Raw genomic sequence first — 44,506 nt, 5'->3', positions numbered from 1 at the left:
GGGGGGGGGGCGCGGGGGCGGCCCCGCCCCCCCCCCGCCGGGGGGGGGGGGGGGGGTTGTGGGGGGGGGGGGGGGGGGGGGGGGGCGGGCGCCCCCCCCCCCCCCCCACGACGATGGTGAGCCCGCGGGCCGGTCCGGTTCCGAGCGGACCGGCCCGCGGGCAGCTCATGAGGCTGTCGGCTTGCTCAGTGCCGGACGGGGCCTACTCGCCCAGCGCGGCGCGCGCGTCGACGAAGGCGGCGACGGCGCGCTCGACGTCCTCGGTGGAGTGCGCGGCGGACAGCTGTACCCGGATCCGGGCCTGGCCGTGCGGGACGACCGGGAACGAGAAGCCGATCACGTACACGCCGCGCTCCAGCAGCAGTTCGGCGAGCCGGCCGGCCTTGGCCGCGTCGCCGATCATCACCGGGGCGATCGGGTGGTCGCCCGGCAGGATCTCGAAGCCGGCCTCGGTCATCCTGCTGCGGAACAGCGCCGTGTTGGCCGCCAGCCGCTCGCGCAGCTCGTTGGACTGCTCGACCAGGTCGAGCACCTTCAGCGAGGCCGCCGCGATCACCGGGGCGAGCGAGTTGGAGAACAGGTACGGGCGGGAGCGCTGGCGCAGCAGGGCGACGATCTCCCGGCGGGCGGCGACGTAGCCGCCGGAGGCGCCGCCGAGCGCCTTGCCGAGGGTGCCGGTGATGATGTCCACGCGGTCCATCACGCCGTGCAGTTCGGGGGTGCCGCGGCCGCCGGGGCCGACGAAGCCGACGGCGTGCGAGTCGTCGACCATGACCATGGCGTCGTAGCGGTCGGCCAGGTCGCAGATCTCGCGCAGCGGGGCGACGTAGCCGTCCATCGAGAACACGCCGTCGGTGACGATCAGGCGGCGGCGGGCGTCCTGGGTCTCCTTGAGCTGCTGCTCCAGGTCGGCGAGGTCGCGGTTGGCGTAGCGGTGGCGGCGGGCCTTGCTGAGCCGGATGCCGTCGATGATGCTCGCGTGGTTGAGCGCGTCGGAGATGACGGCGTCGCGGTCGTCGAGCAGGGTCTCGAAGACGCCGCCGTTGGCGTCGAAGCAGGAGGAGTACAGGATGGTGTCCTCCTGGCCCAGGAAGGCCGAGAGCCGGTCCTCCAGCGCCTTGTGGACGTCCTGGGTGCCGCAGATGAAGCGCACCGAGGCCATGCCGTAGCCCCAGCGGTCCAGCGCGTCCTTGGCGGCGGCGAGCACCTCGGGGTGGTCGGCCAGGCCCAGGTAGTTGTTGGCGCAGAAGTTCAGCACCTCACCGGGGCGGCCGCCGCCGGTGACGGTGACCGCGGCGCTCTGCGGGGTGCCGATGACCCGCTCGGGCTTGAAGAGCCCGGCCTCGCGGATCTCGTCGAGGGTGGTGGCGATGTCGGCGCGCACGTTGTCGAACACTGCGGACTCCTAACGAGGACGAACGGGGGGCTCAGGCGGTCCAGTCGAGGATGATCTTGCCGCAGCGGCCGCTGGCGGCCTCGTCGAAGGCGGCCGCGAAGTCGTCGGCGGCGTACCGGCCGGTGATCACCGGGGCGAGGTCCAGCCCGCCCTCCAGCAGCACGGACATCGCGTACCAGGTCTCGAACATCTCGCGGCCGTAGATGCCCTTGATGGTGATCATCGAGGTGACGACCGAGGCCCAGTCGATCGGGAACTGCTCGGCGGGCAGGCCGAGCACGGCGATCTTCCCGCCGTGGGTCATGTTGGCGATCATCGACTGCATCGCCTCGGGGCGGCCGGACATCTCCAGGCCGACGTCGAAGCCCTCGCGCAGGCCGAGCTTCTGCTGGCCCTCCTCGATGGTGTGCTCGGCGACGTTCAGCGCCAGCGTGACGCCGACCTCCCGGGCCAGGTCGAGGCGGTACGGGGAGACGTCGGTGATCATCACGTTGCGGGCGCCGGCGTGCTTGGCGACGGCGGCGGCCATGATGCCGATCGGGCCCGCGCCGGTGATCAGCACGTCCTCGCCGACCAGCGGGAAGGAGAGCGCGGTGTGGACGGCGTTGCCGAACGGGTCGAAGATCGCGGCCACGTCCAGGTCGACCGGCACCCGGTGCACCCAGACGTTGGAGGCGGGCAGGGCCACGTACTCGGCGAAGGCGCCGTCCCGGCCGACGCCGAGGCCGACCGTGTTGCGGCACAGGTGGCGGCGGCCGGCCTGGCAGTTGCGGCACTTGCCGCAGACCAGGTGGCCCTCGCCGCTGACCAGGTCGCCGACCGCGATGTCCGCGACGCCGGCGCCGATCTCGGCGACCTCGCCGACGAACTCGTGGCCGAGCACCAACGGGGTCGTGATGGTCTGCTGGGCCCAGCCGTCCCAGTTGCGGATGTGCAGGTCGGTGCCGCAGATGCCGGTCCGCAGCACCTTGATCAGCACCTCGCCGGGGCCGATCTCCGGCTTCGGGACGTCCACCAGCCAGAGCCCGGGCTCGGCCTTCTGCTTGACGAGTGCCTTCACGGGCGTCGGCTCCTGACGTGCGAGTGGGGCGGCCTTCGCGGGTGGGCAGGCCGAGTGGCCCCGGTGTGGCCGTTCCTGGCGGACGCGATCCGGGCAGGCAGAAATCTGCCTGGTGAGGGTGGGTTCGGTCCATCGAGGAATTCTTAAGGGCGGCCACAGCTGGGCTAAACGATCGTGCCCGAGCTGGGGCCGGGGGCGGGTGCGGCGTGCCGGTGCTCACCCGTCCGGCCGAGCGCGAGCCCGCTTCCGCGACACCAACCCACCAGTGGGCAGCGGTCCTTGACAGCACGGGAGGCGATGTGCGCCAGCCGGCTGGGGCAGTCGGCTGACCGCCGGTCCGTTCGGGTCAGCCCCGCGGCGGCCGACGAGCGGGGCCGCACCGGCGGTGCTTACGGTGGCGGCGCTCCCCCGTCGGCCTCGTGGAGCAGCGCTCCGGGGCCGTCCGCCGCAGAGAGGCGCCTCGACCTATGACCACGCTCCGACGGCCGCATCCGGCCGCGTCCCGTTCCACCCGCCGAGCGGCCTGCGCCGCCCTGGCACTGACCGGCCTGCTCGCGACCGCGGCCTGCTCCGGCGGGTCGCCGCCGAAGCAGGCCGGCGGCGCGGCCCTCACCGCCGAGCCGGCCGCGCTCAGCCCGTCCGCGCCGGGCTCCAGCGCCGGTTCGGGCGCCGCGAGCGGCTCGGCGAGCGGCTCGGCGAGCGGCTCGGCCGGCGCGGTGGTGCCGCTGACCCCCGACGTCGCCAACCAGCTGGACGCCGCGATCAAGCAGGTGCTGAACCAGACCTCCACCCCCGGCGTGATCGTCGGGATCACCACCCCCGACGGCAGCTACCAGCGGGCCTTCGGCCAGGCCGACAAGTCCGCCGGCACCCCGATGTCGCCCGACCTGAACATGCGGATCGGCAGCGTGACCAAGACCTTCACGGCGACCGGCGTGCTGCGGCTGGTCGACCAGGGCAAGGTGGGCCTGGACGACCCGGTCTCCAAGTACGTGGACGGCGTGCCCGGCGGCGACAAGATCACCATCCGCCAGCTCGCCGGGATGCGCAGCGGCCTGTTCCCGTACACCTCCGACCCGGACTTCGTGAACGCGCTGATCAGCGACCCGAACCGGGTCTTCACGCCCGACGAGCTGCTCGCCTACGGGTACAAGCACCCGGCGAACTTCCCGCCGGGCAGCAAGTTCCAGTACAGCAACAGCAACTACATCCTGCTCGGCAAGGTCATCGAGAAGGCCGGCGGGGAGCCCGTGGGCCAGTTCCTCAAGGACCAGGTGTTCAGCCAGGCCGGACTGAACGGGACGGTCTTCCCGACCGACGAGACCTTCCCCGACCCGCACGCCCGCGGCTACACCGACCAGACGCCCAACGGCCAGACCACGGACGCCACCGACTGGAACCCGTCCTGGGCCTGGTCGGCCGGGGCGGTCATCTCCAACCTCACCGACCTGCAGAACTGGTCGAAGTCCCTGGCCACCGGCTCCCTGCTGAAGCAGGACACCCAGTCCCAGCGGTTGAAGACCCAGCCGACCGGGGACCCCGGCGTCGGCTACGGCCTCGGGCTGTTCAACAACAACGGGTGGATCGGGCACAACGGCTCGCTGCCCGGTTACGAGACCGTGGCGGTGTATCTGCCGCAGTCCCAGGCCACCCTGGTGGTGCTGCTCAACACCGATGTGCCGTACCGGGGTTCGGAGCCGTCCTCGCTGTTCGCGAAGGCGATCACGCAGATCGTCTCGCCGAAGAACGTCTACTCGATCCCGCCGGTGAACACCGCCTCGCCGTCGGCCACGTCCTCGGGGTCCGCGTCGCCGTCACCCTCGCTCTCGCCCTCGGGGTCGGGGTCGGGGTCGGCCTCGTCCCCGGCCTCGCCCGGCGCCCCCGGGTCCCCCTCCGGCGCGCCGACCACGGTCAACGCCTGAGCTCCGGACCGCCCGAGCGCCCGAGCCGTCGGAACGCAACCCGTCGGAGGCCCGGCCCGGTGATCCGGGCCGGGCCTCCGACGCGCCGTCAACTGCCCAGTACACGCGCCAGATCGTAGGAGACGGGTTCCTCCAGCTGCGCGTAGGTGCAGCTCTCAGGCGTGCGGTCCGGCCGCCAGCGGCGGAACTGCGCGGTGTGCCGGAAGCGGGTGCCCTCCATGTGGTCGTAGGCGACCTCAACCACCCGCTCGGGGCGCAGCGCGACCCAGGAGAGGTCCTTGCCGCCGGTCCACCGGCTGACCGCACCCGGCAGCCGGCCCTCGGCGTGCGCCGCCTCGTCCGCCCAGCCGCCCCACGGGTGTCGGGAGAGGTCGGTCATCCGCAACGGGGCCAGTTCCTCGGCGAGTTCGCGGCGGCGGGCCATCGAGAACGCGGCGCAGACGCCGACGTGCTGGAGCCGGCCCTCGGCGTCGTTGATGCCCAGCAGCAGCGAGCCGACCACCGGGCCGCTCTTGTGCTCGCGGTAGCCGGCCACCACGCAGTCGGCGGTGCGCTCGTGCTTGATCTTGAACATGGTCCGCTCGCCCGGCCGGTACGGCTGGTCCAGCGGCTTGGCCACCACGCCGTCCAGTCCGGCGCCCTCGTACTCGGCGAACCAGGTCTGCGCCACGTCCCGGTCGGTGGAGGCGGGGGCGGTGAACACCGGGTCGCGGGCGGCGCCGAGCGCCGTCTCCAGGGCCGCGCGGCGCACCGACAGCGGCTCGTCCAGCAGCGGGGCGTCACCGAGCGCGAGCAGGTCGAAGGCGATGAAGGAGGCGGGCGTCCGCTCCGCCAGCAGCCGCACCCGGCTCGCCGCCGGGTGGATGCGTTCCAGCAGTTCCTCGAACCGCAGCCGGCCGTCCCGGGCGATCACCACCTCGCCGTCCAGCACGCAGCGCGGCGGCAGCTCCCGCCGCAGCGCGGCGACCAGCTCGGGGAAGTACCTGGTCAGCGGTTTGCCGGTGCGGCTGCCGAGCTCCACCTCGTCGCCGTCGCGGAACACGATCGTCCGGAAGCCGTCCCACTTGGCCTCGTACTGCATCCCCGGCGGGATCTTCGCCACCGACTTGGCGAGCATCGGCGCCACCGGCGGCATCACGGGCAGGTCCATGGCTCCGATCCTCGCGCGCACGGCCGGAAGGCGCGCGACGAGAGGGCGCAGGGCGAAGAGGGCGCACCGCGGAAAGGGCGCACCGTGGAAAGGGCGCACGCCGAAAAGACGCGCGCGGGGCACGGCGCCCTTAGCGTGAGGGGCATGGGCTCAGCCGTGGAACTGGATGTCGCCGGGCGCAGCGTCCGGCTGTCGAACCCGGACAAGGTGTACTACCCCGAGCGCGGCTTCACCAAGCTGGACGTCGCGCAGTACTACCTGGCCGTCGCCGACGGGGTGCTGCGCGGACTGCGCGACCGGCCCACCACCCTGCAGCGCTTCCCGGACGGCGTGGACGGCGAGTTCTTCTACCAGAAACGCGCCCCCAAGGGCCTGCCGGACTGGCTGCCCACCGCCCGGATCAACTTCCCCAGCGGCCGATCCGCCGACGAGATCTGCCCCACCGAGCCGGCCGCCGTGCTGTGGGCCGCCAACCTGGGCTGCCTCACCTTCCACCCCTGGCCGGTCCGCCGCTCCGACACCGAGCACGTCGACGAGCTGCGCATCGACCTCGACCCGCAGCCCGGCACCGACTTCCACGACGCCGTCCGCGCCGCCCACGAACTGCGCGCCCTGTTGGAGGAGTACGGGCTGCGCGGCTGGCCCAAGTCCTCCGGCGGGCGGGGCCTGCACGTGTACGTCCCGCTGGTGCCCGAGTGGACCTTCGCCGACGGCCGGCACGCGGTGATCGCCCTCGGCCGGGTGCTGGAACAGCGCATGCCCGGGCAGGTCACCACCGCCTGGTGGAAGGAGGAGCGCGGCGAGCGGATCTTCGTCGACTACAACCAGATGGCCCGCGACCGCACCATCGCCTCCGCCTACTCCCTGCGCGCCCGTCCCCGCGCCACCGCCTCGACCCCGCTGCGCTGGGAGGAGCTCGACGACGCCTCCCCCGAGGACTTCGACCTGCGCACCGTCCCCGCCCGCTTCGCCGAACTCGGCGACCTGAACGCCGAGATGGACGGCCGGGCGTATCGCCTGGACGGCCTGCTGGAGCTGTACGACAAGCAGTTGCGCGACGAGGGCCTCGGCGAGCTCCCGTACCCGCCCGACCACCCCAAGGCGGCCGGCGAGCCGACCAGGGTGCAGCCCAGCCGGGCCCGGAAACCCTAGGGCGCTCACACCCCCGTCATGGCCAGCACGAACCAGAAGACGCCGCCCAGCACCACCAGCGTGAACAGCACGGCGCCCCCGACCGCGCCGGAGAGCAGCAGCCCCCGGCCGACCCGCCCCGCACGCAGGCCGAAGCCGGTCAGCAGCACGCCCGCCACACCCGGTGCCAGGGCCAGCGCCAGCAGCGTCACCGTCCGCGCCACCTCGGCGTCCGACACCAGGTGACACTCGTCCCCCTCGCACACCGCCCAGACGTCCTCGCCGACCATCGCGCCCGCCCGCATCCGGGCGTGCTCGCGCGCCGGGCCGCCACCGTCCGGGCGGAACACGCCCCGGCAGTCCGAAGGACGCGGGCCGTCCTCGTTCGCCGGGATCAGACACCGCTCCGCGCGGAACATCCCGGGCGCCCCCACCAGCCCCGCCGCCTGCCCGAACTGCCGCACCGGCCCGCCCACCAGCCACCCGGACAGCAACACCAACAGCACCCCGGCCGCCACCGGCCCCCACCGCCGCACCGCCACCCCCATCGACCCACCCCCCGTCGGGGTGACGCCACCGACGGCCGGACGGTTGCACGGGCGGCCGGCCGGGCGGCCCTCCCGGCGCGGGTGTCAGCCGGCCCGGGCGCCCTCCGGCGCCAGCTCGGCGATGATCCGGACCGCCTCCGCGAGCTGCGCGTCCGTCAGGTCCCCGCGCGCGGTGAGGCGCAGCCGGGACACCCCGTCCGGGACGGACGGCGGGCGGAAGCAGCCAACGGCGAGCCCGGCCCGCCGGCAGTCGGCAGCCCAGGCGACGGCAGCCTCCGCGCCCGGGGCGCGGACCGAGACGACGGCCGCGTCCGGCTCGCAGGCCCGGAGTCCGGCGGCGGTCAGCCGGGCCGCGAGGCCGCGGGCCACCTCGCGGGTGCGGTCGGCGCGGTGCGGCTCGGCGCGCAGCAGGCGCAGCGCGGCGAGGGCGGCGGCGACGGCGGCCGGGGCGAGGCCGGTGTCGAAGATGAAGGTGCGGGCGGTCTCGGTGAGGTGGCGGATCACCCGGCGCGGCCCGAGCACGGCGCCGCCCTGCGAGCCGAGCGACTTGGAGAGCGTGACGGTGGCGACGGTGTCCGGCTGCCCGGCGAGCCCGGCGGCCGCGAGCGCCCCGGCGCCGCCGGGGCCGAGGACGCCCAGCCCGTGCGCGTCGTCGACCAGCAGCGCGGCGCCGTGCGCCCGGGCGGCGGCGGACAGCCCGGTCAGCGGGGCGGCGTCGCCGTCCACCGAGAACACCGAGTCGCTGACCACCAGCGCCCGCCGCTGCGTCCGGCGCTCCAGCGCCTCCCGGACGGCCTGCGGGTCGCTGTGCGGGGCCCGGTGGACGTCCGCGCGGGCGAGCCGGCAGCCGTCGATCAGCGAGGCGTGGTTGTAGGCGTCCGACACGATCAGCGTGTCCGGGTCGGTGAGCGCGGTCAGCGCGGCCAGGTTGGCGGTGTAGCCGGAGGAGAACACCAGCGCCGCTTCCACCCCGCAGAACGCGGCGAGCTCCTCCTCCAGTTCGGTGTGCAGCGCGGTCGTCCCGGTCACCAGCCGCGACCCGGTCGACCCCCCGCCCCAGCGCAGCGCCGCCTCGGCGGCCGCCTGCGTCACCGCCGGGTGCCTGGTCAGCCCCAGGTAGTCGTTCCCGGCCAGGTCGAGCACCGGGTCCTGCGCCGCGCGGCTGCGCAGCCGGCGCGTCAGCCCGGCCTCGGCCCGCAGTTCGGCGGCCTCGTCGAGCCAGTCGAAGACGGCCGCCGGGGCGAGGTCGGTGGTGTGCGTTGCGGACGCGAGCGGTTGGACCATGCCCGGCACTCTGGCACGGCGCCGCCGCCGCGATCAATGTGCGGCCGCGCACAGCTTCGCGGCCGCCGGTGCAGCGATCCGGACAGTCCCGGGGCGGGTGCCGGCGGAGGGCGGGCTTTGCCCGGGGTGGCGGCGAGCAGGCAAGATAGCCGGGTGACCCTCCTTGATCTGATGCCGAAGCCCGCCACGCCCGATGCGCTGTACGAGACCTTCGCCGCGTGGGCGGAGGAGCGCGGGATCACGCTGTACCCGGCGCAGGAGGAGGCGCTGATCGAGCTGGTGTCGGGGAACAACGTCATCCTGGCGACGCCGACCGGGTCGGGAAAGAGCCTGGTGGCGGCCGGGGCGCACTTCGCGGCGCTGGCGGAGGGGAAGCGGACGTTCTACACGGCGCCGATCAAGGCGCTGGTGTCGGAGAAGTTCTTCGACCTGGTCAAGATGTTCGGCACCGAGCAGGTCGGCATGATGACCGGCGACGCGAGCGTGAACCCGACCGCGCCGATCATCTGCTGCACGGCCGAGGTGCTGGCGCAGATCGCGCTGCGCGACGGGCTCCGGGCGGACGTCGGCCAGGTGGTCATGGACGAGTTCCACTTCTACGCGGAGCCGGACCGCGGCTGGGCCTGGCAGATCCCGCTGCTGGAGCTGCCGCAGGCGCAGTTCCTGCTGATGTCGGCGACGCTCGGCGACGTGCGCCGCTTCGAGGAGGACCTGACCCGCCGGACGGGCCGCCCGACGACGGTGGTGCGCAACACGACCCGCCCGGTGCCGCTGTTCTACGAGTACCGCCGCACCACGATGCACGACACCCTGGAGGAGCTGCTGCAGACCGGCCAGGCGCCGGTCTACGTGGTGCACTTCACGCAGAAGGAGGCGGTGGACCGGGCGCAGTCGCTGATGAGCATCAACATGTGCTCGAAGGCGGAGAAGGACGCCATCGCCGACCTGATCGGCGGTTTCCGCTTCACCACCAAGTTCGGCCGCAACCTGTCCCGTTTCGTGCGCCACGGCATCGGCGTGCACCACGCGGGCATGCTGCCGAAGTACCGTCGGCTGGTCGAACGCCTGGCCCAGACAGGCCTGTTGAAGGTGATCTGCGGAACGGACACGCTGGGCGTCGGGGTGAACGTGCCGATCCGTACGGTGCTGTTCACGGCGCTGTCCAAGTACGACGGCAACCGGGTGCGGATCCTGCGCGCCCGGGAGTTCCACCAGATCGCCGGGCGGGCCGGGCGGGCCGGGTTCGACACCGTCGGACAGGTGGTGGCGCAGGCCCCCGAGCACGTGATCGAGAACGACAAGGCGATCGCCAAGGCCGGGGACGACCCGAAGAAGAAGCGCAAGGTGGTGCGCAAGAAGGCACCGGAGGGCTTCGTCGGCTGGACCGAGGAGACCTTCGACAAGCTGATCGGCGCCGACCCGGAGCCGCTGGTCTCCCGGTTCAAGGTGAGCCACGCGATGCTGCTGTCGGTGATCGGCCGCCCCGGCAACGCCTTCGAGGCGATGCGCAAGCTCCTCACCGACAACCACGAGGACCGCGCGGCGCAGCGCCGGCACATCCGCACCGCGATCGCGATCTACCGCTCCCTGCTGCAGGGCGGCGTGGTCGAGCGGCTGCCGGAGCCGGACGCCGAGGGCCGGATCGTGCGCCTCACCCTCGACCTCCAGGAGAACTTCGCGCTCAACCAGCCGCTCTCCACCTTCGCCCTGGCCTCCTTCGAGCTCCTCGACCCGACCTCGCCCTCGTACGCGCTGGACGTGATCTCGGTGGTCGAGGCGACCCTCGACGACCCGCGCCAGATCCTCGCCGCGCAGCAGAACAAGGCGCGCGGCGAGGCCGTCGGCGAGATGAAGCGCGACGGGATCGAGTACGAGGAGCGGATGGAGCGGCTCCAGGAGATCACCTACCCGAAGCCGCTGGAGGAGCTGCTCACCCACGCGTACGAGGTGTACCGCCGGGCGCACCCGTGGATCGGCGACCACGAGCTGAGGCCGAAGTCGGTGGTCCGCGACCTGTACGAGCGGGCGATGACCTTCTCGGACTACGTCGGCTTCTACGAGCTGGCGCGCACCGAGGGCATCGTGCTGCGCTACCTGGCGAGCGCGTACAAGGCCCTGGAGCAGACCGTCCCCGAGGACGTGAAGACCGACGACCTGAAGGACGTCATCGCCTGGCTCGGCGAGCTGGTCCGCCAGGTCGACTCCAGCCTGCTGGACGAGTGGGAGCAGCTGGCCAACCCGACGGACCCGCAGGCCCCCGAGGTGACGCTGGACGACAAGCCGGCGCCGGTGACGGCGAACGCGCGGGCGTTCCGGGTGCTGGTGCGCAACGAGCTGTTCCGCCGGGTCGAGCTGTGCGCCCTGGAGCACTACGAGGAGCTCGCCGAGCTGGACGGCTCGTACGGCTGGGACGCGGACCGCTGGGCGGACGCCATGGACGGGTACTGGGAGGAGTACGACGACCTCGGCACCGGCCCGAACGCGCGCGGCCCGAAGATGCTGATCATCGAGGAGGAGGACTCCGCCTGGAAGGTCCGGCAGATCTTCGACGACCCGGAGGGCGACCACGACTGGGGCATCAGCGCCGAGGTCGACCTGTACGGCTCGGACGAGGAGGGCCGGGCGGTGCTGCGGGTCACCGCGGTGGACCGGCTGGGCGGCTGACGGACCGTCGACCCCCGCTTTCGGAGTCGCCGGCCCCCCGGAGCGGGGGGCCGGCGCGGCGTCACATCCAGACGAACGGCGCGCCCGCCGCGTAGGAGAGCGCGCGGGTCGCCTCCTCCAGGGTCTGCTCGGTGGTGAGCGCCGGGCCCGACGGCGTCGTGGCCGGGGTGGACGCGGTGCCGGGGCCGGGCGTGCGGCCATCGCTGAGCCGGGAGCTCACCACCGTCACGTAGTGCCCGACCGCCTCGACCCGCGGCTCCGCCGACTTGGGCCCGCCGGCGGACGGCGCGGGGGCGGCGTTGGTGTCCGGGAGGATGAAGACGAGCGCGCCGGGCTTGCCGCGCAGGGTGTCGGCGGCCCGGGTGGCGGCGGCCTGGTCGCCGAAGCGCAGGACGGTGACACTGCTGAGCACCGGGCGGTCCTGACCGGTGAAGTTGACGGTCAGGTAGGCCTGGCAGCCGGTGTCCTTGAGCAGTTCCTGGGTGCGGTCCTGCAGCACCTCGGTGCAGTTGCCGCCCTGCCGGATGCCGTTGCGCCGGGCCTTGTAGGCGCCGACCTCGACCGGGCGCTGAGGCGGGAAGAAGGTGTCCGCGTTGAGCCCCTCGGGGTCGGTGCGCGGCGGCGGGGCCCCCACCACCGGCGGCGTCCTGGCCGCGTCCTTGGTGGACGGGCCGAGCCCGGGTATGTAGTCGCCGGGCATCGGGCGGGTGATGATCCATCCGCCGGCGGCCACCACTCCCACCACGACGACCCAGCCCACCGCCCGGCGGGCCGTCAACCGCCTGCCCCTGCCGCCGCCCCGACCACCGATCAGGTCCGTGCCCGCGCCGGCGGGGGCCCCGCCGGTCCGCCGCACTGCCTGGCCGTTCTGGCCCTCTCCCGGAGTCGGGGTGCGCTCCCCCTGCGTGGTCATGGCGCAGATTCTAAGCAACCGTCGGGTGGCGTGGATCACTGGGTGGGCGGTTGCCGGTCACCGCCGCGCGCGGGTGTCCGCGACCGTCCGGCGCGCGCACCGGCGACCGCCCCGCGCCGGCCTCCCCGGCCCTTCGCCGCGACCACCGCCTACCGGCCGGTAACCTCCGATTCGCACCGGCGTCAAGCTCGTGACCAGCGGCGACACCGTGAGCTTCGACACTGTGGCAAGTGGCACATCCTTCCGCCGATCTTCTGGCGGGTTCCCTCTGGCGCCGTTCGAGCGCCACCAGGCAGGATCGGCCCCATGGATCTGCTCGATACCCTCACCGCCAAGGGCCTGCGCGGCGAAGTCCCGACCCGCGAGGAGGCGCTGGCCGTCCTCGCCACCACCGACGACGAGCTGCTGGACGTCGTCGCCGCGGCCGGCAAGGTCCGCCGGAGGTGGTTCGGCCGACGCGTGAAGCTCAACTACCTGGTGAACCTCAAGAGCGGGCTCTGCCCGGAGGACTGCAACTACTGCTCGCAGCGGCTGGGCTCCAAGGCCGAGATCCTCAAGTACACCTGGCTCAAGCCCGACCAGGCCGCCGAGGCGGCCCGCGCCGGAGTCGCCGGCGGCGCCAAGCGCGTGTGCCTGGTCGCCAGCGGCCGCGGCCCCACGGACCGCGACATCGACCGGGTCACCGACACCATGGCCGCCATCAAGGACGCCGACCCCGAGGTCGAGATCTGCGTCTGCCTCGGCCTGCTCTCCGACAACCAGGCGGAGCGGCTGAAGGCGGCCGGCGCCGACGCCTACAACCACAACCTCAACACCTCCGAGAAGACCTACGGCGACATCACCACCACCCACACCTACGCGGACCGGGTGGACACCGTGCGGAAGGCGCACGGCGCGGGCCTGTCCGCCTGCTCCGGCCTGATCGCCGGCATGGGCGAGAGCGACGAGGACCTGGTCGACGTGGTGTTCGCGCTGCGCGAGCTGGGCTCGGACTCCGTCCCGGTCAACTTCCTGATCCCGTTCGAGGGCACCCCGCTCGCCAAGGAGTGGAACCTCAGCCCGCAGCGCTGCCTGCGCATCCTGGCGATGGTCCGCTTCGTCAACCCGGACACCGAGGTGCGGATCGCCGGCGGCCGCGAGGTGCACCTGCGCTCGATGCAGCCGCTCGGCCTGCACCTCGCCAACTCGATCTTCCTCGGCGACTACCTGACCAGCGAGGGCCAGGCCGGGCAGACCGACCTCGACATGATCAAGGACGCCGGGTTCGAGGTCGAGGGCGCCGACGAGGCCACCCTGCCCCGCCACCGCGCGGACGTCGCGGCGGCCTCCTCCTGCGGCACCGCGGCCTCGGCCTGCGGCAGCGGCGGCGGCTGCGGCCCGTGCGGCGGGCACGCGCACGCCCCGGCCCCGGAGGACACCGCTGCGTCGGGCGCCGACGCCGACGAAGCCTCGGACGGGGAGCTGCGCAGCGACCTCGTCAAGGTCCGGCTGCGCGGCGCCGGCACCGAACTCGCGCCCAATGCCTGATAGTTCTGGAGACTGACGCATCATGCCCCAGCTGTCCGCGGACACGCTGCTCACCCTCGACCGCGCCCACGTCTGGCACCCGTACGGGCCGATGCCCGGCACCGCCACCCCGTACGTGGTCGAATCCGCCTCCGGGGTCCGGCTGCGCCTCGCCGAGCCCGTCGCGGGCGGGCGGCGCGAACTCGTCGACGGGATGTCGTCCTGGTGGGCGGCCATCCACGGCTACCGGCACCCGGTGCTGGACGAGGCCGTGCGCGAGCAGCTGGGGCGGATGAGCCACGTCATGTTCGGCGGGCTCACCCACGAGCCCGCCGTCCGGCTGGCGGCGACGCTGGTCGAGATCACGCCCGAGCCGCTGCAGCACGTCTTCCTCGCCGACTCGGGCTCGGTGGCCGTCGAGGTCGCGATGAAGATGTGTCTCCAGTACTGGCAGTCCACCGGCCGCCCGGCCAAGCGCCGGCTGCTGACCTGGCGCGGCGGGTACCACGGCGACACCTTCCACCCGATGTCCGTCTGCGATCCGGACGGCGGCATGCACCACCTGTGGGGCGGGGTGCTGCCCGGGCAGCTGTTCGCCCCGCAGCCGCCGGCCGGGTTCGACGCCCCCCTCGACGCCGGGTACGCGGCCGAGTTCGAGGAGCTGATGGCCCGGCACGCCGACGAGCTGGCCGCCGTCATCGTCGAACCGGTGGTGCAGGGCGCCGGCGGGATGCGGTTCCACTCCCCCGCCTACCTGCGGATGCTGCGCGAACTCTGCGACCGGTACGGGGTGCTGCTCGTCTTCGACGAGATCGCCACCGGATTCGGCCGCAGCGGCGCGCTGTTCGCCGCCGACCACGCGGGCGTCTCGCCGGACGTGATGTGCCTGGGCAAGGCGCTCACCGGCGGCTACCTGACCCTCGCCGCCGCGCTGTGCACCGGCGAGATCGCCGACGGCATCAGCCGCGGCGAGATGCCGGTGCTCGCGCACGGGCCGACCTTCATGGGCAACCCGCTGGCCTGCGCGGCCGCCAACGCCTCGCTGGAACTGCTGCTGGGCCAGGACTGGGCGGTCGGGGTCAAGCGCATCGAGGCCGGACTGGCCGACGGGCTCGCGGCCGCCGCCGACCTCCCGGGCGTCCGGGACGTCCGGGTCCAGGGCGCCATCGGCGTCGTCCAGTTGGACCACCCGGTGAACGTCCCCGCGGCCACCGAGGCGGCCGCCCGGGCCGGCGTCTGGCTGCGGCCCTTCCGGGACCTGATCTACACCATGCCCCCCTACGTGACGGAGGACGAGGACGTGGCACGCATCGCCGCCGCCGTGACCGCTGCGGCGGTGGCCGGATGAGCGCGCGGATCCTGTTCGTGACGGGCACCAACACCGAGGTCGGCAAGACCGTCGCCACGGCGGCGGTCGCCTCGGCCGCGCTGCGGGCCGGCCTGCGGGTCGCGGTGCTCAAGCCCGGACAGACCGGGATCGCCCCCGGCGAGCCCGGTGACGCCGACGAAGTCCGGCACCTGGCGGGCGATCTGACGATCCGTGAACTCGTCCGCTACCCGGAGCCGCTGGCGCCCGACACCGCCGCCCGGCGGGCCGGGATGCCCTTCCTCTCCCCCGCCGAGGTGGCCGCCGCCGTCGCCGAACTGGCCGCCACGCACGACCTGGTGCTGGTCGAGGGCGCGGGCGGGCTGCTCGTCCGCTACGACGACGAGGGCCGCACCCTGGCCGACCAGGCCCGGGCCGTCCTGGACGCCGGGCTGCCGGCCGAGGTCCTGCTCGTCGCCTCCGCCGGGCTGGGCACGCTGAACATCGTCGCGCTCTCGGCGGAGGCCCTGGCTTCGCGTCAACTCCCCCTCACGGGCGTGGTCGTCGGCTCCTGGCCCTCCTCCCCCGGGCTCGCCGAACGGTGCAACCTCGCCGACCTGCCGCGCTCGGCCGGCGCCCCGCTGCTCGGCGCCCTGCCGGAACGCGCCGCAGCCGCCACGGACTTCGCCGCCCTCGCGCTCGCCTCGCTGGCCCCGGAGCTGGGCGGCAGCTGGGACGCGAAGCACTTCGCGCACACCCATCGGCCCGAATAGGCCCGGCTTCGCTCGAAGGTGTGATTCCGGCGCCCGAACCCTGGGTTCGGACGCTACGGGCTCAATACGGTTCCTCCCATGACAGACGGGATGACGGTAGACGAGTCTCTTCGGGCCCTGGCCGCCCTGGAGGCTGCGTGGAAGGACGACGACGAGGCGCTGTCCGCCCTCGCCATGGGCGGCGCGGACGAGCGGTCGCTCCCGGCGCTGGTCGCCGCGTACGGCGAGCACGCGATGGACACCCTGATGGCCCTGGCCTTCGGCCTGCGGTCCACCATGAGCGACGAGGAGATCGCCGAACTCTCCGACGCGGTGAGCTCCAACATCGGCGCCCGGATGAGCGCCCTGCTCACCCAGGCCCTGAAGACCTGGGGCGCCCTCGCGCCCCGGGACGACCTGGCGGTGACCAAGGCCATCGCCCGCGCGGTGATCGACTCCATGCGGGCCGTGACCGAGGACCCGAGCCAGACCGAAGTCCTCCCCCTGCTGGCCACCTTCCGCACCTACGCCCTCAACGGCGCCTGACACCGGAACCTCGGCGCGGGCTTCGAGACCTCTCGAAGCCCGCGCCGTCATGTCTGCACCCTCATCCAGCCTGCGGCGAGCGCGAATCCACCCGTCGAGGAGGCGAAGAGGACAAGGACGAACACCAATGCACTCGCCGCGGTGGGAACACGCTCAGGAATCGCGAGGAAAACCACACCCGCGAGCGCGAAGCTCCCGATGGCGATGGCACCGGAGGCGATTACGGTCGCATTCCCCTGCGGAGGACGACGACCAGCCGCTCGATGACGTCCGGCCGGGCGGCTCCGAGGTCGATCAGGATGACTCCGGTGGCTTTGGCCGAGCGCCAGTCGATGCCGAGGGAGGGCAGTTTGACCTCGGCGGCGCGCAGGACGGCCTGGAGGTCGTCGAGAATGTCGGCCGCGGCGCGACGGTCCTCGACCGTGACCTTGTCGATCATGCTGCTCATGGGGCATCGCACTCTTCGCTGTTCGTGATCCAACGCGCTTCGGTGTCCCACTCCACGCCACCGCCGAGGGGCCGGAGGAAGGCCAGCCCGTGCTGCCACCCCATGAAGACGGCCCAGCGCCCGGAGCGGACGTCGTAGACCCGCTCGCCGACAACGGTCGGCCGGAAGGGCTCGGACGGCGGCGCCACCCGCCGCACGGGCGGCGCCGCCGGGGCGATGGCGCCATTGCCCATCCGCGCCTCGGGAACGGAATCGCCGCACTGCGGGCACCGGCAGGGCGGAAAGTTCCGCCGCAGGATGATGCTTTCGCCAGATTGAACGTTCGTCATATCCACGGAATAACTCCTCTCTGTTGCTAACTCCTCACCAAGAGTGGCCAATCGCGACTAGCATGGAAAGCGCTTCACTTTGACAACACGCACTGTGGAAATGGGTGGTTACCATGCCTCAGCGGGAAGTAGACCCAACCTCATCCCCGAACGCAGCCATCGGCGTTCAGCTCCGGCGCTTCCGCAAGGCGAGAGGGCTCACTCAGATCGAGCTCGGGCGGCGGACCAACTACAGCGATTCGCTCATCTCCATGATCGAGAACGGAGACCGTCCCGCGCCGCTGAACCTCGTCCGGCGATGCGACAAGGAACTCGACACCTGCGAGGCGCTTGAGCTCCTGTACTGGACCGCCAAGAGCACCACCTTGATCGGCGGATACCTCGCATACATCGAGCACGAGGCCAAGGCCACCGCCTTCAAGATCTTCCAGCTGAACGTCATCCCGGGGCTGCTCCAGACGCGGGGCTACGCATCGGCGCTCATCAACGCCGCAGCCCAACGAGGTGAGATCCCCGAGGACAAAGTCATCGAACGCCTGAATGTCCGCATGGCGCGGCAGGCCTTGCTGTACCGCGAACCACCTCCCTCCATCCACATCGTCATGGAGGAGAGTTGCCTGCGAACCGTTGGCGGCCCCTTCGTCATGGCCGAGCAGCTTCGCCGGCTTGAGAGCGTGGCCGGCCTTCCGCACGTCATGCTGCAGATCGCGCCGTCCAGTCTTGGCGAGGCCCTCCCGGCGACCACGCCGTTCACGCTGCTGACCCGCCCGGACGAGAAGTGGATGGCCTACCTCGAAACCATCCAACGGGGCTACGTCGAGCGCGAGGACGAGAACAAGATCCGTTCCCTCTCAAGGACTTACCATTGGCTCCAGGCCCAAGCCCTCTCGTGCGAGGACTCGTTGGCCCTCATCCACACCCGTCTCAAGGAGTTCCACGTCATGTTCCCCATCGCGACGGTCAAGCCCACCTCCTGGCTGAAGTCCTCGTACAGCAACGGTGGCGGCGAATGCGTTGAGGTCGCGCCCGGACTCCCCGGCATCCTCCCCGTCCGCGACAGCAAGGACCCCGAGGGCCCTCAGCTCGCCTTCGGCGCCGACGCCTGGCAATCCTTCATCACCGGCGTCAAGTCCGGCGACTTCGGCACTGTCTGAGATCCCCGGCTGCCGACCGGCGGGGTCCGGTCGGGGTGCCGTCCTTGATCCAGGTCGCCGGGTGGCGTTGTCGTTGCGCAGGTGGAAGGCCTGGCCGCCGGGCCGGCCGGTTTCGCGAGGCGTCGGCTCTTCTCTTCGAACTCTGCTCGATATACCGTACATAACGCTTGTTACGTACCGGGCAGGTCAGCGTAGCGAAGCGCCTCGCATCCACCACCCTCATCTGGAGAGTCCGCTGTGACCGAACCCGCCGAGACCATCAAGTACCGCAAGAACGGCCTCACCCGCGGCGTCACGGACGAGCTCGCCGAGCACATGAAGCAGGGCTGGGCCGACACCGAGCGCCACGCCCTGGAGCCGATCCCGCAGGCCGCGCACACGGCCCGCCGCCGCGCCGAGTTGTCCGCGGCCTTCCCCGGTGAGCTGCTGGTGGTCCCGTCCGGCAACCCGAAGGTGCGGGCCAACGACACCGACTACCCGTTCCGGCCATCCTCCGACTACGTCTACCTGACCGGCGACCAGTCCCAGGACGCCGTGCTGGTCCTGGAGCCCACCGGCGACACCGGCCACCGGGCCGCCGTCTACCTGCGCGACCGTTCCCGGACCGACAACGGCGAGTTCTGGCTGGACAACCACGGCGAGCTGTGGGACGGCCGCCGCAACAGCCTGACCGAGAACGAGCAGCTGCTCGGCCTGCCCTGCCGGGACGTCCGCACCGTCCACGCCGATCTGCGCGCGGCCACCGGCCCGGTGCGCGTGCTGCGCCGCCACGACGCGGGCGTGGAGCAGTCCCTCCAGGGCCGGGCCGTCGCCGAGCGGGACGCGGAGTTCGAGGTCTTCCTGTCCGGCCAGCGCCTGGTCAAGGACGAGTTCGAGATCGCCGAGCTGCGCTTCGCCTGCGAGGCCACCGCCCGCGGCTTCGAGGACGTGGTGCGCGTCCTCGGCACCGACACCGAGACCCCCGAGCGGCTGATCGAGGGCACCTTCTTCGTCCGCGCCCGGATCGAGGGCAACGACATCGGCTACGGCAGCATCGCCGCGGCCGGCCCGCACGCCACCACCCTGCACTGGGTGCGCAACAACGGCCACGCCAAGCCCGGCGACCTCCTGCTGCTCGACGCCGGCGTGGAGACCAACCGCCTGTACACCGCCGACGTCACCCGCACCCTCCCGGTCAGCGGCCGCTTCACCGACCTGCAACGCAAGGTCTACGACGCGGTGTTCGCGGCGCAGGAAGCCGGCATCGCCGCGGTGAAGCCCGGCGCCGACTTCCGCGACTTCCACCACGCCGCCCAGCGCGAGCTCGCCGAACACCTCACCTCCTGGGGCCTGTTCGGCGACCTCACCGCCGACAAGGTGTACGAGCTGGGCCTGCACCGCCGCTTCACCCTGGCCGGCACCGGCCACATGCTCGGCATCGACGTCCACGACTGCGCCCACTCACGCACCGAGGAGCACGTCGACGGCCCGCTGAAGCCGGGCATGGTGCTCACCGTCGAGCCGGGCATCTACTTCCAGGAGAACGACCTGACGGTGCCCGAGGAGTACCGCGGCACCGGCGTCCGGATCGAGGACGACATCCTGGTCACCGAGGACGGCAACGAGAACCTCTCGGCCGGCCTCCCCCGCACCTCCACCGAGGTCGAGGCCTGGCTCGCCGAACTGCGCGGCTGAGCCCCCGGGACGACAGCTGCGGCACCCGGGAACGCCCGGGTGCCGCACGTCGCGGTGCCGCGCGCAGAGCGTGAGGTGTCAGAGTGTCGGCAGCGGTTCGTCGAGCCCCGGCTCGCGCCCCTCGGTCAACCAGAAGACGTAGCCCCGCAGGTAGTCCTCCAGCCCGTCGTCCAGGTACGCCGCGTACCCGCGCAACGCCTCGGGGTCGTTGCGCCCGTCGGTGTCGGCCAGTTCGGCGGCGATCCACTCCCGGACGGCGTCCCGCCCGTGCCACCACGCCCGGACGGTCTCCGGCGTCCAGTAGTCGTCGCCGTCGCAGTTGAAGCCGCCGATCGGCTCCATCTGGGCGACCCCGACGAGGGCCGCCAGCTCCCGGAAGTCGCCCGGCTGGCGGTAGACGAACTCGCAGTGCTGCTCGCTGGAGAGGACGTGCGCGGGCAGGTAGCACGGCCCGTTGAGGCCGGTGTCCGTCATACCGGCGTAGAACGGTCCGGGCACGCCCAGCCGGCTCCGGTCCTCCCAGCGCCCGTCACCGACCCCGCCGCCGAAGAGCCGGACGGCCGACAGCGGGTCCCAGTAGGCGACTTCGTCCCAGGGCCCGTCGGCGGGGTAGTTCAGCAGATCGCCGTGGAACCGCTCCAGCGACCGCTGGAGCCCGTCCTCGAAGGCCTCACGGTCGAAGTCCGGCCGACGGAACCACCGCCTCGGCATTCGCATACGTCCCACGGTATCGACCGTCGCGCGCCCTCCTCCCGGCGGGGCACGGCCCGGCGGGCTGCGGCTACTTCAGCTTCGCCAGCGCCGTCCCGACCCGCTGGACGGCGGCGACGACGTCCTCGGGCTGGCGGGCGGTGAAGCAGAGACGGAAGAAGCCGGGCGCCGGGTTGTGCATGGTGCCGCCGGGCAGCAGGGTGACCTCGGTGGGCTCGGCGAGGAGGTACTTGAACAGCCACTCCTCGTTCGGGTCGAGTCCGCTCGGCCGGGCGAGCGACAGCCCGGCCGCCTTCTCGTGACCGTGGCCGTGGCGCTTGCCCAGGTACTTGGAGAGGTCGAGCCAGAAGAACTGGGCGGCGTTGTCGCCGGGCCGGTGCACGTAGTCGATCCCGGCGGCGTCCAGGGCGCCCTTGACCCTGTCGAAGCTCGTCTTGAGCAGCGTGCGGTACTCCCGCATCGCGTAGGTGGTGTAGAGCTCGCCGCCCGAGCCGTTGGCGGGGACGCTCAGCAGGTCCTGGATGACGTAGGTCTTCAGCGAGTCGAAGGGGCTGAACCAGGGCAGCGGGTGGGTGGGCTCGGCCGGGTCGTTGTTGCCGAGCATAGTGTTGCGCACGGCGAGGTTCCGGGAGACCACGAAGCCGGTGCGGAAGCCGGACAGGCCGAAGTCCTTGGCGAAGCCCCAGACCACGTGGATCCGGTCGGGCTGCTCCCGGTATGCCTTCAGAGCCAGCGCGCTGGTGAACTTCGTGGTACTGCTGTCGAGTTGGGAGTGACAGTAGATCTCGTCCGAGATGATGTGCAGGTCGGTGTGGTGGAGCGCCCACCCGTAGATCTCGTCCTGCAGGGCCCGCGAGTAGTTCACGCCCAGCGGGTTGTGCGGGTTGGTGAGGACGAGCAGGCGCGGCGTGCGGCCGGCCGCCTTCCGGTCCTCGTAGGCCTTCCGGAGCAGGGGCAAGGTGAGCCGGTACCGGTCCTCCCCCGTGGTCGGCAGGTTCACCGGGACGCACTTGAGCCTGGGTCGTTCCTCGAAGGACCAGTTGAAGCCCTGCCAGTACGGCGCGGGGATCAGCACCTCGTCGCCGTCCCTGAGCGGCGGGCCGACCGGGTCGCGGCCCTTGAGCGCGAAGGCGATGCACTCCAGCGCGGAGGAGACCCCGGCCACGCCGAACACGTCGTCCTCGTCGACCTCGGCGCCGAGGGCCAGGGTGAGCAGCTTGGCGACCGGCCGGCGCACCTCCAAGGTCCCGGCCGAGTCGATGTACTGGATGTACCGCTCGGGGATGAGCTGGATGTTCTCGAAGACCTTCTTCATCGAGTGGTGGTAAAGCAGGACGTTCTCGGCGACGGACAGGTTGACCGCCCGGGAGGACGCCACGTGCCGGTGGAAGTAGGCGAGGGCCTGTTCCAGGTCGGGCATCCGGATGAGCGCTTCGGCGGCCGCCTCGGGAGAGGCGAGGGTGCGGGTGTCGTCGGTCATGGCAGGTCTTCTCCGGGCTTCGCGGGGTGGGCTGGGAGGCGTGTCGGAACATGGTCGTTCGCACACGCATCGGCCCCAGCGGACCACGCCCCGGGCACGGCCGCCAGCGCTCGGCGCCCGTCCGGACGGGGGCGGGATCAGGCGGTCAGCGGCTTGGTCCAGCGGCTCCACCGCGGCTCGGGGCGGTAGCCGGCGGCCTCCCAGGTGCGGTGGCCGAGGGCGTTGTCGTCCAGCACCATGGCGTCCGCGCGGCGGCCGCCGAGCGCGGCGAAGCGCTCCTCGGCGGCGGCGAGCAGGGCGGCGCCGATGCCCCGGCGGCGGTGGTCGGGGTCGACGGCGAGCCGGTAGAGGTGGCAGCGCCAGCCGTCCCAGCCGGCGATCACGGTGCCGAGGACGGCGGCCGGGTCGCCCGCCGGGGTGGCGACGATCAGGCACTCCGGGTCCCGGGCGAGCAGCGCGGCCACACCTGGGACGTCGTCCGTGATGCTGGCGCCCTTCGCCGCCCGGGCCCAGAGGGCGAGCAGGGCGGGAATCTCGTCGGGGGTGGCGGTGCGCAGGGCGATCTCGCTGGGGCTGGCGGTGCGCGGGGTGGTCTCGTCGGAGGTCCGCAGGGCGATCTCGTCAGGGGTGGCGGTGCGCGGGGCGATCTCGTCGGTCATGGCGGCCTGTCTAGCAGGCGGTTCCGCCCGGCGGCCGGGAATTCCGCAGCCTGGACGGACGGGCCGTCAGCCCAGCCGCCACACCGTGGTGGTCTTGACGGCGGTGTCCTCCAGGTCGGCGACGACCGGCACCTGGTAGGCCGCGAGCGCGGTGAACCGTTCCCGGGGCAGGTAGGCCCGGCCGGGGTCGCCGACGATGACGGTGGCGCCGCGCGCGACGGCCCGTTCCAGGAAGGGCAGGAAGCGGGCGGCCATGGCCCGTTCGTAGAAGACGTCACCGGCGAGCACCACGTCGGCCGGGGCGCCGTCGCCGTCCACCAGGTCCACCAGGGCGGCCTCCACGCGCACGCCGTTGGCCTCGGCGTTGAGGCCGATGGCGGCCACCGCGTAGGCGTCGATCTCGGCGGCGCGCACGGACGCGGCGCCGCTCAGCGCGGCCGCGACGGCGACCACCCCGCCCCCGGCGGCCACGTCGAGCACCGCCCGCCCGGCCACCAGCTCGGGGTGGTCCAGCACGTGGCGGGCGACGGCCACCCCGCCCGCCCAGGCGAACGCCCAGAACGGCGGCGGCAGTCCGGCCTCCCCCCGCGCCCGCTCGGTGGTCTCCCACAGGGTGATCGCGTCCTCGGCCATGTGCAGGCCGACCTCGGGGACGAACGGAACGGGCTTCAGCTCGGTCTCGCGCCGGATGAAGGCGAGGTCGGCCTCCGGTTGGTGGGTCTCCGGCTTGAGAGTGCGCAGCTCACTCGGCATCTCCGCAGCATAGGGCCCGCGCGGGAGTGCTCACGCCCGTCCGGCCGCCGTCCGGACGCGCCGGGCGAGCGAGCCGGCGCCCGCCACAACTACTGGAGGCCGGCCGCGGAGCAGGCCGCGACGTAGTCGGCCGTGCAGATCTGGGCGACGGTGAAGAGGCCGTCGGCGACCACGGTGGCCTTGACGTTGTCCTTGGTGAGCGCGACCGGGGCGATCAGTCCGGCCGGCACCTTGTCGCTGCTGCCGCTGGTCACCGTGGTCGGCACGAGGGCGCCGCCGATTTCCTGGCCGTAGGCCAGGTCGACGGCCAGTTGCGCGGCCACGTCGGCCTCCGATTTGAAGGGCTTGTAGACCGACATGGCCTGGGCGCCCGCCAGGATCCTTTGCACGCCGTCGAGTTGGAAGTCCTGGCCGGTCAGCGGGACACTCTGGCGCGACGCCCCGGAACCGGACGCGCTGGAGTCGACCGCGCTGGGTGCGACAGCGTTCGGGTCAGCCGCGCTGGGTGCGGCAGCGTTCGGGTCAGCCGTGTTGGGGTCGGCAGCGTTCGGGTCGACCGCGCTGGGTGCGGCAGCGTTCGGGTCGGCCGCGCTGGGATCGGTGGGCGAGCCGTTGGTCGTGATCGTGTCGCCGCCGTCCGCCGTACCGCCCGCCGCCACCGCCGCCTGGCCCCGCAGTTCGCCGACCTTGCGGTTGTCGAAGGACACGTAGGCGTCGACCGGCCCCTGGGCGAGGCGGTCGTAGGCGACCACCTTGACACCCGCGTCGTGCGCCTTCTGGATCGACGCCTGGATCGACTTGGCGTCCACCGCGTCCAGGATCAGCACCTTGGCGCCCTTCTTCACGGCGGCGTCGATCTGGGTCTGCTGGACGGCGGCGTCCTGGTCGGCGTTGTAGTAGTCGATCTGCGTGTCCGGCGCCAGCTCCTTGATCCTCTTCTCGATCAGCGGCCGGTCGAACTGCTCGTAGCGGGTCGTCCTGGCCTCCGGCAGCAGCAGGGCTATCTGCCCGGCCCCCCTCCCGGCCGCGGCCGGGAGGGGGGCCGGGCCGCCGCCGGAGCCGCCGCTGGACGGCTGCGACGCGCTGTCGCAGGACGCCGCGCCCAGGCCGAGGGAAATCGCTGCGGTCACCGCGAGGACGCGGCGCAGCCCGATGCTCATGAGGATGCCTTTCCGATTGGTTGGGTCCACCCCTCTTTCGTTCGAGTCTGGGAACCTTCGGCCGCGACCACGATCCCGGTGCGCCGAATGGGTCTCAAGCTTCCGTCGGCGGGTGTCCGTCAAAAGGCGTCCGTCAAAAGGCGTCCGCGAGGCGGAGGCTGGCGGGACGGCAGGCAGCGGCCGGGGGGCAGGCGGGACGGCAGGCGGGACGGCGGGCCGGCGATAGACGCCGGAGGCATAGGGCATCCCCCCGGACAGCCCTACGCCTCCGGCAGGCCCCAGGGCCGCGGGCCCGGGGAGCCTCACCCCCGCTCGTCGACCACCCGCCGGATCTTCCCGACCGAGCGCTCCAGCGCGTACGGCTCCACCACCTCGACCGCGACGGTGACGCCCACCCCGTCCTTGACCGCCCGGACGATCGCCTCCCGCGCCGCCGCCCGCTGCTCGGCCTGGGCGTCCGGCCGCGCCTCGACCCGGACGGTCATGTGGTCCAGCCGCCCCTGCCGGGTGAGCCGCAGCTGGAAGTGCGGCGCGACGCCCGGAGTCCGCAGCAGGACCTCCTCGATCTGGGTCGGGAAGACGTTCACCCCGCGCAGGATGATCATGTCGTCGCTGCGCCCGGTCACCTTCTCCATCCGCCGGAAGGCCGGCCGCGCGGTGCCGGGCAGCAGCCGGCTGAGGTCGCGGGTGCGGTAGCGGATGACCGGCAGCGCCTCCTTGGTGAGCGAGGTGAAGAGCAGTTCGCCGCTCGCGCCGTCGGGCAGCACCTCGTCGGTGAACGGGTCCACGATCTCCGGGTAGAAGTGGTCCTCCCAGATGTGCAGCCCGTCCTTGGTCTCCACGCACTCCTGCGCGACGCCGGGGCCGACCACCTCGGAGAGGCCGTAGATGTCGACGGCGTGCAGGTCGAGCCGCTCCTCGATCTCGCGCCGCATCTCCTCCGTCCACGGCTCGGCGCCGAAGATGCCGATGCGCAGCGAGGTGCCGCGCGGGTCGACGCCCTGCTTCTCGAACTCGTCGAGCAGGGTGAGCAGGTAGGAGGGGGTGATCATGATGATCTCGGGGCGGAAGTCCTGAATCAGCTGCACCTGCCGGGCCGTCATGCCGCCGGAGGCCGGGATGACGGTGCAACCGGCCCGCTCGGCGCCGTAGTGCGCGCCCAGCCCGCCGGTGAACAGCCCGTAGCCGTACGCGATGTGCACCTTGTGTCCGGGCCTGCCGCCGGCCGCGCGGATCGACCGGGCGACCACGTCGGCCCACATCGACAGGTCGTGCTCAGTGTAGCCGACGACGGTCGGGCGCCCGGTGGTGCCGCTGGAGGCGTGGAGCCGGCGGACCTGCTCCATCGGGACGGCGAACATGCCGAACGGGTAGCCCTCGCGCAGGTCGGCCTTGGTGGTGAAGGGGAAGCGGGCGAGGTCGGCCAGGGTGCGGCAGTCCTCGGGGCCGACGCCGGCCGCGTCGAACTTGCGGCGGTACAGCTCGACGTTGTCGTACGCGTGGCGCAGGGTGGCCCGGAGGCGGGTGAGCTGGTGGGCGCGCAGTTCGTCGACGCCCATCCGCTCGCCGGCGTCCAGCAGCGCGGGCGGGATCGGCTCGCCCAGCCGCCGGGCGGACTCCTCGCCGCAGGCGGGCTCTACGCCATGGTCGGGCTCATCGCCGCACGGGCGCGGGGCGGGTGCGCTGCCGGTCATCGTCGCTCCTCCGCAGGTCGGCCGGGACGGGCGCGCCGACCGATCGTTCGGTCAGGGCGACTCCCACGCCAAGTAACCCAGCGCCCGCACCGACTGTCAAGGGGTCGCACGCCGGATTCGGAATGCGAAGTTCCGACCACTTCGGGTGGAGATCGGACCCCCACCTTGGCTGGCCGATATGAAAATCATTACGGAAGTTTGACCCGTGCACGGCATCACCCGGCCCGACCGCGTGGTTCAGTAGTGCGGCTTCTCCCCCGCACCCCGGAGTGATCACCGTGCCCACGACTCCAGCCCTGGTCAGCGCGCTGCGCGAACTCGGCGACCGACCCGCCGTCGTCGCCGACGGGCGCGCGATCAGCGGCATCGGCCTGCTGCTCGGCGTCTCCCCGCCGGGCGGCCTGCCCCGGGCCCTCGCCCAGCGCGTCGCCGCCCACGCCGCGCTGCCGCCCTCCGCCGCCCGCACCGCCGAACAGCGGCTGCGGCACTGGGCGGGCGTCCTCGGCCCGCCGCCCATCCGGCACACCGTGCTCCACCCCGCCACCGACCTCGCCGTCGAACTCGCCCTCGCCACCCTGCTCGCCGGCGGCACCGTCCACTGCGCCGACCCCCGGCAGGACCCCGAGCAGCAACTCGGCGACCTCGCCGCCAGCGCCACCACCCACCTCAGCCTGCCCTCCACCCTGCTGTGGCGCCTCAGCCGCCACCCCGACCTGGCCGACCACGACCTCGGCGCCCTGCGGCTCGTCCTGCACGTCGGCCCCGAACCCCGGCAGGACGACGTGTACGCCGCCGTCGACGCGCTCGGCGCCGTCCTCGCCCACGTCCGCGCCCCGCACAGCCACGCCGAGGCCGCCGACCGGCGACTGCGCACCGCCGCCGACGCCGCCGACGCCATCGCCTGGAAGCACGCCATAGGCGTCACCGCCGAACAGGTCCAGGCCTTCGGCGCCCACCTCGACCACGCCGTACTGTCCGCGCTGCTGCTGACCCTCCAGCAGAGCGGCGTCCTCACCGACCCCGGGCGCGGCCACACCGAGGCCGAGATCCTCGCCGCCGCCCTCGTCACGCCCGCCCAGCGGCCCCGGGTCAGCCGCTGGCTCGACGCGCTCACCCGGCACGGCCTGATCACCCGGCACGACGGCGTCCACTACGGCCGACGCGAACTCGGCGCGGCCGAGGTCCGGGAGGCCTGGCGGCCCGCCGTCGAGGCCTGGAACGACGGGCTCGGCCCGGTCGCCGCCCTGGACCGGATCCGGCGCGGCGCACTACGCCTGCCCCGGCTGATCACCGGCGAGGAGGCCCCCCGCCCGGCCGCCGCCCCGATCCGCTGGACGGCCGCCCGCGGCTACCTCGGCGCCGCCCTCGGCGCACTGGTCCGCGGCCTCGCCGAGACCCACGACGGGCCGCAGCCGCTGCGCATCCTCGAACTCGGCCAGGACGACGCCGACTCCACCGTCACCCGGGCCCTCGCCACCCGGCCCCGCCCCGGCGCCGACCACCACCACCTGCCCGACGGCGGCCGCTACGACCTCGTCGTCGCCACCGTGACCGGCCACCCGGACGCCGTCGTCCCGGAGCTGGTCGACCAGCTCGCGCCCGGCGGGCAGCTGCTGCTGCTCGCGCCCACCGGCGAGCAGCTCGACCTGCTGATCACGGGGGACGCCGAGGCCCCCGCCGACTCCCCGGTCTTCCCCGCCGCCGCCGTCCACCCCGCCGTTCCTGTCCACCCTGCCGCCCCCGCCTTCCCGGTCGCCGCCACTGCCCCCGGCTTCCCCGCCTTCCCGGCGCCCGCCGCCGAGCGCTGGCGGGCCGCCCTCACCGCCGCCGGCTGCCCGACCGTCCTCGCGCTGCCCGAGGACGGGCACCCGATGGGACTGCTCGGGCAGCGGCTGTTCGCGGCGCGGATGCCCTGAGCCGCCGCTACCATCGGGCCGTGCCCGACTCCCCCGTGCGGTTCCCGCAGCGCTTGCCGTCCTTGCGCCCCCTCCAGCCCCAGCGGCGGCCGCGGTCGCTCCGGTCCAGGGCCTCCCTGGCTTCCCTCGTCTCCCTGGCCTCCGTCTGTTCGATCGCCTCCGTCGGGTCCGTCGGCTCGGTGCTCTCGATCGGCTCGGCCGGCTCCGTCCTCTCGGTCGGGTCCGCCGGCAGCGTCCTCTCGATCGGGTCCGCCGGCAGCGTCCTGTCCATCGGGTCGGCCGGCTCCGTGCTCAGCGCCCTGTCGGCCGGCTCCCGGCTGAGCCTCGGCTCGCTGTTCTCCACCCGTTCCCGCTGGTCGGTACGGTCCCGGCGGCCCGGCGGCGGGCGGCCCGTGGCCGGGCCGTGAAGCCCGGCTCGTGCACCACCACCCGATGCGTACCATTTCGATACCGAAGCCTGGATGAGCTGCAAGGATTCTCGCCCAGCGGGCCCACCCCCGGGTAGGCTCCGCTTGTCCTCCGGCCCTGGCGCAGGCGGCCCCGCGCCGCCGTGCCGCGTTCCGGGGGTGGCACACCCCCGCGGGCCATTCGGTGGGCACCGCGCACTCGACACCGCGCGCCAGGGCAGTCGCGCGAACGGCGAAGGGCATCGCATTGGCGGATCGGCTCACCGGAGGAGACTCCTCGCTGCTGCGGCGGATCAACGCGGCGGTCACGCTTCGGGCGCTGCGGACCGGCCACTCCGTGACCCTCACCCAGCTCGTCGGCGAGACCGGGCTCTCCCGCCCGACCGTCGAGGGCGTCATCGAGGGTCTGGTCGAAACCGGGCTGGTCGCCGAGGTCGAGCAGCCCAAGGAGGACGGCCAGCCCGGCACCGGCCGGCGCGGCCGACCGGCCCGCTGGTTCCGCTTCCGCGCCGAAGCCGGGCACATCCTCGGCATCGAGGTCGGCGTGCACGACATCCACGTCATCCTCGCCGACCTCACCGGCGAGGTGGTGGGCAGTCACTTCAAGCCGGTCGACGAGACCCTGGACGCCGAGGACCGGCTCACCGCCGTCCGCACCGCCGTCGCCGAGGTCCTGCGCAAGGCCGGCATCTCCCGCGACAACCTCTGGGCCGTCGGCATCGGCACCCCCGGCATCGTCGACCGCGACGGCACCATCCAGCTCGGCACCGCCATGCCCGGCTGGACCGGCCTCGACCTCGGCGCCCGGCTTCGGCGCTCCTTCCGCTGCCCCGTCCTGATCGAGAACGACGCCAACCTCGCCGCCATCGCCGAACACTGGCAGGGCGCGGCGGTCGGCGCCGGCGACGTCGTCTTCGTCATGGCCGGCCTGAGCCCCGGCGCCGGCTCCCTCATCAACGGCAAGCTGCACCGCGGCTACGGCGGGGCGGCCGGCGAGATCGGCGCCCTCCACCTGCTCGGCCAGGAGGTCACCCCCGAGCGGCTCCTCTCCACCACCGGCAAGCCGCTCAACCCGCTCGACGAGGCCGCCGTCGCCCGCGTCCTGCGGCTCGCGCGGGAGGGCGACGAGGTCGCGAAGGTCGCCATGGACCGCTTCCTCACCCGCCTGGTCCAGGGCGTCGCCGCGCTCGTCCTCGCCATCGACCCGCAGCTCGTCGTGATCGGCGGCTGGGCGGCCGGCCTCGACGGCGTCCTGGAACCGCTGCGCGAGCGCCTCGCCCAGTTCACCCTCCGCGCCCCCGAGGTGGCGCTCGCCGCGCTCGGCTCCGAGGTCGTGGCGATGGGCGCGCTGCGCGTCGCCCTCGACCACGTCGAGGACCAGCTGTTCGCCGTCGACCCGCCGACCACCGGCAACGGCCGCGCCTGACGGGCCCGGACCGCCCCGCCCTGGGTCGAACCCTGGGCGGCGGTCCGGCCTCGGCTCCGCCCGGGCGGAGATCCGGACCCGGCTCCGCCCGGACCACTCCGCCCACACAACTCAGCCCGAACAACGGCCGAGGCCCGGACGCCGGTTGGGCGTTCGGGCCTCGGTCTGAGGGTGTCGGAAAAGTGGTTCAGGAGGCGGTGCGGACCTCGGCCGCAGCGCCGACCGGGGTGACCTCGACCAGCCCGGTCGAGCCGAAGGTCAGCTTGCAGGTGTCGGCCCGGTAGGTGGCGACGGCGAGCGCCACCAGGCGGCCGGCCGACGCGTACTGGGTGGTCATCACCAGCACCGGCGAGCCGGGCGGGCGCTCCAGCAGGGCGGCCTCGGCGGCCTCGGCGACACCCAGCTCGACCGCGCGGGACTCGCCGTCCACCTCCAGCCGCTCCAGCTGGCGCAGCACCGAGCGGGCCCGGTCGCTCTCGGCCCGGAAGCCGGGCAGGTGCGGCAGCGCGGCGGCCGGCACGTGCAGCGACTCGGTGGCCACCGCCCGGCCCTCCACCAGGCGAACCCGGCGGACGGTGTGCACGGTGGCGCCCTCGGCGATGCCGAGGCCCTTGGCCAGCTGCGCCGGGGCGGGGGCGGTGGTGCAGTCGACCGTCCGCCAGGCGTGGTTGCGGCCGACGCCGGGCCAGCCCTCCTCCTGCCGGTTGACCGGGACGCCGACCCGCGGGGCGGCGATCAGGGTGCCGATCCCCCGGCGACGCACCAGGCGACCCTCCAGCTCCAGCTGGTCGAGTGCCTGCCGCAGAGTCGCCCGGGCGACCCCGAAGCGGGCGGAGAGCTCGCGCTCGTTGGGCAGGACCTGGCCGGTGGAGAACTCCGAGTCGATGGCCCGCAGCAGCACCGTGCGCAGGTGCCAGTACTTCGGTTCCGGCACCGCCGAAAGCTGTCCAGTCGTCCCCACCGTGTCCTCCACCCTGCTCTGTCCACCCTGCGGTAAGGAGGGCGGATCCCGGGCCCGCTGTCCGCGGATGCGGCAGGTGGGAGAGCGGGCTTTTATCCGTCCTTCTTTATTAAAGGTCTTTGCAGTAAGCGACCCTAGGGGCATCGTCCGGAGATGGTCAAGACCAATGGCGCGGCTTGGTGCGACTGTCGCACACATTCATGCCGCGTTCACGTCATCCCGCGGCGACGCGCGTCACGCTTCGGCGCAGGCCCCGGCACTCGGTAGGCTGCCCGGGTGATCGTGGTGACGAGTGTGAACGTGAACGGAATCCGGGCGGCGGCCAAGAAGGGCTTCGTCGAGTGGCTGGCCGGCACCGAGGCGGACGTGGTCTGCCTCCAGGAGGTGCGCTCCGAGCCGGAGCAACTGCCCGTCGAACTGCGCGACCTCGACGGCTGGCACGCGGTCTGGGCCCCCTCCGTCGCCAAGGGCCGGGCCGGCGTCGCCGTCCTGTCCCGCCAGGAGCCGCAGCGGACCGTCATCGGATTCGGGTCCGAGGAGTTCGACAACACCGGCAGGTACGTCGAGATCGACCTGCCCGGGCTGACCGTCGCCAGCCTCTACCTCCCCTCCGGCGAGGTCGGCACCGAACGCCAGGACGAGAAGGAACGCTTCATGGCGGAATTCCTCGTCCACCTCACCGCCCTCCGCACCCGCGCCGCCGCCGACGGCCGCGAGGTCGTCGTCTGCGGCGACTGGAACATCGCCCACCGCCCCGAAGACCTCAAGAACTGGAAGGCCAACCAGAAGTCCGCCGGCTTCCTCCCCGAAGAACGCGCCTGGCTCTCCCGCGTCTACGACGAAGCCGGCTACGTCGACGTCGTCCGCACCCTCCACCCCGACCGCACCGGCCCCTACTCCTGGTGGTCCTACCGCGGCCGCGCCTTCGACAACGACTCCGGCTGGCGCATCGACCTAGTTGTCTCTACTAGAAACCTCGCTGAGAAATGCGTCGAGGCCTTCGTTGAGCGGCCAGCCTCCCACGCCGAGCGCTGGAGCGACCACGCGCCCGTCACCGCAGTATTTGATATGAACAACTGACTCTCAGATTAGGTCATTTGACCACTCTGGAGGTGGCCCCGACTGTGCGGCATGCCGCACAGTCGGGGCCACCTCGCGGTGGCAGCTGAGCCACCACCACGGGGCCTCCAATAAATCAGCTGCCAATTCGGCGAGCAACGCGTCATACCCCTTGGACATACAAACAGGCGCACTATCACTGCCCCTCGTATGACGGAGTTACTCCTGGGCGGACGCCACCACAGCCGCACTGCGGAAGACTGACCTACCCGGGCAAGCATCGAGGTACGCAGCCTGCAGAACATCTGCCCGATGCTACGTTGTGCAGACGTCGCCCCTGTCCCCCTCCTGCGATATCGAGGAGAGTCTTGTCGAGCCGCAACGATACCCAGCTCCGTCAGGTCCACGGATGACCGAGACCGATCGTCTTCGCGCGAGTCGGGACGGCGACCAGTTCCACTACCACTGGGGCGCCCGGCAGGCGCTCAAGCTGTTGTCGCCCGACACGGACCTGACAGCAGTCGTCGTCGAAGGTGTTTCGCCGGATGATACCGAAGGCAACGACGGCGAGGATGTCATCGACATCGCCGAGTACTACGGGGCCAGCGGCCTTGAGGGTGCCAGCCGCGTTATGTACCGACAGCTCAAGCACTCGACTGTCCAGGCGGACAAGGAGTGGACGGTGTCGGGACTCTCCAAGACTGTCAAGGGGTTCGCCGAGAAGTTCCGCCGCATCAGGTCCGAGCTCCCCGGGGCCGAGCAGAAAGTATCGTTCGACTTCCTCTCCAATCGGCCGGTGAGCAGCTCGGTCCTAAAGGCCATCGAGGCCCTCGCCTCAAAGAGTGCAGCACAGGAACACAAGAACGAGATCAAGTTCCTCAAGCAGTACGCGGCGTTCAACGACGATCCGGATGGCGAAGCACTGTTCTTCGGTCGTTTCGAGGTCGATTCCAAGGCTCCGGGCCTGCTACGCCTGGAGAGTCTCTTCAGGCTGGATCTCGCGGGCTTCCTCCCTGGCGCTCCTGACGTCGAGCACGTGCTACTCAAAGAAATGGTCGCCCGGCGCGCCACGTCCCTCGAATCCGACCCCGTCATCACCAGGCTCACGGTCCTCACCTCGCTCAGGACCTCTCCCGATCTCCTCCTCCCCGCGCCGAACCTCATCGACCGTCCCGGCTCCCTGATCGTCACCGCGCAGACCCGTACGATTGTCGACGAAGTCGTGGAGCTCGCCGGGCGGCCCGTGATCGTGCACGCAGCCGGCGGCGTTGGGAAGTCGGTCTTCGCCACGCAGGTCGAACAAAGTCTCCCGGACGGCTCCGTCACGCTGGTCTATGACTGCTTCGGCAATGGCGGATACCGGCGAGCCAGCGCACCGCGGCACCAGCACCGGCAAGGCTTGGTGCAACTGTCGAACGAGCTGGCCACACACGCGCTGTGCGATCCTCTGATTCCTTCGGCGACGGCCCTGCCCACCGACTACGCCAAGGCGTTTCTGGCCCGGGTCCGGACCGCGTCGGAGACCCTATCGGCCACAGCCCCACAAGCGCTGCTGACCGTGATTGTGGATGCGGCTGACAATGCGGCCCTTTTCGCCGCTGACTGTGACGAACGCACCTTTGTCACCGACTTGTTGCGCGAACCTCTGCCCGCCAACGTGCGGCTGCTGATGCTCTGCCGGACCGAGCGCATCGACCTGCTCGATCCACCGCCCCTGGCACGCCGGATCGAGCTCGTGGGCTTCAATGTCGGGGAGACCAAGCAGTTCCTCGAGTCGGTGTTCGGCGTCGTCACCGATCAGCAGGCGTCGGAGTTTCACCGTCTGACTGACGGGAACCCTCGGGTACAAGCCCTCGTGCTCGACTCGGCCACGGACATTGAGGCCTGCCTCGCCTCCCTCGGCACGGTGCGACAGGCCGACGGCACCATGCTCGACGGGCTGCTGCAGGGCCTGGTGGACAAATGCAAGGATGCCCACCACTCCGCCTATGAGATCGACCAGTTGTGCGAGGCCCTCGCCGCGCTGCGGCCGCGGATCCCCGTCCGTGTCCTGGCAGATCTGTGCTCGGTGCCGCCTGCTCTGATCCATAGCTTCGTGGTAGATCTCGGACGACCGCTGCTTGTGGACGGCGACACCCTGCAGTTCCGCGACGAACCGACCGAAACCTGGTTCCGGACCAGATTCCGCCCGACCGGCATAGCCCTGGGCGACTTCCTCGACCGGCTGAGTCCGCTCGCCGCCACGGAACCATACGTGGCAGCGTGCCTGCCCCAGTTGCTCTGGGAGGCGGATCAGGTCGACACCCTCGTCACTCTGGCGTTGACCGACGGCGCTCTACCTCGAGGTAACGACCTGGAAGAGCATGAAATCGCTCAGCAACGCGCTCAATTCGCTCTCAAGGCGACCCTTCGCGCGGGGCGGGACTTCGAGGCAGCTCGGCTTGCCCTCAAGGCCGCTGGTCTGGCCGCCGGCCACTCCCGCAGGCTTCAATTGTTGCGCCAGAACACCGATCTGGCTGGGCAGTTCCTGGATGCACGGACCATCGAGGACATGGTTGCCATGCGCAGTCTTGCAGGGGACTGGCCGGGATCGAACCTGCCCTACGAAGGGGCGCTGCTTTCTGCCACGGAGGGGCGAACGGACTTCGCCCGCAGCAGGTTGCGCAGTGCTGCCGACTGGGTCCGGGCCTGGGTGCGGCAACCCCGCGAAGAGCGCCAAGATCACGGCGTTGGCGCTACAGATATCGCCGAAATCGCTTTCGGCCTACTGAATTCCGACGGGGTTGAGGCCTGCATCGACCACCTCGCCCGATGGCGACCGAAGCAGCTTGCGTTCGACACGGGGCTGATCATTGCGACCCGGCTCGCCGACGCTGGCCGTACCGACGAACTTGAAGAGCTCGGCCGAATCGCGACACGGGTGAAGTACCTGCGATTCGCGGTCGCTGTGGCCGCCTGGAACGCCAACGTCGTCTGCCGAAGGCCGCTCGCACAACGTTTGGTCAGGGTACTGAGGAGGCAGCGGAGACCGATCTCCTTCCGCAACCGCTACGGGCAGGAGAACCTCGAACTCCAGGCAGTCATATGGATCGTCGCCATGGGGCTTCGGCATGGCGTTCTGCCCAACAGCGAAGCCGAACGGATCCTCCGGCTGAATCTCCCAAGGGACCTGGGACGGGCAGCAGAAAGTCGATATGGCCACGGCACGGAGACCCTTCTGTGCGGGTTCTCGTTGCTCGCCAGAGTTCGGCAGCAGCCCTTCGAGCTGGATGACATCACCGGGGCCGATGTGATCGAGGCACGTCGCCACCCGTACGTCCACTCCCGAGAACTGACGGATCATGAGAGCAACGTGGTGCCCCTGGCCGGATTGGCTGCCCTCTGGGTTGACTGCCTGGTCGGCACCGCGGAGGACACAGATGCCCGGTTCGGGGAGCTGGCGGTGACCAGACTCAAGAGCTACTCCGACTACGAGACCCCCCACCTCTTTATCCGGGGTGCCTCGCGCTTCGGCTCCCGGATCCTCGCCTTCGGTTCGTCAGAGGAATCGCGGAAGCTGCTCCTCGCCTGGCATTCGGAGACGGAACGTCACATCAGTGTCACCAGCCTCATCGACGTGGTACGGACAGCGGCCGGCATCCCGGAGCTGGCGCACATCACGGTGAGCGTGGCGGATCTGGCCGCGAAGGTGCTCGACGCCTCCCACGAAAGTGCGGAGTTCAAGGCCGAGCAGATGGTCAATCTGGCCCGGGCCGTCTACCGGTTCGATCCCAGGGAGGCCCAAGCCTACTTCACTCGCGCCATCGATCTGACGGATCGCGTCGGGGACGACGTCCACGCAGTATGGCAAGCACTTGTCGCTCTCACACGGGCTGCCTCATCGGAGACCGAGGACGACGACGCCCGCGCCTATCGCGTCGCGCAAATCGTTGAGGGTCTCGACCCCTTCGTCGGCAATGCCGCTGACCCCTCCACGGCACTCTCCGCAATCAGCCGCCTTAGCGGACGGTCGGCAACAGCCATAGCCTCTCGCTGGCGAGACCGTCGCTTCTGTTCCGAACTGCCGTTCATTCGAGCAGTCACCGCAGAGAACAACAGCCCACTCACCGCCACCGTACAGCTGGGGCTCCTGCCGTTCGGCGGCCACATCGTTAACCCCCTTTGGCTTGTCGAGCAAGCGTTCCGCCATGCGCCCGCCCAAGGCCGACCCATTGCCCAGGCAGTCGGGGAGTTCCTCCGAGCTGAGCGATTTCGCGTCGAGTCCTTTGACCGCCTCGATCAGACTGCCAATGAGCTCGGTATCGAGCTCGACGGGACGCCGCTTGCTCCTACCGCACGACACTTCGTGTTCCCCTCGGCCGCCGTCACGCGTTCGCGAGACTGGTACGGCGAGGAGGACGAGGACCGAGTCGCGCACAGACAGCAGGCGGAGGAAGCCCTAGCGGCGTACGACCTCACCACTGTCGAGGGTTGGGAAGCAGCCCGCGTACTGGTTCGCGACCCCAAGGCCCGGCTGAGATGGGAGAGTGTCGTCGACCGAGCCGCTCACGTCCCGCTCCCCAAGCTCGACGACATGGTGGCCGCCTTTGAAGGGAACCCCCGCTTCTCCATCTTTGACCACGCGGCGATGATCAAGAAGCTCGCCAGCCAGCCCGTTCTCCCACAGGCTGCCCGCAGGCAAATCGGTCATCTCGGCCAGACGGCCGCCATGAGGTTCTGCCGAGAAATCACGACCCGGAGTTATGACACCCTCGATTTGAAGGTACTCGTCGAGCTTGCTGGTACTCCGAACGAAGATCTGTTGGGAGCAGCCCTCAAGGAACTCGGATCCCATCAGGTCCCACTCACCTCCGAGGAGTGCTACGCCCTGGCCGGGCGGTTGGCACAACGACTTCCACACCTTCAGGCAGCGGCACTTCTCGATGACCTCACCACCATGCTCGGCGACGTTGCACCCACAGACTCCGGCGATGGCGAGTTCGCCCGACTCCCTGCTGTCCCATCAAGTATCGCCGAATGCGTGGCCGGCTACGTGTGGACCGCCCTCGGTGATCCCGCACCTGTCATGCGCTGGCAGGCAGCCCACTGCGTAAGGCTTCTCGCGGCCTTCGGCTGCACCGATGAACTCGATTCCCTGCACCGCCTCGCCCTAGGCGTCCTCGATGTGTCCCCGTTCAGGGACACCCGTCTTCCCTTCTACGACCTGCACGCGCGTCAATGGCTCCTCTTCGCGCTGGCACGGGCAGCTCAGGACCCTGCCGCACACCACCAGATCGCGCTCTTCGCACCGCTATTGAGGAAGGTCGTCTTCGATGATGTTCCCCATGTCGTCATGCAGGAGAGCGCCAGGACCACCCTGATCTCGTTGGCGTCCTCCGACACCGTTCAACTGACGTCGGACGAGCTCTGCACCTGCCGGTCCGTCAATGTGCCGACGGAGATCATCCGCCACTCCTGGCGGAACCAGACAACTCGGCGGCAGAAATTGCCCGCAACCGAGGACAACCGCACAGGTGCGGGCGAGACCTTCGCAGTCCCCACCACTGAGTCCGTCCGGTTTCGCTTCTTTCTGGACTTCTCCGACTACTGGTGCCGGCCCCTCGCAGAAGTGTTCGGAATCAGTGAGGAAGAAGTCGAAAGGCTCGCCGATCGCGTCCTAATCGATCGGCTGAAGCCTCTCTATCGAGATGAGGATCCTCGCCATACATTGAGGCTCTATCCACCGGACTCAAGCTTCGCCTACAAATCGGATTGGCCCCAGGAGGAGGACCTTCGTTTCTACCTGTCCACCCATGCGCTGTGGGCTGCGGCCGGAGAACTGGTCACGAAACACCCCGTCCTCCAGGATGAGGACTCACACACCGACCGATTCGCCGAGTGGCTCGGCAAGTTCCTCATCAGTCGTGATGATGGCCGATGGCTTGCTGACCGACGCGACCCCTCACCGAGAAGCATCTTTACCGGGTCGGACCATGCTCCCGCCCAGGATTGGATCTGGCGTCTCAACAGCCAGCACTTCAGTCAACGGCTCATTGCGGACGACGGATGGATCACGGTATGGGAGAGGTCGGACGACACCACCGACCGAGCAGCCCAGAACGTCTCCGTCCGAAGCGCTCTGGCCAGCTCTGCCAACGCCCGGGCGCTGGTCCTCGCTCTGCAAACTGCGTCCTACATGGACTTCAGTCTCGCTGGCGCCACAGACGAGGACGACCAGTTTTCAGCTGACGGCTTCGAGCTGAGCGGCTGGATCGTGGACCAGTACAAGCGGGAAGGCCAGGACAGCAGAGATCCTGTAGCCGCTGCCGTCGGATACCCTCCCGCTCACCCTGCCGATGAGTTCGTTTCGATACTCGGTCTCGTTCCTGACGCCGACATGCGCATCTGGAGGCGTTCTGATGGGCTTGTCCTTCGCAGCGCGGTCTGGAGCGACTATGCGGAATCTGGACGGCGCGTCGGCATCGGACAACAAGGCGAGCGGCTTGAGATCCGGCGTGAGGCCCTCCTCGAACTGCTCACCGCGACCGACCGAAGTCTGATCGTCGAGGTGATGATCGACCGCACCCACGACGACCACAAGCCCTCCTACTCCAACATTCGGGACAACGACGATGACGAACACCTCCCCTTCCCCGAGCGGTCCTTCAAGATTTACCTCTTCGATGCCTCCGGAGGATGTGGCGAGCTTTGAGAAGACTCTCGCACTCGGCAAGGAGATCGCAGAGAGCCTGCCAAGCAACGACGTCCTCGGCCGCTGGATGGCACATCACATCGGCGATCTGATCGTCCGCACCCAGGCGGCGGATGAGTCTCAAATCGACAGCGCTCGACGTGAAGCGGCAAGCACCATTCTTAACCTCTGGACCCATCGGGCATCCCTGAACACCCAGGACCCACCGACGACCTCCTTCGAGCCAGTGTTCAAAGCATTGGCGCGCCTGAGCGAGAAGCAAGACCCCTGGCATTTCTACGGAATTTTCAGGTCAGGCCACCAGCCCGACGATGCGGGCGTGGGAGTGGCCCCTCTGCTCAAGTACGCCCTTGAGCTGGAGGACATCGTCCGCGGGGTTGTTCGGGACATTGTTTCCCTTGCTGCCGAGGAGGCAGTCGACAGAGAGGCGAAGTGGCTGGAGCTTTCCGAGCACCTTGAGGAGGACGACCAACACCGCGCCATTCAAGAACTTTTCCGGCTGATTCGCGAGGGAAACCCTGAGCCGGACCAAGACCTCCCCAAAGGGCAGGCCGGAGACCTTGCGGGTAGAGACTCGGAGGTCGCCGCTTCGCTTCGGAAGGCCGAGGCACGTATTGCCCGCATCCGCATTGCCCTTGAGGAGCATCTCTCGTCGGATAATTAACCCAATCTTCGGTGCTGGATTTGCGAAACGGATTAAGCGCCGTGCGAGCCGTACTGCAGCCCTCCACGCCGACCGTTTGAGCGACCGCGTCTGTCACGATCCATCGGCCCGCGAATGCGAGGGGTCTGCCGGTCCAAATGTTCTTCCTTCCATGGTGCTACGCACACCTTCCCCACCAGCCCACGCCGCCCACACCTCCCCTGGCGCCGGCAGGCCGACCCCGCCACGGCGACTGGCCTTCCCACCGGAGCTGTCCTCATCTCTGTGCCGACTCCTCCGGACCTGACCTAATCGGCACCCGCCGACCGGGCCCAGGGGTGTGTGGCTCCTGTGCCGATCTCATGAGCCATCGGCAGGCCATTGCAGGACCAAGGCTTCCGCATCCACGTCACGCACCGCCTTGAGTTTGACGTCCGAGATGGGCTCGACCTCGAAGTGGCGCAGCGGGTCCTTGATGATGCGAAGCGTCGGCTCCCCCGTTCCCCGCTCCAGGTACGAGGCGATGACGAGCGAGAGGTTCTGACCCTCGGCCAGCGCACGAGTGAACTCCGCACTGGTGAGGGAGACATCCGTGGGCTCGGCCCCGCCGTGTGCCTTGATCTCGTAGAAGTGTCCGTTCGAGTCGACCGCGTCCGCGCCCAGCCGCAGGACACCGCGCTGGTCGTTGAGATCAATCCCGTCCTTCCGCAGGAACTGAGCGAGCAGCTCAATGACGAGCTTCTCCTTGTCACGGTCCTGGTAACTGAGGGGGCCGGACCGCTCTCGGGGCGCGCCCTCGCCCAGGCGGGGGCCCGGCATTGAGGTCACGCGTCGCCGACGGGCGACCTCACCTGGCCGGGCCGGCTTCACGGGCGGTGAGACACGGGACACCTGCGGGCTGCGTTGGCCGAGTTCGGCTACAGTGTGCAGTTCGCGAGGGCCGGGCAGCGGTGGAACCGCCAGCGGCAGCACAGGCCGGCCGGATGGCACCGCGGGCACAAGCGGAGCTGCGGCGGACCGGGGCGCCGGCACTGCGGAGGACGGGGCCAATGTGCCGCGCGGTGTCCCCGGCGTGGCCGGAGAGCCGGGCATCGTCAGCTTGCGCTGCCGCAACAGGTCGTTCATCCGCTGCTGCTCCTCGTGGTCGTGCTGGCGCGCAGACACGAGCGGGGTCACGCCCGACGGTTGGTCGGGCACGTCCGTCTCCCAGAAGTCGCGCCAGCGGTGGCCGACATGGGTCCGCTCACCCGAGAAGAAGCTCGCCACGGCCAGGCCTCCACCGCGAGTGGTCCGCAACGCCTCCGGGGTGGAGACGAAGAGGGCCTTGGCCGTACGGTCGATCTGTGCGTCGACGGGGAGTTCGAGCCCCTCCCCGCCGTCCCCGGAGTCGAGCCGGATCCGGAGCCCCGGCAGGACCCGGACCTCCAGCTCGGCCAGCCAGGTCCAGCCGGTGAAGGCGTTGGCCGCTTCGGGTTCGTCCCGGACAAGGATGTCCTGCAGTCCCGCCACAGCCCTCCGGAAGTCTTGGGTGAGCTGCGGATCGGGCACCCCGCCGTCCGGGTCGAGGACGCTCGCCCGGTCCGCCTCCAGGCGGGAGACCTTGAGTGGGCTCAACAGGCCGGTGAACTGCTGAATGTCCCCACCCGGCTGCCAGACCGGGACGCGATCGGCGAGCGCCCGAGCAATGACGGGGTGGTCCACCGCATAGACCGGACGCTTCCTCACCCACCCGGCACTCGTCCACAGCGGCAGCCAGCGCAGTTTCGACCGCAGGCCCGGCGACATGGCCGCACCGGCGGTCCGGACCGAGGCGCACAGCGAACGCAGGGCCTCCAGGACCACTTGCTGCCGCTCCCCGGTGGGCGGCGCACCGTCCGCAGCGATCTCCTTCAGTACGTCGACCAGGTCGTCGGCATCCGGTTCCTCGATACCGAGGACCGTCCACAGGGGAACGAGTTCGGGCCCGGTGAGAGCGAAGGACCGGAACCCTCTGAGGATGGACGTCCCCCGGAAGCAGTCACGGGGACGTGCCCACCCCTGATCGGTCAGCACCAGGTCGAGACCCTGGAGGAAGCTGGTCCTGATCTCCTTCTCGACGGCCGCACGGGGCGTGTCCACCGGTCCGTCCGTCAGCCGTCCGGCCAACGCCCGGTAGACGAGGAAGACCTCGGCCTGGAATCCGTCGGCCAGGGCCCCGGGGTGGGAGGAGGATCGTGCCCGCAGTTGCTTCAGCCGTGCGATCAACTCGGGAACATCCGGGTCTCCGGACACACCGAGAGCGGCCAGGACGTCCGTCCGGGTCGCCGTCGCCCGCTGGATCGCGGGGTGCAGGTAGCCCGGGTCATCCTGTCCGTAGAGAGCCTCGGCATCGCGGGTGCGAAGACGGAGGTCGGTGGGTGCACGAAGACGGCCCTGTGCGTCCTCAAGCCAGGCTGCTTCCCGCAGCCGCCAAACCCAGAGGGCCGCCGTTTGACCGCGCACCGTCCATCCGTGATAAGCCGTCGCCGCCTGTACCCGGGCCTGGTCCGGGGAGGTGACCAGGCCGGGCTTGCCCAGCGTCTGCAGCAATGCGGCGGTACGACGCCGGCGCTCGTTGACGTCCTGCTCGGCGATGATGTTCCGGATCACGGCGTCCAGGTCACGACAGATGTGGTCGTCCAGGGTGTGCGTGGCACCCAGCCTGCGCATCTCGTCCCGTCGGCCCGTGGTGGAGGAGGCGGCATTTTGCAGGAGGCCGATTCGGTGGTCGATCTCGTAGGTCTTCACGGCCGTGCCCTCCAGCAGTGGAACGAGCCGCGGCGCGTCCGCCACCCCCAGCAGGCGCAGGAAGGCCGTCTGGCTCAGACCGTTGTTCCGGGACGCCGACAACAGCGAGCGGGCATACGAACGGTCCACCCAGACCAGACCGGGCGTCTTCCGGGCGGCGACGGCGAACCGGTCTCCGTCCGTGCTCTCCAACGCCTGGGAAAGGTAGGCCTCAGACGGGCGTGCTCGACGCCGCTGTTCGTTCCCGTCCGCGTCGTACCTGTGGCAGTCCAGGAACACCGCACGCCCGATGCGCGGGCCGAGTTGCTCGCGGACCTTCTTCGGGACCTCTCCCAGAGCCCGCTGGAGCGCGACCAGTTGCCCGGTCCGCGATTCGCTTTCGCCGCGGAGAGTCCCGCCGAACGTGCCCAGGTCAGCGATGCGGCGCAGTACGGCGACGGTGTCGTCTCGCCGTACCAAGCAACTACGCTCCCTGAGCCAGCTCACCGTCCGCCGCGACCACCGGTTGTCCTCCCGATATGCGGGGTGCAGGTCGACCACGACACCCAGCTCGTCCAGCGGACCGCTGCCCTCGACCTCCGCGAAGACATACGCATGGCTATCCGGCTTCAGCCGACGGGCGTCGGCCGTGACGACACACGGCTCAAGGGCGATCAGATGGCCGAGCCCCGCCTCGATCGCGGCCGCCGTGAGGCGGATGGTGCGACCAACCTCGTACTCGGGGTTCTTCAGAAGGCCGACCGCGTGGCTGATCTGCACCTCGTCGTGAAGGCCCGCCCGGCCGTGGGAGCGCCAGTCGGCGAGGACCCGGCGCCAGCGACCGGCGTGGTCCCGGGCGTTCTCCGGGTAGGCGTGCGGCAGTCCGGCGAGCTGGGCGATCTCCGCACGGCCGATCACTCCCGACAGGGCGGCCTCCTCGACGGCGAGGTCTGACAGCGGCACCACCACATCGTGCGGAAGCGAAAGTGAGAGCCGCTCGGCCACCTGGTTGCGGGCCCGGTCCAGGAGCGCTGCTCGAAGGGCATACTGAAGCCTGGCCGGAGCGGTCGAGTCGGACTGCGACGGCAGGGGCACGAGGTGCCACGCCGAGGGTTCGACATGGCCGAGGACGTCGAGAACGGCCGCCTCCCAGAGATCCGCGACCAGCGGGACCAAAGCGTCGTTCAACTGGCTGGTGGCGAACTCCTCCCGACTGATGACGGGATCGAACTGCGCGTTCACACGCGCCGCCACATCCAGCGGCACGACCGGCAGCCCGGCGTGCACACTGCCGGCCGCGTCTGAGCCAAGCGGGAGCGCCACGGCGACCGGCATCGACGATCCCGAGGCCTTGTGACGGCGTGCCCCTTCACCAAACGACGCGACCCGGGTGTCGTACACCCGCCACAGAGAGCCGTCGGTCGTACGAGCCTCACGGACACTGACGTTCGCCTCCGTCCCGCCGACTGGAAGGCGATGCTGCCCGACATCCCGCCAGGACAACCGCAGCACGGCGCTCGACCGGACCTCGCTCGAACGCGCCGTTCCGGGATCGTCCCTCACCACGGTGATCTGCTGCAGATGACGCAGGAACAACAGTGAACTGTCGCTCCACGTGTCGAACCACCGGAACAGCTCGGCCGACGACAAGGCGTCGGACTCCAGGGGGATCCTGAAGACCGTCCAGGCCTCGCCGGCGATGTTGCCCGACAGGTCCAGCGGCTCGACGGGCTCCAGGTTGAGGTCAGCGAAGCGGACATGAAAGGGGCGGCAGTGGACCTCCCAAGTCGTGGACAGCGCCCGCAGGGTCGCCAGCCCGATACCGAAGCGCCCTGTTGCCTCGGCGTCGCGGTCCTTACCGCTGAGCCAGGGCAGGCCGAGGAGGAGTACGTCCTGCAGGCGCACCCCCTCACCGCCGTGCGCGATCAGGAGTTCGGTCGGCCGCCAGATGACGCGGATCTCGCTCGCACCCGCGTCATCGGCGTTCTGCACCATCTCGGACAGGATCTGCAGCCGGTCCGACGAGAGGGTCTCGGCTCCCTTCTGCCCACCCTCGGCCATCAGCCGGTACACCCCAAGCCCGTTGCGCAGGCCCTCGTCGAGCAGACGTACGGCCCGAGCCGCCTGCCGGACGCCGCGGACGTCGAACCCGGGATCCGTCCGAGGATCCCCGAGGAGCTTCTCCACCGCCACCGAAAGTGCTTCGTCGCCGTCCACACACATCCCCTTCCCTGTCTCCGCCATTCACGGAGAGCCTCGTCGCCGAGGAGCAACCAGGCGATCACGATCGCTGGGATTCCGCCAAAGACCGGCGTGTCGTGGCCCCCTAGGGCGCGTATTCGGTCGTGATCAACGGGTCCGGGTGAGGTCCTTGATCCAGATCATCGCGCCACGGAGGTGGAGGCCTGCGAGGTAGCT

31 protein-coding genes are annotated in these 44,506 nt (G+C 70.9%); 15 read left to right on the top strand and 16 right to left on the bottom strand.

Features of this window, described 5'->3' with window-relative positions:
• Window positions 1-202 precede the first annotated feature (202 nt).
• Both ACIQVZ_RS37140 and tdh read right to left on the bottom strand, forming a co-directional pair.
• Window positions 203-1,396, bottom strand: coding sequence for a glycine C-acetyltransferase (locus ACIQVZ_RS37140; protein WP_350882332.1), 1,194 nt, complete (start codon window positions 1,394-1,396; stop codon window positions 203-205).
• A gap of 31 nt (window positions 1,397-1,427) precedes the next feature.
• The gene (gene tdh, locus ACIQVZ_RS37135) at window positions 1,428-2,456 is read right to left on the bottom strand and encodes an L-threonine 3-dehydrogenase (RefSeq protein ID WP_350882334.1); all 1,029 of its coding nucleotides are present in this window, start codon (window positions 2,454-2,456) and stop codon (window positions 1,428-1,430) included.
• A gap of 467 nt (window positions 2,457-2,923) precedes the next feature.
• Here tdh and ACIQVZ_RS37130 point away from each other — a divergent pair, with 467 nt between their 5' ends.
• On the top strand, window positions 2,924-4,378 hold the full coding sequence (locus tag ACIQVZ_RS37130) for a serine hydrolase domain-containing protein (RefSeq protein WP_402456333.1): 1,455 nt from the start codon (window positions 2,924-2,926) through the stop codon (window positions 4,376-4,378).
• A gap of 88 nt (window positions 4,379-4,466) precedes the next feature.
• Here ACIQVZ_RS37130 and ACIQVZ_RS37125 read toward each other — a convergent pair whose 3' ends face one another.
• A complete protein-coding gene (locus tag ACIQVZ_RS37125; protein ID WP_380562716.1) occupies window positions 4,467-5,528 on the bottom strand; it encodes an ATP-dependent DNA ligase in 1,062 nt (353 codons plus the stop codon).
• A 144-nt stretch (window positions 5,529-5,672) separates the two neighbouring features.
• Between ACIQVZ_RS37125 and ligD the strand changes: the two genes are divergently transcribed.
• Complete coding sequence (gene ligD / locus ACIQVZ_RS37120; protein WP_402456331.1) at window positions 5,673-6,680, top strand: non-homologous end-joining DNA ligase; 1,008 nt, start codon at window positions 5,673-5,675, stop codon at window positions 6,678-6,680.
• A 5-nt stretch (window positions 6,681-6,685) separates the two neighbouring features.
• On the opposite strand, the gene ACIQVZ_RS37115 is transcribed toward ligD, so the two are convergent.
• Window positions 6,686-7,207, bottom strand: a complete 522-nt coding sequence (locus ACIQVZ_RS37115; RefSeq protein WP_350882343.1) for a hypothetical protein — start codon at window positions 7,205-7,207, stop codon at window positions 6,686-6,688.
• Window positions 7,208-7,291: 84 nt separating this feature from the next.
• On the bottom strand, window positions 7,292-8,491 hold the full coding sequence (locus ACIQVZ_RS37110) for an 8-amino-7-oxononanoate synthase (protein WP_402456328.1): 1,200 nt from the start codon (window positions 8,489-8,491) through the stop codon (window positions 7,292-7,294).
• A gap of 171 nt (window positions 8,492-8,662) precedes the next feature.
• On the opposite strand from ACIQVZ_RS37110, the gene ACIQVZ_RS37105 reads away from it, so the two are divergent.
• Window positions 8,663-11,155 carry a DEAD/DEAH box helicase gene (locus tag ACIQVZ_RS37105; protein WP_402456340.1) on the top strand — a complete coding sequence of 831 codons (2,493 nt, stop codon included), beginning with the start codon at window positions 8,663-8,665 and terminating at the stop codon, window positions 11,153-11,155.
• Between the two features lie 61 nt (window positions 11,156-11,216).
• On the opposite strand, the gene ACIQVZ_RS37100 is transcribed toward ACIQVZ_RS37105, so the two are convergent.
• Window positions 11,217-12,068, bottom strand: a complete 852-nt coding sequence (locus ACIQVZ_RS37100) for a hypothetical protein (protein WP_350882349.1) — start codon at window positions 12,066-12,068, stop codon at window positions 11,217-11,219.
• 306 nt (window positions 12,069-12,374) lie between these two features.
• On the opposite strand from ACIQVZ_RS37100, the gene bioB reads away from it, so the two are divergent.
• From bioB to ACIQVZ_RS37080, 4 genes are all read left to right on the top strand, one after another.
• Window positions 12,375-13,595 (top strand): biotin synthase BioB, encoded by a 1,221-nt coding sequence (gene bioB / locus ACIQVZ_RS37095; RefSeq protein WP_402456327.1) that lies wholly within the window; start codon window positions 12,375-12,377, stop codon window positions 13,593-13,595.
• 22 nt (window positions 13,596-13,617) lie between these two features.
• Complete coding sequence (locus ACIQVZ_RS37090; protein WP_402456325.1) at window positions 13,618-14,922, top strand: adenosylmethionine--8-amino-7-oxononanoate transaminase; 1,305 nt, start codon at window positions 13,618-13,620, stop codon at window positions 14,920-14,922.
• On the top strand, window positions 14,919-15,653 hold the full coding sequence (gene bioD, locus ACIQVZ_RS37085; RefSeq protein ID WP_402456323.1) for a dethiobiotin synthase: 735 nt from the start codon (window positions 14,919-14,921) through the stop codon (window positions 15,651-15,653). The genes ACIQVZ_RS37090 and bioD overlap by 4 nt, the downstream gene beginning before the upstream one ends.
• 78 nt (window positions 15,654-15,731) lie before the next feature.
• On the top strand, window positions 15,732-16,178 hold the full coding sequence (locus ACIQVZ_RS37080) for a hypothetical protein (protein ID WP_402456321.1): 447 nt from the start codon (window positions 15,732-15,734) through the stop codon (window positions 16,176-16,178).
• Window positions 16,179-16,398: 220 nt separating this feature from the next.
• Here ACIQVZ_RS37080 and ACIQVZ_RS37075 read toward each other — a convergent pair whose 3' ends face one another.
• Both ACIQVZ_RS37075 and ACIQVZ_RS37070 read right to left on the bottom strand, forming a co-directional pair.
• Window positions 16,399-16,626 carry a hypothetical protein gene (locus ACIQVZ_RS37075; protein WP_402456319.1) on the bottom strand — a complete coding sequence of 76 codons (228 nt, stop codon included), beginning with the start codon at window positions 16,624-16,626 and terminating at the stop codon, window positions 16,399-16,401.
• Window positions 16,623-16,961 carry a hypothetical protein gene (locus ACIQVZ_RS37070; RefSeq protein ID WP_402456317.1) on the bottom strand — a complete coding sequence of 113 codons (339 nt, stop codon included), beginning with the start codon at window positions 16,959-16,961 and terminating at the stop codon, window positions 16,623-16,625. Before ACIQVZ_RS37070 ends, ACIQVZ_RS37075 begins: the two co-directional genes overlap by 4 nt.
• Before the next feature lie 107 nt (window positions 16,962-17,068).
• Here ACIQVZ_RS37070 and ACIQVZ_RS37065 point away from each other — a divergent pair, with 107 nt between their 5' ends.
• A complete protein-coding gene (locus ACIQVZ_RS37065; protein ID WP_402456315.1) occupies window positions 17,069-18,109 on the top strand; it encodes a Scr1 family TA system antitoxin-like transcriptional regulator in 1,041 nt (346 codons plus the stop codon).
• Between the two features lie 237 nt (window positions 18,110-18,346).
• Window positions 18,347-19,783, top strand: a complete 1,437-nt coding sequence (locus tag ACIQVZ_RS37060; RefSeq protein ID WP_402456313.1) for an aminopeptidase P family protein — start codon at window positions 18,347-18,349, stop codon at window positions 19,781-19,783.
• 78 nt (window positions 19,784-19,861) lie between these two features.
• Here the strand turns inward: ACIQVZ_RS37060 and ACIQVZ_RS37055 are convergent, their stop codons facing one another.
• The 6 genes from ACIQVZ_RS37055 to paaK form a co-directional block, all read right to left on the bottom strand.
• Window positions 19,862-20,500 (bottom strand): hypothetical protein, encoded by a 639-nt coding sequence (locus ACIQVZ_RS37055; protein ID WP_402456312.1) that lies wholly within the window; start codon window positions 20,498-20,500, stop codon window positions 19,862-19,864.
• Window positions 20,501-20,564: 64 nt separating this feature from the next.
• Entirely contained in the window at window positions 20,565-21,974 is a 1,410-nt protein-coding gene (locus tag ACIQVZ_RS37050) for a pyridoxal phosphate-dependent aminotransferase (RefSeq protein WP_402456310.1), read from the bottom strand.
• Window positions 21,975-22,111: 137 nt separating this feature from the next.
• Window positions 22,112-22,633 carry a GNAT family N-acetyltransferase gene (locus ACIQVZ_RS37045; protein WP_402456308.1) on the bottom strand — a complete coding sequence of 174 codons (522 nt, stop codon included), beginning with the start codon at window positions 22,631-22,633 and terminating at the stop codon, window positions 22,112-22,114.
• Between the two features lie 66 nt (window positions 22,634-22,699).
• Complete coding sequence (locus tag ACIQVZ_RS37040) at window positions 22,700-23,386, bottom strand: 50S ribosomal protein L11 methyltransferase (protein ID WP_350882375.1); 687 nt, start codon at window positions 23,384-23,386, stop codon at window positions 22,700-22,702.
• An 89-nt stretch (window positions 23,387-23,475) separates the two neighbouring features.
• Window positions 23,476-24,546: a substrate-binding domain-containing protein gene (locus ACIQVZ_RS37035; RefSeq protein ID WP_402456306.1), complete on the bottom strand. Its 1,071-nt coding sequence runs from the start codon at window positions 24,544-24,546 to the stop codon at window positions 23,476-23,478.
• A gap of 302 nt (window positions 24,547-24,848) precedes the next feature.
• A complete protein-coding gene (gene paaK / locus ACIQVZ_RS37030; RefSeq protein ID WP_402456338.1) occupies window positions 24,849-26,105 on the bottom strand; it encodes a phenylacetate--CoA ligase PaaK in 1,257 nt (418 codons plus the stop codon).
• A 413-nt stretch (window positions 26,106-26,518) separates the two neighbouring features.
• Here paaK and ACIQVZ_RS37025 point away from each other — a divergent pair, with 413 nt between their 5' ends.
• The 3 genes from ACIQVZ_RS37025 (at window position 26,519) to ACIQVZ_RS37015 (ending at window position 29,989) form a co-directional block, all read left to right on the top strand.
• On the top strand, window positions 26,519-28,156 hold the full coding sequence (locus ACIQVZ_RS37025; RefSeq protein ID WP_402456305.1) for a hypothetical protein: 1,638 nt from the start codon (window positions 26,519-26,521) through the stop codon (window positions 28,154-28,156).
• A gap of 20 nt (window positions 28,157-28,176) precedes the next feature.
• Entirely contained in the window at window positions 28,177-28,563 is a 387-nt protein-coding gene (locus ACIQVZ_RS37020; RefSeq protein WP_402456303.1) for a hypothetical protein, read from the top strand.
• 247 nt (window positions 28,564-28,810) lie between these two features.
• Complete coding sequence (locus ACIQVZ_RS37015; protein ID WP_402456301.1) at window positions 28,811-29,989, top strand: ROK family protein; 1,179 nt, start codon at window positions 28,811-28,813, stop codon at window positions 29,987-29,989.
• A 187-nt stretch (window positions 29,990-30,176) separates the two neighbouring features.
• Here the strand turns inward: ACIQVZ_RS37015 and ACIQVZ_RS37010 are convergent, their stop codons facing one another.
• The gene (locus tag ACIQVZ_RS37010; RefSeq protein ID WP_402456299.1) at window positions 30,177-30,950 is read right to left on the bottom strand and encodes a GntR family transcriptional regulator; all 774 of its coding nucleotides are present in this window, start codon (window positions 30,948-30,950) and stop codon (window positions 30,177-30,179) included.
• Between the two features lie 285 nt (window positions 30,951-31,235).
• On the opposite strand from ACIQVZ_RS37010, the gene ACIQVZ_RS37005 reads away from it, so the two are divergent.
• The 3 genes from ACIQVZ_RS37005 (at window position 31,236) to ACIQVZ_RS36995 (ending at window position 39,364) form a co-directional block, all read left to right on the top strand.
• On the top strand, window positions 31,236-32,030 hold the full coding sequence (locus ACIQVZ_RS37005) for an exodeoxyribonuclease III (RefSeq protein ID WP_402456336.1): 795 nt from the start codon (window positions 31,236-31,238) through the stop codon (window positions 32,028-32,030).
• Window positions 32,031-32,418: 388 nt separating this feature from the next.
• Complete coding sequence (locus ACIQVZ_RS37000; protein WP_402456297.1) at window positions 32,419-38,700, top strand: hypothetical protein; 6,282 nt, start codon at window positions 32,419-32,421, stop codon at window positions 38,698-38,700.
• Window positions 38,687-39,364 carry a hypothetical protein gene (locus ACIQVZ_RS36995; RefSeq protein WP_402456295.1) on the top strand — a complete coding sequence of 226 codons (678 nt, stop codon included), beginning with the start codon at window positions 38,687-38,689 and terminating at the stop codon, window positions 39,362-39,364. Before ACIQVZ_RS37000 ends, ACIQVZ_RS36995 begins: the two co-directional genes overlap by 14 nt.
• A 339-nt stretch (window positions 39,365-39,703) precedes the next feature.
• Here the strand turns inward: ACIQVZ_RS36995 and ACIQVZ_RS36990 are convergent, their stop codons facing one another.
• The gene (locus ACIQVZ_RS36990) at window positions 39,704-44,305 is read right to left on the bottom strand and encodes a sacsin N-terminal ATP-binding-like domain-containing protein (protein WP_402456293.1); all 4,602 of its coding nucleotides are present in this window, start codon (window positions 44,303-44,305) and stop codon (window positions 39,704-39,706) included.
• Between the last annotated feature and the right edge of the window lie 201 nt (window positions 44,306-44,506).

Origin of the sequence: Kitasatospora sp. NPDC098663 (assembly GCF_044760075.1) — a bacterium.
GTDB lineage: Bacteria > Actinomycetota > Actinomycetes > Streptomycetales > Streptomycetaceae > Kitasatospora.
This window is presented reverse-complemented; position numbering and strand designations above follow the sequence as displayed.

Excerpts from the sequence above, each read along its gene's own strand:
- ACIQVZ_RS37105 (WP_402456340.1), top strand. The coding sequence starts at position 8,663 with ATGCCGAAGCCCGCCACGCCCGATGCGCTGTACGAGACCTTCGCCGCG.
- ACIQVZ_RS37075 (WP_402456319.1), bottom strand. The coding sequence starts at position 16,626 with ATGAGCAGCATGATCGACAAGGTCACGGTCGAGGACCGTCGCGCCGCG.
- ACIQVZ_RS37050 (WP_402456310.1), bottom strand. The coding sequence starts at position 21,974 with ATGACCGACGACACCCGCACCCTCGCCTCTCCCGAGGCGGCCGCCGAA.
- ACIQVZ_RS37090 (WP_402456325.1), top strand. The coding sequence starts at position 13,618 with ATGCCCCAGCTGTCCGCGGACACGCTGCTCACCCTCGACCGCGCCCAC.
- ACIQVZ_RS37110 (WP_402456328.1), bottom strand. The coding sequence starts at position 8,491 with ATGGTCCAACCGCTCGCGTCCGCAACGCACACCACCGACCTCGCCCCG.
- bioB (WP_402456327.1), top strand. The coding sequence starts at position 12,375 with ATGGATCTGCTCGATACCCTCACCGCCAAGGGCCTGCGCGGCGAAGTC.
- ACIQVZ_RS37100 (WP_350882349.1), bottom strand. The coding sequence starts at position 12,068 with ATGACCACGCAGGGGGAGCGCACCCCGACTCCGGGAGAGGGCCAGAAC.
- ACIQVZ_RS37035 (WP_402456306.1), bottom strand. The coding sequence starts at position 24,546 with ATGAGCATCGGGCTGCGCCGCGTCCTCGCGGTGACCGCAGCGATTTCC.
- ACIQVZ_RS37065 (WP_402456315.1), top strand. The coding sequence starts at position 17,069 with ATGCCTCAGCGGGAAGTAGACCCAACCTCATCCCCGAACGCAGCCATC.
- ligD (WP_402456331.1), top strand. The coding sequence starts at position 5,673 with ATGGGCTCAGCCGTGGAACTGGATGTCGCCGGGCGCAGCGTCCGGCTG.
- paaK (WP_402456338.1), bottom strand. The coding sequence starts at position 26,105 with ATGGGCGTCGACGAACTGCGCGCCCACCAGCTCACCCGCCTCCGGGCC.
- ACIQVZ_RS37125 (WP_380562716.1), bottom strand. The coding sequence starts at position 5,528 with ATGGACCTGCCCGTGATGCCGCCGGTGGCGCCGATGCTCGCCAAGTCG.
- ACIQVZ_RS37055 (WP_402456312.1), bottom strand. The coding sequence starts at position 20,500 with ATGCGAATGCCGAGGCGGTGGTTCCGTCGGCCGGACTTCGACCGTGAG.
- ACIQVZ_RS37130 (WP_402456333.1), top strand. The coding sequence starts at position 2,924 with ATGACCACGCTCCGACGGCCGCATCCGGCCGCGTCCCGTTCCACCCGC.
- bioD (WP_402456323.1), top strand. The coding sequence starts at position 14,919 with ATGAGCGCGCGGATCCTGTTCGTGACGGGCACCAACACCGAGGTCGGC.
- ACIQVZ_RS37080 (WP_402456321.1), top strand. The coding sequence starts at position 15,732 with ATGACAGACGGGATGACGGTAGACGAGTCTCTTCGGGCCCTGGCCGCC.
- ACIQVZ_RS37040 (WP_350882375.1), bottom strand. The coding sequence starts at position 23,386 with ATGCCGAGTGAGCTGCGCACTCTCAAGCCGGAGACCCACCAACCGGAG.
- ACIQVZ_RS37045 (WP_402456308.1), bottom strand. The coding sequence starts at position 22,633 with ATGACCGACGAGATCGCCCCGCGCACCGCCACCCCTGACGAGATCGCC.
- ACIQVZ_RS37115 (WP_350882343.1), bottom strand. The coding sequence starts at position 7,207 with ATGGGGGTGGCGGTGCGGCGGTGGGGGCCGGTGGCGGCCGGGGTGCTG.
- ACIQVZ_RS37000 (WP_402456297.1), top strand. The coding sequence starts at position 32,419 with ATGACCGAGACCGATCGTCTTCGCGCGAGTCGGGACGGCGACCAGTTC.